Source organism: Spirosoma koreense, from assembly GCF_054777875.1.
The window spans coordinates 401,179-458,849 of sequence record NZ_BAAHAC010000027.1 but is presented as its reverse complement, the minus strand read 5'-3'; the positions used below and the strand labels follow the sequence as shown (position 1 = coordinate 458,849).

Genomic DNA, 57,671 nt, shown 5'->3' with positions numbered 1-57,671 from the left:
CGTCCACACGTTCCGCTTTTGCCAACCGACCCAGACACTACCTTGCCCGAATCTGCCACCATACCGCCGGAAACGTGGCTGGCCCGGGTTCCCTTTTCTATCTATTTTGGCTGGCTCACCATTGCTACCATTCTGAACGTGGCCGTTTATTTGAAAGCTACCAACTTCAGTCTGATGGGATTGACCGAGCAGACCTGGGCAATTGCCATGCTTGTTACAGGCTTGCTCATCGGAGCTATTGTGTTCAACCGCTTCCGAAGTATCGCTTATATACTGGTATTTGCCTGGGCCTATGCAGCCATTGCGGCCGAGCAGACATCCTATGGCTATGTTCAACTAGTTGCGGGAACCGGCGCTGTAGTCGCCATTCTACTGGCTATCATTGGCCTGATGTCTCGCCGAACACCCGTCTATAGCTAAGTATAACGCGGCTGGCAGACCGTAATAATGGCTTATTCGCCCACTGAATGAATCAATACGGCCTGCCAGCTGCATTTTCCTATTCCTCTTCCAGTACCGTGATGCTGTTGATCTTATCACCCTGACGGATCTGATCGATGACGTCCAGACCTTCCACGACTTTACCAAAAACCGTGTGGTTCCGGTCGAGGTGCTGGGTGTTCTGGCGGTTGTGGCAGATAAAAAACTGCGAGCCACCTGTATTGCGCCCCCGGTGGGCCATAGACAATACCCCCCGATCGTGATATTGGTTATCACCCGTCAACTCACAGTCGATGGTATAACCCGGACCACCCGCACCGGTTCCGGTCGGATCGCCCCCCTGAATCATAAAGTTTGGAATGACCCGGTGAAAGGTGATACCATTGTAAAATCCTTTCTTAGCCAGTGAAATAAAATTATCAACTGTTTTTGGGGCGTCTTTCTCGTAAAATTCGATCAGCATCGTCCCTTTGTCTGTATTCATCTGTGCCTTTGGCATAACGCAAATCTATTTTTGTTGTAGAGGCAAAAGTACAATGAATTCTGCTTCAAGCGTCAATAAACTAGCCCCGGTAAGCAGATGAAGGTAGGTCGGTCACATAAACATAATTTATAGTAGAGTACACAAAGATTATATTAAATAACCGAAAAATTAATTATATAAATATTATATTACTATTATAAGGGAAAATACGTAATTTGTTCACTTGGATTATAAGTACAGATAATAGTTTTACGATACTACTAACTAAGAACGTACCTAATCGTTCTATACCGTTTTCACAGCGACAGAACCTGTCAGCACCAGGAGCATAGGGCAAGCTAAATAGTTCATCGCGCCAACTCCATAAGTGTATTTATTATGAATCAACGCAACGGAAGTATTGACGTTTTTCGCTTTGTAGCAGCTTGTCTGGTTTTTCTTTGTCACAGTATTTATTTCGAATACCCGCCAACGCTGGTGCTGCTGGATCTGTTGGCCCGGTGGGTGATTCCATTCTTTTTTCTGGTAAGTGGTTACTATTTCCAGAAAAGTTATGCTGCCAGACCGGCTCAAGCCTTCGCTAAAGCAATTAAAAACTTATTGTTTGTAACCCTGTTCGTCAATCTGTTCTACCTGCTGTTCGTGATGCTGACCGAGGAGTCTGTTCAACCGCTTATGAACTACTTTACCCTGCTGACGGGAACTTACTTTCATTTGTGGTTTCTGACGTCGATGGTGCTGGGTTACTTGGTACTTTGGTTCATAATGCAGTATAAGCTCGACAAATTCATGCTCTATCTGATTGCTGCCAGTCTGGTGGCCATTCTGGTGCTCAACCCTTATGGATATCTGCTGGGCATGCGAGCTCATCCAATTTATGCCCGCTCGTTTCTATCGATTCCGTTTCTATGCATCGGGTTTTTGATTTCCAGGCGCAACCTGGACGCCAGTGTCTCCAGAGTAGCTGCTTATGTACTGATTGCTACTGGTGTTGTCGTTCAGCTAGTGGAGGAGCGATTTGTCCCTAATTCGGCTCAGGTTAATTTTTTGGCAGGAACGTTTCTGCTCTCAGTAGGTCTATTTCTGCTATCCCTGCGCCTGTCTATTTCTCCAGACAACTGGCTGAGTTACTATGGCCGACGCTATTCGTTTCCGCTTTATCTGTATCACCCGGTTACCAATCTTTTTCTACACCGGCTCTTCGAAAAGAATATGGAAATCGGTTCAGTCGTATACTGGATCAGTCCACTGGTGGCGCTGTTAATTTGTATTCTCTTTCTGGTAAGCCTCGATAAATTTGCTCCACCCTTATTTCGTGGATTATGTGGTGACTTTAGCCGACCCCGGTACAAACTGGAAGAAAAATCAACCAGCCTGTCTTCGTAATCTTACTACAAACAGGTTTATCGGCAACCCCAAACTCCTGCGATCGATTCACCCCGGTGCGGCCATCGGGGCGAATCTCTATGTTCCTTTCTATGCAACTGCCACTCTGGTGTAGGTGAGCAATTTATTCTTTGAATAAGTCAATAACGGTGTTCGCTTTTCTAAAAAATTGCAATTAAATTGCCTGACTATAAGTTAGAAAGCCAATCGAGCGTTTATTGACGTCTTGCTTTTGTTCAATAGTACTTAACGATGACCGATCGTTAAGTACTATTACCCGGGTAAGTTTTACTACCTGCCCGGCAGGCTCTTCCAGGAATAGTCTTTTGCGATACTGTGCTGTGGAAACTCAACCGATTCCTTACTACGATAATCTGCCGGATTTTTTGAAGGCGGTTAAATCCATCGATTCGACAAACCGATGCTTCGGAATCTTTCCGTTTGAGCAGTTTGGAGGGCCGGGAGAAATAATTCCTCCCTTCCGGAGCAGTACGTATGTAGCCGCCCTGGTGACCGAAGGTAGCGGAACGATTCACCTGGATGGGGTGCCTTACTGCGTAAAGCCGGGTACCTTGTACGTACTTCGTCCCTGGACCGTCCGGGCCATTCACAAGCAAGACCAGTGGCGCGGTTACGTGATGATGTTTTCGTCGGAATTCGTCACCAAGCGCTCGGTGCTTTCCGACCCCATGCGCGACTACCCATTTTATCGGAAAGGGGCGCAGCCGCTTATTCACATTACCCCTGCTGAAGTAGCAGAACTCAACAGTCACCTTGAGTCGATCGATCGGGAATCCAACCAGCCGAACCGGTCGAAAGCCGATCGGCTCGACCTGACGTTTCATTTACTACAGGCTTTTCTGATCAAAAGCCGCCAGATTTATCGCCAGACCTTGTCGGCTATCGATTATTCGCAGCCCGTGTCGTTGGTAGAGCGCTTTCAGAGTTTGTTGCAGATGTACTATTTGCCTGATCCGGCTCAGCAAACACCCGTGCTGCTGACGGTACACGAAGCCGCCGATCGACTGCACATCCATCCGCATTACCTGAGTGATATTCTAAAGAAATATACCGGAAAAACGGCCCTTCAGCACATTCGCGAACGAACCGCTTTCGAAGCACAGAACCTGATTCGCAATACAGACCTGACCGTAGCCGAAATCGGTTATCGACTGCATTTTGAGGACCCATCGAATTTCACAAAATTCTTTAAAAGTGTGATGGGCATAACCCCGCGTGCCTACCGTGAGCAGCAGTATGCGCTGGCCGCCTGACCCGCATGAATGGTAATTTTACGGCTTCAGATTTAGGAATCTGCATTTTTTACCAGTGAATCTACCAAACCTACCTGTTCTGCTGGCTGGGCTGCCGGTAATTTTGCTGACCTACCCGACAGAGTATTCACGTACTCCGTAGGGGCCAATCATTGATAAGGCTCACCATGTGGATCGTCCGCCTAGCTTTAGAGAAGAAATACACCATCGCCGTTATGGCGCTGCTAATTATGATTATGGGTGGGTTGGCCGTCTCTCAGATGCCTACCGATATTTTTCCGCGGATCAATATTCCGGTCGTGTCGGTGCTGTGGGGCTACAACGGCCTATCGACCAACGAGATGGAGAAAATGATCACCAACTTCTCCGAAACGGCTATTATCAACAACGTGGGCGACGTTCAGCGGATCGAATCGCAGACCTACAACGGTACGTCGGTTCTGAAAATCTATTTCCAGCCAAGCGTTCGCATTGAAGAGGCTATTGCGCAGGTAACAGCTATTTCGCAGACGATTCTGGTGCGGATGCCGCCGGGTACCCAGCCTCCGCTTATTGTTCGCTACAATGCAACCGACGTTCCGGTACTGCAACTTGGGTTGTCGTCCGATAGCCTGACCGAGCCGCAAATTACCGACTACGCCCAGACGCGCGTACGACCGCAAATCTCGACCGTGCCGGGTAGTCGGCTATCGCAGGCCTTCGGAGGCAAAACCCGGCAGATTATGGTCGATCTGGAACCCGAGCAGCTATTGGCGTATAATGTAACCCCCGAAGAAGTGACGAATGCAGTTACGGCGCAAAACCTGACTCTGCCGAGCGGTTCCTTACGGCTGGGTGACAAAGAATACAACGTCCGGCTAAACTCGAAGCCTGATGTCATTACTACGCTGAACGACGTACCTATTAAAGTGCTGGGCGGTACGACGGTCCACATGCGCGACGTAGCTAATGTTCACGATGGCGCTGCCGTGCAGACAAACATCGTAAAGCAGGACGGTAGCAAAGGGGTATTGATGAGTATTGTAAAAACAGGAAATGCCTCGACCACCCAGATCGTCGACAAAATCCGCAACCAGGTGCTGCCGACGGTGCGGGCGGCTGCTCCGTCGAACCTGCGTATTCAGGAACTGTTCGATCAGTCGGTTTTTGTGCGGGCGTCCATCAAAGGGGTTGTAGTAGAAGGTATGATTGCGGCTTTGCTGACCGCTGCCCTGATCCTGCTGTTTCTGGGAAGCTGGCGTAGTACGCTTATCGTCGCCATTTCGATTCCATTGTCGATTCTGTCATCCCTGGTGATTTTGTACCTACTGGGCGAAACCCTGAATATTCAGACCCTGGGCGGGCTGGCCTTAGCGATCGGGATTCTGGTAGACGATGCGACGGTAACCATCGAGAACATTCACCGGAACGAAGAATTGGGAATGCCGCTTCGGCAGGCGATTCTGGAAGGTGCCCAGCAGATTGCCACCCCCACGCTGGTATCGACCCTGACAATCTGTATCGTATTTACCTCGGTGCTCTTTCTGGAAGGCCCGGCCCGGTTTCTGTTTGGCCCGCTGGCCGAAGCTGTGGTGTTTGCCATGCTGGCCTCGTATGTGTTGTCCCGGACGTTGGTGCCGGCGCTGGCCGACCTGATGTTACGCGGGGAGTCGCACGGGGTAGCGGGCGATGGGCATGGAGTTGTTAAGCGCCGGTCGTTTTTCGGGCGACTGTATCAGGGCTTTAACAGCGGATTTGAGCGCTTCCAGGAACGTTACATGGGCGCGCTGGAATGGGTGTTAGGTCATCGTCGAACAGTGCTGGCCGTATTTGTGGCGGTGATCGCGTTCACGGCTGTACTGACGCCCTTTGTCGGCCGCGACTTTTTCCCGAAGGTAGATGCCGGCCAGATCAAGCTGCACTTACGGGCACCGGCGGGCACCCGCCTGGAAGCGACTGAACAGGTGGCCGCCAAAACAGCGGAGATTGTTCGGGCAGTTATTCCGGACGAGGAGGTTGGCTCGATCATCAGCAACATCGGTCTGACATCGGAACGCTATAATTTTATTTTCACGGATAACTCAGCCGCTGGGCCGTCGGATGCTGAATTGCTGATCTCGCTGAACGAAGAGCGGTCGCACCCAACCGACGACTACGTACGTGAACTGCGGGCTCGGTTGCGGGAGCAGATGCCCGAGGTAACGTATTTTTTCCTGCCTGCCGATATTGTTAGTCAGATTCTGAACTTCGGTCTGACGTCGGCCATCGACGTGCAGGTGTCGGGCTTCGACCGGGCCAATAACCTGAAGGTTGCTCGCGAACTGCGGGAAAAAATCGCGCAGATACCGGGTGCCGTCGACGTACACCTGCATCAGGTACTGGATGCGCCTGAGCTATTCCTGGATATCGACCGTGAGCGGGCCGGTCAGTTTGGCCTGACCGAACAGCGGGTCGCTACGAATATGAACATCTCGCTCAGTGGTACAGGCCAAACCCGCCCGAACTTCTGGCCTGATCCGAACACCGGTTTTCCGTACCTGATTGCGGTGCAGACTCCCCCTTATAAACTGGATAGCTTCGATAAACTGCTCCGAACCCCGATTGTGCCGGGCCAGCAGGCGACCCCGCAATTACTGAGCAACGTAACGACCGTCAAACGGACGACCGCTCCGGTCATTATCAACCGCGTGAATACCCAGCCGAGCTACGACGTGTATGCATCGGTAGAGAAAACGGACCTCGGTTCGGTCGCGAAGGAACTGAACAAACTCGCGGTTGAATATAAAACCCAACTGAAGCCCGGCAACTTGATTACGATTCGCGGACAGGTCGAGAGCATGGAAAGCGCCTTTAATCGACTTGGCCTGGGCATCGTTTTTGCGGCTCTGCTGGTTTACCTGCTGATGGTCGTCAACTTTCAGTCGTTTCGCTATCCATTCATTATCATTACCGCTTTGCCGGGGGCGCTGTCGGGTATGGTCTGGATGCTTTTTCTGACGGGCACAACCTTCAGCATTCCGTCGCTGATGGGCGCTATCATGAGCGTGGGCGTTGCTACGGCGAACAGTATTCTGCTGGTCAGCTTCGCCAAAGATCACTTGCCCGAAGTTGGTAACAATGCCTACGAAGCCGCGCTCGAAGCAGGCCGGACGCGACTGCGGCCTATTCTGATGACGGCTATTGCCATGATTATTGGCATGTTGCCGATGTCGCTGGGCCTGGGCGAAGGGGGCGAGCAGAATGCCCCTCTGGGCCGGGCGGTTATCGGTGGGTTATTACTGGCGACGGTAACGACGCTGCTGTTTGTGCCGGTCGTGTTCAGTTACTTAGCCCGGACTAAGGAGAAGAAAGTGCAGGATGAACCCGAAGTTGTTTTCGAATGAACCTGATTTATCACATTGTCCAGGCTGCTGACTGGGCCAGCCAGGAAAATCAGCCCGATTACGAAGCGGCCAGTCTGCAAAGCGAAGGCTTTATCCATCTGTCGACGCAGGCGCAGGTGCCGGGTACGCTGAACCGCTATTACCAGAATGTATCCAATCTGCTGCTGTTGCATGTCGATGCGGATAAGCTCAAGCATGAATTAAGGTATGAAGCGGCCACTAACAACGACCGGTTTCCGCACTTATATGGACCACTGAATAAAGACGCTGTGGTTCGGATCGAACCTTTGAACGAAGTATCTACAAACTAGCTATATGAAAGCGTTTCGAGTCATAATTCCGCTGCTGATACTGATTGCGCTGTTTGTGTTCTTCGGCGTATTACCCCGCCTGAAAAATACGCAGGAATTGCGGGCTGCGGCCATCGAAGAAAAGAACCGGGAGCCCATCGTGAATGCGGTTCCCCTCAAACATTCGTCAGACACAACAGGGCTGATGCTGCCCGGCCAGATTCAACCGTATCGGCAAACGCCACTCTATGCCCGTACGCAGGGCTTTCTGCGCCGGTGGTACGTCGATATCGGTGCTCATGTAAAACAAGGGCAGCTGCTGGCGACGATCGATGCGCCCGAACTGGATCAGGACATTGCCCGCGCCAAAGCCGATCAGCAACTGGCGCAAACCAACCTCGATCGATTGCAGAGTGTTCAGTTACCCGGCGCGGTAGCCAAACAGGATGTCGACACGCGCCAGTCGGCGGTGACGGTGGCGCAGGCTAATCTGGGGCGGTTACAGGCGCTGAAAGAACTACAGCAAATTCGGGCACCGTTCGATGGAGTAATTACCAGCCGGACGGCCGAAAACGGTACGCTGGTATCGCCGGGCGCGGGTCAGCCGCTCTTCACGATCTCCGAATTGGGTATGCTGCGTGTCTTTGTCGACGTACCCCAGACTTATTTTCGGTATATTAAAGTTGGATTACCCGCAACGGTGGTGGTTCCGGAGCTAAAAAATCGGACCTTTACGGGAAAAGTCGTCCGTACCTCGGGTACCTTGCGGAGCGAATCCCGAACGTTATTAACCGAAGTGGCCATTCCGAATCCAAAACAGGAAATCCCGTCCGGTTTATACAGCCAGGTCAGCTTCAGCATGATTGCTGCCAATGCACCGGTCCTGATTCCTGCCAATGCCCTGCAGATAACCCCGGAAGGCCCGCGGGTCGTGGTGGTCGAGGCCGATCAGCGGGTACGGTTTGTGCCCATTACTCTGGGGCGTGATTATGGCACGACACTCGAAGCCTCCAGTGGTCTAACGGGCCAGGAACTCGTCGTGACTAATCCAAACGATCGCCTACGCGACGGCCAGAAAGTTCGGTTTCGGAAAGCAGTAGCCGAAAAATCAGTAGCTCTACGATGAATCAGTATGTAAAAAGTATTTGCCTGGTTGGTATAATCGCTATTCAGGCGAATGCCCAGGTTTCGACCACACCCTTGAATGTACCGGGCGGAGCCGCAACGGTACAGCCGGGGGCTGCATCCGCCGGAGCAACAGGTACGGTACAGCCACAAACCACTTCGGCGCCAGTGGCGGGAGTATCTTCTGGCTCGACCGCCATACCCAACTCAAATGGATCGGTGCCGGCGTTGACCATCAGCGGCTTTCGGCGGTTTGGCGATCCGACGCTCGAATCCCTGATTCAACTGGGGCTGGATAACAGCCCGAACCTGCGTTCGGCCCTGAGTCGGCTGGAAGAAGCCCGGATCCGGATAAAAGTAGCCCAGTCATTCCTGTCACCATCTCTACGCAGTTCTGCCCTGATCACCACGCAGAGCCTGTCAGAACGCCGGCCGCTTTCCGTTGCCAATCAGTCGGATCTGCTGCCGCGTTTTCAACTGAATACCTTTCAGCTGTTGCCGATCGATGCCAGCTATGAACTGGATTTGTTCAAGCGCATCCGCAGTAGTATTGCCGTGGCCGATTTACAGGCGCAGGCCAGTGAAGCCGATTACCAGTCATTTCGACTGACGCTGGCGTCGGATATTGCCCGCACCTACCTGCTGATCCGCGGCAACGATGCCGAACAGGCCGTCTTCCGCCGGAATATCCAGTCGCGCGATACAACTTTGTCTATTCTGCGCGAACGGTTTCGGGTTGGTTTGATCAACCAGATCGACGTGCAACGGGCTGAAACCGATTATGCCGGCTTACAAGTTACCCTGAAAGGATTGCAGCGGGCGCGCGTTGAACTGGTCAATGGGTTGGCTCAGCTTTGCGCACAGGACCCGGCCCAGTTCTCGGTGCCGGTCGGAGGGTTACCAACCGCTGTACCGACGTACCCATATGCAAATGTGCCGGTGGAGCAACTGGCCCGTCGCCCAGATTTATTACAATATGTGCGGCAAAATCAGATTGCAACGGCACAGGTAACACTTCAGCAGGCCAGTACACTGCCGCGGGTTACGTTGATTGGGTCCGGGGGGATTTTGTCCGGTAGAATTGGTACCTGGGTTACACCCAGCGCGGCAACCTACATCGTGGGTGTCAACGCGTCGGTGCCGCTGTACGAAGGCCATCGGGCCCGTCAGAACATTGCCCTCTCGAAGCAACAGATCCAAACTAATCAGCAAGTCTATCAGCAGGCAATTCAGCTGGCTCAGCGCGATGCCGAGACCGCTTTAGATAATCTGACCTTGCTGCGTGAACAGATTGCCCTGCAGGAGCAGACACTCACGCAGGCCCGCCGGACGGAGCAGTACAACCGTGAACTCTACGTAAGGGGGCTGGCCACTTACCTGGAAGTGCTGGATGCACAACGAACGATTCTGACGACGGAACAGCAGTTGGTTCAGCTGCGTAGTCAGGAAGTGCAATATGCCGTGTCGCTCCTGCGGGCAGTAGGTGGCGATTTTTAGGGTAGTTGGAATAATGCGGGATGGGGGTTAATTTTCGGCGCCAAACTTGTTACCAAGATTGTTCTATTGTAAATTAAACCCCATCCCGCGTTATTCGGTTAGATAGAGATAACTTTGTCGCAAATTACCCAATTATCGATGAATCATACGTATGTCATTATTATGGCAGGTGGTGTCGGAACCCGGTTCTGGCCATTCAGCCGCACAAGTTATCCCAAGCAATTCCACGATGTTCTCGGCATGGGCCGAACGCTGCTTCAGCAAACTGCCGATCGCTTCGACGGCATCTGTCCACCCGAAAATATTTTTATCGTCACCAGCTCGCTTTATAAGGACCTGTGCCAGCAGCAGCTTCCGCAATTGTCGGATGATCAGGTACTTTGCGAACCGATTGCCCGAAATACTGCACCCTGTATCGCCTATGCCTGCTATAAAATCGCGCAACGGGATCCGCAAGCCAATATCGTAGTAGCCCCGGCCGATCATATTATTCTGAAGGAGGAAGAATTCAAGCGTACGATCAGCACCGGATTGGAAGCAACCCAAAATCAGGATATTCTGGTAACACTGGGTATCAAACCGAGCCGCCCCGACACGGGTTACGGCTACATTCAGTACATTCCTGAATCAGGCGACGACGTCAAGAAAGTAAAGACATTTACCGAAAAACCGCACCTGGAACTGGCGCAGCAGTTTCTGGAAAGTGGTGAGTTTGTCTGGAACGCCGGTATTTTCGTCTGGAACGTACAGGCTATCATCAAAGCCTTCGAGGCCCATCTGCCCGAAATCGCTGAAATTTTTGCGGAAGGCAACGGGGTGTATTATACCGATCAGGAAACCGCTTTTATCGCCAAAGCCTATTCGCTCACGAAAAGCATTTCGATCGACAACGGGGTGATGGAGAAAGCCAAAAATGTGTACGTCGTATTAAGCGATTTTGGCTGGTCGGATCTGGGAACGTGGAAATCGCTTTATGAAGTATCGGACAAGAACGAAGACTTTAATGTGATCGACGGTCATATTATGCTCTACGACACGAAGAACTGCATCATTAAAACCCCCAAAGACCGGCTAGTTGTGGTCAACGGACTGGATGGGTACATCGTGGCTGAGTATGACAACGTGCTGATGATTTGCCGGAAAGAGGAAGAACAGAAGGTGAAAAATTTTGTGGCCGATGCCAAGGAGCGGGGGGCCGAGTTTGTCTAGTTAATTTTTTCGGCAGGACGAACAGGCTTACAGAAATGAAGTAAGCCTGTTCGTCCTGCCGAAAAGAACTTTCATGCGCTTAAAAAGCCGGAGGCAATGGCTTTAGCGATCTGTTCGTTACTTTTACGAACTGCCGATTAGCTTGTGAAAAAACTAGTACTTCTCCGATTGCTGACGTTTATGCTGACCAGTCTGCTGCTGGCCTGTAAAACGACTACCGATTTTTCGCCGGGCACCGCTGAGCCGCGCATTACGGGTACGTGGCGACTCTATGAACGTCGCTTTCCTAAAGATTCTTCTTTTACCATCCGCATCAAGCGGGATTCACTAGCCATCGTTCAGGATACTTCGCTGGTCAAATCCGATTCGATTTATGTCCGGCGCGACACGTCGTATATTTCCGTAAAAAAGTACAGTAGTCTTCCTTCCCAAACCCTTACCTTCGATGCCGATGGGAAGCTGGCGTATGTTGGTACAGAAATGACGTATTATGCCCCGTACAAATATTATCGCATCGATAAAACATACCCCGATAGTCTGTTCATCAATCTGGTTATTCAGACAAACGGAGCTAGTGTAAGCGTTCGGCAGGGGCTGGAGTTCCGTCGGGATACACTGCTGCTGAAGCCGAACTGCAATGATGTGCTACCTTGTTACTCCAAACTGCTCCGGGTACGTTAGGTACAGGATACGATAACCATCGATTCACAAACTAAAAAAATACGATGCTGAAAAGCAAGATGATGGGCGCTGCCCTATCGGTTGGGTACGTCCTGATGGCAGTCTCCCTGACGTCCGGACAAGCCAGACTAAGTCTGGATCAGGTCAAGCAGAAAATCAACCATGAGCTAAGCCAGCAGCCGGGTGTTTTCGCCGTTGCTTTCAAAGATCTGGCGACCGGCAGGGAATTGCTGATTCGGGAGCACGAAGAATTCCATGCAGCCAGCACTATGAAAACACCGGTCATGATTGAGGTGTATAAGCAGGTGGCTCTTCACAAACTATCGCTCTCCGATTCGATTCCGATCAAGACCGAATTTAAGAGCATAGTCGATGGGAGCCCTTATCAGTTACACCCTACCGAAGACAGCGACACCACCATTTATAAGCAGGCAGGTACCAAACGCACCCTGGCGTCGCTCGTGTACGATATGATTATCTGGAGCAGCAACCTGGCTACGAATCTGGTCATCGAGCGGGTCGATGCACGAAACGTTACTCAAACCATGCGTGAGCTGGGGGCCAGCGACATTCAGGTTCGGCGGGGGGTAGAAGACAGCAAAGCGTTTGCGCAGGGGCTGAACAATACCACCACCGCCTACGATCTTATGGTGATTTTCGATAAGATCGCGACGGGAAAAGCCGTAAATCCTGAAGCGTCAAAGAAAATGATTACGACGCTCATGGACCAGAAATTCAATAGCGCTATTCCGGCCAAACTACCAAAGTCAGTCCGGGTAGCTCATAAAACCGGCGCCATCAAGGGTGTCCGTCATGATTCCGGGATTGTTTTCCTGCCCGACGGTCGCCAGTATGTACTAGTTCTTCTGTCTAGGGATATCCTCGACGATGCAGTTGCATCCAATACCATGGCGACCATCTCGGAGTGGCTTTACCAGTACGAAATACAGAAGTAGTCTGCTTAGTTCATGCCCCAGCCCTGCGCCCGGATAGGCGTTTGCTGCCCGGCTTTGGTGGCGAGTACGATCTGCTCCGGATGGTCGGTCAGATAGCCGATCGCAGTAATGCGGGCATTGGTAGATAACTTCTCAAATGCCTGCGGCCGAACGGTGAACAGTAGTTCATAATCCTCACCACCATTGAGTGCGGCCGTTATGGGACTGATCCTGAACTCGTCGGCGGCTAAATGTGTCTGATCGTCGATGGGCAGATTTTCGTCAAAAATAACCGCTCCCTTACCCGATTGATGACACACATGCAATAAGCCCGACGCGAGCCCATCGGAGAGATCGATCATGGCAGTTGGCCGAATGCCCAGATCACGCAGCTCATGAACAATGTCGGTGCGGGCATCGGGTCTTAACTGTCGCTGGACCAGGTAAGCGCGCTCTTCCGACAGGTTGGGCTGCATGTTCGGATCGGCCAGAAATACCTGTTTTTCGCGCTCCAGCAGTTGCAGGCCGAGGTAGGCCGCGCCCAAATCGCCCGTAACGCAGACGACATCATTAGCTTGGGCTGTGTTGCGGTACGTAATCAAATCTTTCGGTACTTTACCCAGAACCGACACGGAAAGGATCAGGCCGGAGCGCGAAGCCGTTGTATCTCCGCCCACCAGATCGACCTTATACGCTTCACAGGCCGCTCGGATGCCTTCGTAAAGTTCGTCTACGGCTTCTGCCGGAAACCGGCTGCTCAATCCGACACCGACGGTCACCTGAACGGGTAAGCCATTCATGGCCGCAATATCCGATACGCCGAATGTAACGGCCTTATATCCGAGGTGTTTCAGTGGAACGTAGGTCAGGTCGAAATGGATGCCTTCTACGAGCAGGTCGGTAGCCAGCAGGCCGTAGTCTTCGCCCCAGTCGAACACTGCTGCGTCATCGCCAATCCCCCGGATCGTTTCAGCATGTGTAGGAGCCGGGGTAGCCTGACGAATTCGGTCGATCAGGCCCGTTTCGCCCAGTTTGTTTAAGTCAGTCATACTGCAAATGAATAAGAAGCGCTGAATACTGCTGGATGGCGACGGAGAAACAGACTGGCTTTGCCCATCCGTTAGTAGTACTCATTAAAAAAAGCCGCTCCGGTTAGCTTACGGAACGGCTTCTTCAGGTAATTAGTTTATGAAACCCTACGGACTTGTCAGAGTATAGACGTTGATGGTACCACCCGTTTTCAGGTTGTTCGAAGTGCCCGTAATTTTTAAATTATTGTCATCGATTGAGTTAATCGTGAATTCAACTGTACCGACGGGGTTAGATCCAGATGGGGGTGGATTCAGATTGCTAAGTACCAGTTTGTTATCTGAAGGGACGGTATATTGGCCGACGAATGTGGTTTTTTCGTATTCAGTGTAGCTAACGGATGGTGATTTGCTGAGGTCGAGTTTAAAATTCGAATAATCACGAATCTGGCTGGTTGCACCCCGTGTGTAAACAGTTACGTTGTTCTCTTCCACTTTACTCGCTGTCCAGACTTTGGCAATGAGTTCCGAGACGGGTGGTGTTGAGGTTTTTTTGCACCCCGCGAATAAACCGACCAGGACGATTGCCGAGAGCAACGTAGTGACGGAAGTCTTTCTCATGGTAAATTGTTGCATATAAACAGAAGTGGCTAAAGTTACGCTAATTTTGTGCTCACTCGCAAAATAGCCTTGTCAAATTCATTTTTTTAATTCAGTAGTATCATGTCGGCCAGCTCCGGTTCTGTTAAGGTGTATACCCGCTCGCAACTGGCCTTACGCAATGGGCAGGATCGGGAGGAAATCTGGTGTGCCTACGACGGCCTCATTTATGACCTGACCGCTTCCCGACTCTGGCGCAACGGTAAGCATTACGAACACTGGGCGGGCCAGGATCTGACCGATGAACTGGCGGATGCACCCCATACGAATCAGGTCTTTGACCGGTTCCCGCTTATTGGTCAGTTGATTTAACGATTCATCTTTACATTCGGGCAGCGCCCCGACTCTTTCGATTCCATGCTTCTCATTGCCGATAGCGGCTCAACGAAAACAGACTGGCGACTGGTTGCCAATGGCCGTAGTCTCGTTATACAAACGGACGGATTCAACCCGTATTATCAAACCGTCGATCAGATGGTCGTTACGTTGCAGACGCAGCTACTGCCACATCTACCAGCCGATTCCATTACCGATGCGTTCTTCTATGGAACCGGCTGCACGGGCCCATCGGTAAATCATCTGGTTGCTGACGCATTAGGCACTGTATTGCCAAATCTGCGCGTCGTCGACGTCAATAGCGACATGCTGGGCGCGGCCAGGGCAGCCGCGGGCCATCAACCAGGTATCGTCTGCATTCTGGGTACAGGATCGAATGCCTGCTGTTACGATGGAAAGCAGATTACGCGTGGAATACAATCGCTGGGCTTTTGGCTGGGCGACGAAGGCGGTGGTGGGTATCTGGGAAAGACACTGGTCCGCGATTTTTTCCAGGAACGGCTACCCGCCGATTTACAGGACGCTTTTCAGGAAAAGTACGCGCTCGACCGACCTACCCTGCTCGACAATGCCTACCGGAAGCCGTTTCCGAACCGCTACTTTGCTGCCTTTACTCCCTTTTTAAGCGAACGTAGCACGCATCCATACGTACATCAGCTCGTAGTCGATGCCTTTACGTTGTTCCTGACCACCTATGTGAAGCGTTTTCCGGAAGCGGCTCAGTGGGAAGTTCATTTCGTCGGTTCCATTGCTCATTATTTCAGCAAACAGTTGCAGGAGGCTGTGCAACAAGCCGCATTGATCATGGGCACGATCCTCAAGGCACCGGCCGGACGCTTAGTCCAGTTTCATGACCATGCGTAGTTCCGGTCGTTCACCGTACCTTTGCATGACGGTTAAATGAATCAATCAACGGAATGTGCGGAGAAATCGTTAACCGGTTCTCTTGACAACCTGACAATAATGGCCAATCGATATTTTTTAAAAGTAAAAGACGTCGTTCAGGAAACGCCTGACGCCGTGACGATCAGTTTCTGGCATCCTATCAACGAGGAGATTCGCTATCAGCCCGGTCAGTTTCTGACTTTTCTGTTAACAGTCAATGGAGAAAAATTACGCCGGTCTTACTCAATGGCTTCCTCGCCCCACGTGGACGTGTCGCTGTCCGTTTCGGTAAAGCGGGTTCCGGGTGGTCAGGCTTCGAATTACCTCTGCGACCAAATCAAGTCCGGCGATATCCTGGAAACGCTGGAGCCCATGGGTACGTTTACGCCCAAACTTGATCCACAAAATCGACGGACGGTTATTTTAATTGGGGCGGGGAGTGGGATTACTCCTTTGTTCTCGATGGCTAAATCCGTACTGCATGTAGAACCCAACAGCCGTATCTGGCTTATTTACGGCAACCGGAACCAGCAATCGATTATTTACAAAGCGCATCTCGATGCTATGGAGCAGGCCTACGGCCGATCGCGTTTTCAGGTAACCCATGTACTAAGCCAGCCCAGTTTTGGCTGGACCGGTGCCGAAGGTCGTCTGAATCAGCACACACTGACTCGTTTACTCGAACAATTGCCCGCTGCCGAACGGCAGAACGCCAGCGTTTACCTCTGTGGCCCCGATGGCATGATGGCCGAAGCACGCTCGGCCTTGACTTTGGTAGGCGTATCGAGTGAGCGAGTTCATAAAGAGAGTTTCGCCCATGCGCCCGTGGCCGCTGGTGACGTAGTGGAAGAACCCCTTACAGCCGGTAACAGTGGCTCGCCCGAGGTGACGATTCTGTATGAAGGCAGCGAATATAAATTTGCCGTAGCTCCGCATCAGACCATTCTGGAAGCCGCACTGGATCTGGATATCGACTTGCCGTATTCCTGCCAGGCCGGTATGTGTACGGCCTGTATGGGGCGCTGTTTATCTGGTAAGGTGAAGCTTGATGAAGAAGATGGCCTGTCGGAGTCGGAGCTGAAAGCCGGGTACGTACTGACCTGCGTAGCTCACCCCGTCGGAACTGACGTTGTGATCGAGATCGAATAGCAGTAACCAACAAGAGCTGCCTTCCGGAAGGCAGCTCTTGTTGGTTAGTTAACTAGTTAGACCGTTTTGCCTTCCTGGCAGGCTTATTCGGAATATCGGGTTGTTCAGAAAATGGTGCCAAAGCTGGTTTGGGGGCAGCACTGGGCGCTGGTGGCGCAGCGGGTATCTCAACGTTTACTCGTGGCGAGGGGCGTGCTGGAACCGGTGCGGTCACGTCTGGTACCATGGGCGCTATTGCCGGCGTCACAGCTTTAGGAGCAACCGGCGACTTAGCCGGGCGTCTGGGGCGACGAACATCTGTATTTACATTGACGTCTACGTCCAGGTTCGATAAGTCAGGTACGGTGAGTTCCAGTTCGGCACCATGCTTTTCCATCTCTTCGGATAGCTTCTCCAACTGGGCATCGAGCTGTTCAGACTCCCGTCCCAACTTCTGCATAGGCTGCTTCAGCTCATCCTGCCGGGCATTGATCTGTTCAAATTGCCGGTTCAAGTCCTCCATACTTCCCTCGAGCTTTTTGATTTCGGGCTCCAGAGCGGCCAACTGTTTCTCGATTTCCGCCTGGCTCAATTTCTGTTTTCCTTCATTAGCCAATAGCCGCTGATGGTTTTCAATAAGGGCTTCACGTTGCTGTAAAAGCTTATTTTTGCGCCATTGCAGTACATCGCTGTTCCGATTGACTTCTTCGATGGGAAACCGGAGCTTTTCCATCTGCAATCGCAACGCTTCAGCCTGCTTCGACTGCTGGGCCATCAGTTGACTTAAGCTGTCGATTTGCCGCTGATGATACGTACGCAACTGGCCGAGCGAGTCGGTTAGCGGAAGTACGGTCGATAACGAGGCCATCGCATCGTGGATGATGCCACTGTAATCCACTTTGGTTAAGCCTTCTACGGTACCATCGGGGCTGAGCGGAACATTCTGAAGCGCCGACGCAACAATATTGCTGTAATCGATGTGCGTCAGTCCTTCGGCCAGCCCTTTCATGCTTGCTTCGAATGAAGAATTTGTCTCGATAATGGTCAGCAAAATATCCCGGTCCGACTTTGGTACGGTGTCCAGAGATACCTTCCCCGCCATAACCTGATCGAGTAACTGTTGTAAGTGAGCCACGCGTCGGGCTGGTAATTTCTGCCCCTTCCAAATAATGTGATCCACCTTTTTACTGTCTGTAATGGTGAACTCAGTTCCGTTTCCAGTTCTATGTCGCCGTGAAGTGTGCGAAGGATGAGGTTGGGAAGCGGGCGGCTTCGGTTTCTCCTCCTGCATGGCGTAGACCGATGCGCTCATCAGTAAAATGGTTGCCAGGGTCAATCCCGCCAGGCTACCGTTCGAAACAAAAGGCTGTGTAGGAACCCCCAACATTCGCCGGACACGGTGTAGCAGATGCTGCCGTTTCGACGCAAAAGCCATTGCCAGCACAGGCGTCGGGCCATTTTGTACCAGTCGTAATTCTTCCACACGCGCAAGAGCCTGCGCCAGAATATACCCATCGCCCCCGCATACCTGAACGGCCAGATCGTCGCAGCAGTGTTCACGTTCTTCACGCACCCGCGCTGACAGCCACCATAAGGCCGGATGGAAAAAATAAAGCACTTCGACAACCGACTGGAGCAGGTTGACAGCGTAGTCCTGGCGTTTCACATGGGCTAACTCATGCGCCAGCACAGCCTCAATTTCACGGATAGTCAGGTGGGTAGCCAGGCTGATGGGTAAAAGCAGCATGGGTTTGAGCACGCCGACTACCATTGGCACCGCAATTCGGGCCGACTCCCGAACCTCAACCACAGCCCGGATGTGTAACGATGACCGGAGTTTATCGGTCAGATGAGTCCAGGCTACGGTGGTAGGCCGAAGAGCCGTTTGGCGCAACCGCTGTAAATAAACCCAGCCACCGACCAACCGCAACCCGAAAAGGGCTACGCCAATTAGGTAAGTCAATACAAACTGGCTTAGATGGGCCTCCAGAAAGTACTGCACCTGCTGATGCCAGGGCAACGTCTGCGCAAACGTCTGCCAGCGGATCGGCATGACCTCTGCCGATTTGAGCACGGCCGATAGGGGCAAAGCCTTGACGGTTGGCTCATAATACCAGATAAACGTTGCCGTCGACGCCAATAGCTGAACCAACAGTGCCAGCACTCCGACCCGATATCGTAACACACTCGAGCGATGCTGTAGAATATGCAATAGGACCGCTACGGGCACTACTACCGCAAAGCCCTGCCATATCGTATGAAGCAGCGTCCAGCCCAGAGCCTCAGCGACCGGATTTGTTAGAAAACGGAGCGTATTCATGAGTTATAGGAATATTTTAGTTGACAAAAAATCTGCTGACTACGTCAAATAGTAGTCTACTCCGTTGTATCCCGGTTCAGGTTGTTCAACAGGGCTTTAATCTCATCCAGCTCCTGACGGGAGGCTTTGTGCTGGCCTAAAACCTGCATAACTAGTTTCGAGGCTGATCCGCGAAAGGCTGTTTCGACAAAGCGATCGACCAGGTTCCGTTGGGTATCTTCTTCGCTCACCAGCGCCGTATAGGTATGCGAACGGCCGTCTTCCTCGCGGGAAAGCAATCCTTTTTCGTGCATAATCTGCATTAATTTTAGAGCGGTTGTATAGCCGATATCCCGACTTAGGCTTAGCTTCTCGTGTACCTGCCGTACGGTGCTGGGACCAGCGGCCCAGAGTACGTGAAGAATTTCCAATTCGGCGTCTGTTGGCTTCATGATCTATCTACGAATGCTTTCGTAGCAAACATATACGAAGATTTTCGTAGATGCAAGTGCATAAACAAAAAAGTTTTGGAAGTACTTATTGTAAGGGTGCTGAAAAGCCGCTTACTTGCCAGCCAGAATTTAGCCAATGAGTTGGCGGACTGAACTCCGCTTAACCAATATTTTACGGTATGACGTCAAACGAAACACTCCATTTACCTACTCGGCCAGCCCGATCATTTATTGGAGAAGACATTACTTTACAGAGCTGGGACGATGTTAAACCTCTTTACCAAGAACTGCAGCAGCGTCCTATCGACAGTGTGGATGAACTAAAACAGTGGCTGCTCGACCGGAGCCAGCTGGAATCGTATCTCTCCGAAAATTTTGCCTGGCGGTATATCCGGATGACCTGCGATACGGCCAATGAAGAACTGGTCAATCAGCTGAATTTTTTTATTGCTGATATTCAGCCCTTTATGACGGCACTGGGGAATGACCTTGACCTCAAAGCCGTGAATAGCCCTTACTTAAGCCAGCTTACCGACGAGGGCTACGACGTAATGGTGCGTGGCATGAAAAAAGCCATCGATATTTTTCAGGAAGCGAATATTCCCCTGCAAACTGAGTTGCAGACCGAAGAACGTAAATACGGAGCTATAGTAGGAGCCATGACCGTGACGATCGACGGGCGTGAAATGACCCTGCCCGAAGCCAGCGACCGGCTTCAGTCTACCGACCGGGCGGTGCGGGAAGAGGCCTGGCGGAAAATCTGGGAACGGCGCTATCAGGATCATAATGCCCTCGATCAACTCTTCGACCGATTACATACATTACGCCATCAAATAGCGACGAATGCAGGCTTTGCTAACTTCCGGGATTACTCATTTGCCGCTCTGGGGCGTTTTGACTATACTCCTCAGGATTGTTTCGATTTTCATCAGTCGGTGGCGCAGTCGGTGGTGCCGCTGCTGAATGAACTGGCTAAAGAGCGGAAAAAAAAATTGAACGTAGAGCCATTGCGGCCCTGGGATGCGAAAGTAGACGTCGAAGGACGGCCGCCCCTGAAACCGTTCGCGACCGGTAGCGAACTGCTGGAAAAAGCCATTACCTGCTTCGACCGACTCGATCGGGAACTGGGCGACGATCTGCGGATTATGCGGGCCATGGGGCACCTCGATCTGGAGTCGCGGAAGGGCAAGGCACCTGGTGGCTACAATTACCCGCTCGAAGAAATCGGAGTGCCGTTTATTTTTATGAACGCGACCTCCAGTTTGCGCGATCTGGTCACGATGGTACACGAGGGTGGACATGCCGTGCATTCGTTCCTGACCCGCGATTTGCCGCTGAAAGCCTTCCGGAATCCACCGATGGAAGTAGCGGAGCTGGCTTCCATGAGCATGGAGCTTCTATCAATGGACCACTGGGATGTATTCTTCGACAATCCTGCCGACCTGCGCCGGGCGAAGCTGCAGCATCTGGAGTCGATTATTGAAACCCTACCCTGGGTAGCTACAATCGATAAGTTTCAGCACTGGATTTACGAAAATCCACAACACACGGATGCTGACCGACGCGAAAACTGGCTCCGGATTTACACACAGTTTACCGACTCTGTCACTAACTGGAATGGATTTGCTTTTTATCAGGAATACATCTGGCAGCGGCAACTGCATTTGTACGAGGTGCCATTTTATTACATTGAGTACGGAATCGCTCAGCTCGGGGCAATTGGCGTATGGCGTAACTACCGGCGTGATCCGGAAGCGGGTCTGGCTGGTTATAAAAAAGCGTTGAGTTTGGGATATAAAGCGCCCCTGCGTGACATCTATGCGGCTGCTAACGTGCCTTTCGATTTTTCGAGCGAACACATCCAGGAACTGATGAGTTTTGTTGGGGAGGAAATCAAAAAACTGAACCAGTGATACATCAGCAGCTTATACTCGGTATAAACAACAAAAAAACTGGCGATCAATGACTGTTGCCTAACGACTCTTTGCTTATTTTTGCGGAATCAATTCGTAATCAAGTGGCTATGAAACGCGTATTAACTATTGGTTTGTTGGCTGTAGCGGTCGTATCGCTGGCGTCCTGCGATTACCAGAAATACAACACAATCCGGCAGGCCGATTATCGGGCTGATGACTATAACCCCAACTATCGGGCCGGTGATCCTGAAGTATATGGAGCGGGTAAAGATTCGGTGGCTGTACAGACTAAATACAAGTATACCCCCAATCCTCAACTGGATGCGAAAGCCGAACAGATCCGGAAAAAACTGTATGCGCCGGGTAACACCACACAAAGCTTATAAAATTACTTGCTAGTGAGTCTAAAAGCGATAAATCCAGGCCCAGGCCTGGATTTATCGCTTTTATTTTGCCAAACCGCTTGATAATAAGCAACCCATATTTACTGGAGGGTATGGGTGAAAAGCAACGGAAATGTAATTTTTTGCGTTACTTTGTCCGGCTAACCTTTCTAACAAAAGAGTATTTTTTTTGTAGGTTACGCCCTCTCAGTCCATATAACGCCATGAAGATTGCATTAATTACAGGCTCGGCTGGATTAATCGGCAGCGAGGCAGTTGCCTTTTTCTCCGACAAGTTCGACCTCGTTGTGGGTATAGATAACAATATGCGGCAATATTTCTTTGGAGCCGATGGCTCTACAGAATGGAACCGCAATCGGCTGTCAGAAACGTACACCAATTACGAACACCGCCCGGCTGACATTCGTGAAGTAAGTCAGCTGGAACCAATTTTTCAGGAGTATGGCACCGATATCAAGCTGGTGTTGCATACAGCGGCTCAACCAAGCCATGACTGGGCCGCTCGTGAGCCATTTACCGACTTTGGCGTGAACGCCGTCGGTACGCTCAACATGCTTGAAATGACACGGCTTCATGCGCCCGAAGCCGTGTTTATTTTTACCTCGACGAACAAAGTGTACGGCGACAATCCGAACTTTCTGCCACTCGTCGAGACGGAAACCCGCTGGGAAATCGACCAGAATCACGAGTATTTCAAGAATGGTATCGACGAGAAAATGAGCCTCGACCATACCAAACACTCGGTTTTTGGCGCGTCGAAAGTGGCTGCCGATATCATGGTGCAGGAATATGGTCGTTATTTTGGCATGAAAACCGGCGTCTTCCGGGGGGGGTGCCTGACAGGGCCGAATCATTCGGGTGCGCAACTGCACGGGTTCTTATCTTATTTGATGAAGTGTGCCATCACAGGAAATCAATACACTATTTTCGGGTACAAAGGCAAGCAGGTTCGGGATAATATCCATAGTTGGGACCTGGTCAATATGTTCTGGCATTTCTATCAGAATCCTCGGGCCGGTGAGGTATACAATGCGGGTGGGGGCCGCTACGCCAACTGCTCGATGCTCGAAGCGATTGCCCTCTGCGAGGAAATCTCGGGCAACAAAATGAACTACCAGTATTCGGAAACTAACCGCAGCGGTGATCATATCTGGTACATTTCCGATCTGACGAAATTCAAGCAGCATTATCCTGGCTGGAATTGGACGTTCGACCTGAAAGAAACAATGACGCAGATTCACGACAGCATGGCCGCCCGGCTACTGCTTCAAAAATAAGCTATGCTCTTCGGCAAACGGCCTGACCAGACTCCCGGACGCGTGGTCAGGCCGTTTGCCGATGGCATTACAGGACCAGCCCGGCCGCCATCAGGCATTACGCACTCCTGCTCCCCTGTTATTTTTCGACGTATGGATCAGAAGTATTATTGATAGATCTGCCATGAATTTTTTACAATCTTCCCTTTTCTGGGAAGTAGGAGGATGGCTCGCTTTTCTGATTGTAGGAGGTTTATGCATCAGAGAAGATTTTCTGCATCGGACGTCGCACCGACAGCAAGTCGGACTAGCGTTTTTACTGGTCGGGCTGCTTTGTTTCAATCGCCTGCCTATTCTTTTCATAAACTGGGAGTTAAATCCTGACGAAAGTCAATTGCTTTCGCAGGCGCTTACCCTCCGGCATCATCCTGTTTACTGGAAATACGTCGATGGAGCCACGATGGGGCCACTTAGTTCCTACTACGTGGCCATACCAGGGTATTTTGGCGTGCCACTGAACTACGTAGTGCTTCGCTGGACAGCCTTTTTCTGTCTGTTAGTGAGTGTCGTCAGTGGCTATTTCACACTAGAAAATTTTTTCAACGCGCGCGTTGCCCGGCTGGCTCTTTTACCCGCCATCGCTTTTCTGGCGTTTACCACGGATTTTAATTTCCTGCACGCGACCAACGAGCAACTTTCCTTGGCGCTTACCGGCTTGGCCATCTGGCAATATTCCCGGCTCTGGCGTCGGTCGGCTTTCGATTCGCCCAGTGGCCTATTCTGGTTGAGTTTTCTGAGTAGTCTGGTGCCATTTGCCAAGTTGCAGGGTACACCGACGGTGCTGGTGCTGGTTGTTGCCGCTTTGATCGGGCTAATCAGGCAGTATTCGCGGCTGGCAAAAGCTACATTCTGGCGGGCGTTAATAAGCCTGGCGGTTGGTGGGCTTGTTTTTCCCCTCGGTGTTGTTTTGTTCACTCTGGGCTTCGGCGTATTCTCTGACTTAATTCAATTCTACATCGTCGGAAATTTTGCCTATGGAGCCGAAGCCAGCTTCTGGCATTTCCTGGGGCGCTTCCCCACTTTTGTCGGACGTACCCACGATTTTCTGGTCTTTTTGATTCCTACATTTGGTCTGATAATCAGCTGGATCGTTTGGCGATCACGGTTAGAAAAGGGCTCCAGTCTTCTGGTTTTTATACTTGCATTGTTAATCGCCAGCGGGTACGCTGTCATTAAGCCCGGTAATGAGTTTACGCATTATCTGCTTTACCTGATGTTTCCCGTCTGTCTGCTGAATGCCTGGCTGATTAATCATTTTCGGGCACCGCTTCATACCGTACTCTGGGTAATGCTTGTTGTGGTCTCTGTTGGAATAAACACGTTCATTTCTTCCCGAAAGGAGAAAACCGATGACTATAGTGCGTATCGGAAAGCCCCCTTCGCCTTTCGCCATTTTCATTTATCGCCAACCGCACTGGCCGTTCGGAAGTTTGCTCAGGCGGGCGAAGATCTGGTGGTATGGGGCTGGGCTCCGCAATACAATGTGCAGACTCAAATGCCGCAGGGTGTTTGTGACAACCACACAATTCGTTGCGTGATGGGGTCTAATCAGCCGGTACACCGGGCTCGTTATATCCGGAATATTCAGGCATCCCGCCCGCCGGTCTTTATCGATGCTGTCGGACCAAGTTCGAGCTGGCTTTACGACCGTGCTACCTATGGGTATGAGACGTTTCCGGAGCTGAAAGCCTTTGTCGATGCCAATTATCGCCTGGTTGGTGAGTTCGAAAAGAACCGTGTATTCGTGCGGACTGACCGCCTGAACTAGCTAATTACCTTAAACCGTATGTGGACAAAAAAAGGACTCATTTATAAACCCGATGGCTCACAGTCGTTCAGCCGTACGCATGCGCAGGTGCCCTTTGGGTATCCGCTGGAAGATAAGCTTCGGGTGTATTTCTCTACTCGTGATGAGAGTATTTCATCGGCGGTTTCTTTCGTCGAGCTAAATCCCAAAAATTTATCCGAAGTAATATACGTACACGACAAGGCCTGCCTGAGTAAAGGCGCCGTCGGTATGTTCGACGAAGCGGGTACGATGCCATCGTGGTTTTTGCCCGTAGGCGACGAGATCTGGCTTTATTATACAGGTTGGAACAAGAGCGAAACCGCCAGTTATCGCCTGGGTATCGGTCTGGCCATCAGCCGCGACGGTGGCCTGACTTTCGAACGGAAATATACGGGACCGTTGCTCGACCGGTCGATTTATGATCAGGTATGGGTAGCTCAGCCCTGTGTGATCCGTGAAGAACAACCCGATGGCTCAATATGCTGGCGGATGTGGTATCTGTCCTGCACGAAAATAGAAGTAATCAATGGTCATCCGGAGCCTTTCTATGACGTTAAATACGCCGAATCGACCGATGGGATTAACTGGGAACGGACCGGCCACGTTTGTGTCGGTTATGACGAATTTACGGATGCCATCGGGCGGCCGACGGTTTATAAAGACGGGAATTTGTACAAAATGTATTTTTCGTATCGCAACGCGACGAATTACCGAACGGACGTACAACGTAGTTATCGGATCGGGTATGCCGAATCGGTCGATGGAATCAACTGGGTGCGTAAGGATGAGCTGGCGGGCATCGAGCGATCAGCAGATGGCTGGGATTCACTGATGATGGATTACTGCCACATTTTTCCTTACCAGAATCAGTGGGTCATGTTTTATAACGGAAATGGTTTTGGAGCTTCCGGATTTGGGTATGCTACCCAGCCGTTTGCTGACTAAAATCAGGTTGTCGGAATTTGGATTTTACATAGACAGCCGCCTATTTTGTACTAAATCAGTACGCGAAACACGATGAAAGAAGTAGCAAAATACCTGATAAAAGTTGAGGCCGAACTCAAAGACGGTCAGATCGTTCCCGAAATTCCATACGAAGAAGTGATGCGGTTGGTGAACGAACCCAATATCGTGATCATTAAAACGGGTATTCCGGAGAGTACGCTTCGGAACATTATCGATACAACCCGCGCCTGGGCCGACAAAACGCCACTGGCCGAAGGCCCCGATACCTTCGACAACAACCAGCACAAGCAGCGGCTGCATATCGCCAAAATTCAGAAAGCCCCTCAGTTATTTCACGATCATACCTTCGACGCCATCCTCGACCTCGATGAGCCAACCCGCCAGTCGTTGCTGAATGTCTTCGATCCAATGCGTCGGTTCTGGAATAACCTGACGGGTAATCAGGAAGAATACGGGATTCGGAAAGGCCAGCCTTATTTTCATCCGCAGGTGACCCATTATCCTTTGGGAGGGAGCTTTTTCGGACGCCACTGGCACCCGCTCAATCCGCAGAAAGTAGGAACGATTCTGGCCCTCAACCAGTATGGTAAAGATTACAACTCAGGCGGTACGGGCTATGTGATCAATGACCATATCGTCGAAACAGAAGGTTTTCAGGATATCGGCGACATGATTTTGTTCCGTTACGATCTGCCGCACTGGGTAAGTCCGTCGAGTTTTGCAGATCGCTTCAGTTGGGACGATCCGGCCGGGCGCTGGGTCGCTATTCTGCCGTTTTATGATCCCTGGGGGACGCCAGCCGAAAAAGATGAACCGCAAGGCTGGAAAACCCAGATTCAGTCTGCCAAAAATGCGTCGTCTGCCGCTGCCGTTTAGTCAGAAAATTACCCACAAATTCACCAGAACAGGCGTCTGGTCTTATCTTTGTGTCGCTAACCAAGAGACCCGGTCTTCACGCCCCGCACGTTGCGTTCAGACCGGGTTTATTTTTCGGGTATGATCAAAGTCAGTGTTCTGATTATTACGTACAACCAGCATAAATTCATTCGTAAGGCGATCGATAGTGCGCTCATGCAGCAGACGACCTTCCCGATCGAGATTTTAGTTGGCGATGACTTTTCGAGTGATGGTACGCGGGAGATCATTCAGGAGTATGAACAAAAGCATCCTGGCCTGGTAATTGGCGTGTTGCATCCGCGCAACATGGGTAAAAACGGGGGAATCAATTTTCTGGAAACCCTCAAACTGGCTAAGGGCGAGTATTATGCATTGATGGATGGCGATGACTACTGGACAGACCCGCTGAAGCTCCAGAAGCAGAGTGATTTTTTAGATACCCATCCCGATTATTCGACAGTATTCAGCAATGCGCTTATTACATACGAAGATGGCGCTCCTTCGCACCTGCTGAACGGCCCCGATATGAAACCTTTCTACACCGTCGATGATCTGATCGGTGAAAGCGAAATCTGGTTCATGGCTACGTCGAGTACGTTATACAGAAATAACATCAAAGAGTATCCTGCCTGGTTCCGGGAATCGTCGAGTGGCGATATTCCGCGGCTGATCCTGAAAGCGAAGCTCGGAAAAATTGGCTATATTCCAGATGTAATGTCGGTGTATCGGAAAAACCGGGCGGGTGCCAGCTTTCATGATAATGAGAAAGACGAAACGTTTTTACGAAATCGTATCCGAATGTACAGCGACATCAATCGTGAGCTGGACTATCAGTACGATGCCTTACTGCGTCGGAACATTGCCCGGTATTATCGGATGATGCTCGATGCTAAACAGTATGAGGGCAGTTATTTCCGGCGAGTGCGATTGGCCCTCAAATATCTTTACTTAGGAAAGCCAGGCTGGGAAAAAACAAAAGATATCATTCGGGATTACATCGTGCCGGGACCAGTCGCGAAATTGTATAGCACGCTCCGGCTTCTACCGCATCGCTGAGAAAATGTATTAAATTGGAAGTACCTTTTATTAGATAAATCACCGTCTGAAAAATGGACTAACAAGAGTATCGTCTATGAAATTAAGCGTAGTTATTCCGGCCTATAATGAAGAGGAGTCACTGCCACCCACGCTCCGGTCTTTGTATCAGACACTGGCCAAACATAGTATTCCACACGAAATATGCGTAACGAACGATAACTCCAAAGACAACACGCTGCGGGTGCTGGAGCAGTTGGCGGCTACCGAAATACCGACGCTGGTTTGTTACACCAACCTTGGCCCGAATGGGTTCGGCTACGCTGTCCGCTACGGGCTGGAGCGGTTCACGGGCGATTGTGTGGCCGTATTCATGGCCGACTTATCCGATGATCCTGAAGATCTGGTGAAGTTTTATATGAAGATGCTCGAAACCGACGTCGATGCCGTTTTCGGGTCCAGATGGGGAAAAGACGGAAAAGTGATCGATTATCCAGCGCTTAAAAAATTCATCAATCGCGTCGCCAATTTCATTGTACGCGTGGTGATGGGCATTAAATACAACGATACGACCAATGCCTTCAAGCTCTATAAACGGGAAACCATCGAAGGAATTAAGCCCTTTTTGTCACCTCACTTCAATTTGACCGTTGAATTACCACTGAAAGCAATTGTTCGGGGATACAGTTACGCTGTGGTGCCCAATAGCTGGACCAATCGGAAATACGGTGAATCGAAACTGAAGATCAAAGAGATGGGAAGCCGCTATTTTTTCATTCTGCTGTACTGCCTGATCGAAAAGTACTTTGCTCAGGGTGACTATCATAAGAAGCCGGTCTCGTCTGCTGGACAGACCGTGAGCCGGTAAAACACGGCTGTACTACGCGAATATGCCTTTCAGCCCCGGAATCTGGTAGATCGCCAGCGTTTGTATCATAGCCCAGGAAACTCCGCTGATGAGCATGTAAAGCAGAAGCGGTCCTCGTTTTACACCGAACGAAATAGCCAGTACGGTTCCTCCGATAGGCGTCAGAATCACGGGCGTGAGCAAAGCGATGCCTGCCAAACCAAACCGTTGCCAAATGCGTATTGCCAGACGGGTTCGTCTTGTGAAGCGTTTAGGCGTCCGGGGCCAGTACTGCTGAAGCAGTGCCTGAATTGCTGTTCCGATATACGAAATAATAAGTACGCTTAGCATCATGCCCATGGTTGTACAGATGGCCGTTTCCAGCCAGGTTAGCCCTAGTGCAGCACCCGAAAGCGGACCGCCAATAAACTTAATCGTACTGGCAATAAGAACGGATAAATATTTCGTGAAGAGCATGGCGGTGGTGTATCCTGAAACAACGCCGTAAAAGTATCCGTTGTTTGATTAATATGCCGCTCATTCGTTCTGCTTATTCAGGTCCACCAACTTACCAGTTCAACGGACATCTGCAAACAATTATTCCCAGCCTGATCCGTAAAGTCGTTGGCGTAACCTACGAACGAGAGCGCTTGACGCTTTCGGACGGTGATTTTATTGATCTGGACTGGATCGAAGCTGGGCGAAGCCGCCTGGTAATACTGACGCATGGCCTCGAAGGCGATAGTAATCGGCAGTATATCCGTGGAACGGCTAAACTGTTTGCTCAACATGAATACGATGTACTGGCCTGGAATTGCCGCTCATGCAGTGGCGAAATGAACCAGGCATTCCGGCTGTATAACCACGGGGAAATAGGCGATTTGGGTGAAGTCATTCAGCATGCGTTACAAACAAAGGATTATCATGAAGTTGTCCTGGTCGGTTACAGCATGGGCGGTAACATTACCCTTAAATACCTCGGTGTTCATGGAAAATCGATTCCTGACGTGATTAAAAGCGGTATTGCCATTTCTTCCCCGACGGACTTGGGAGCTAGTGCCAGGCTGCTGGACTGGCCATCGAACCGTTTTTATCGCGACCGATTTATGAAAAAACTGGTCGTTAAGCTGAACCAGAAAGCCGAGCGGTTTCCCGGCCGATTGGATATGACCCGATTGCAGGAGGTAAAACAGTGGCGGGATTTTGACGAATTTTTCTCCGCTCCAGTCAACAGTTACCGTAACGCCGACGACTTTTATACCCAGGCCTCAGCTGTCAACTTTATGGCCGATACTGCCGTACCGACGCTGTTGCTGAATGCTCAGAACGATCCGCTGCTATCGCCCGAATGTTCGCCGGAATGGATGGCAGAAAAACACCCGTACGTTTTTCTGGAAACGCCCCGCAATGGTGGTCATGTAGGCTTTCAAAAAGCAGGGGATATACATACGTATGCCGAACGGCGAGCCCTGGCGTTTGCGCAACACATGCACTGATGGCCAGAATTACCGGCTCGCTACCTGTATCAGATCGCTAATCTGATTGATAATCATGGCGTTATCCGGAATAATAATGTCCTGTCCGATTACCTGATAACCCGTCAGCAGTAGGTGTGCTTCCGGAAAAGTCTTTGCCAGCCGATTGACATACGGCTGCACTTCATGATTGGCCGGAACAGTCGTCAAGGCAGTAAAAATGTAGTCTGGCCGACATTTTTTGTAAACGAATACCAGCTCATCGAAAGGCAGGCTCTGACCTAGATAAATAACCTTGTTTGATCGCGCCCGCAGCACAAAATGGGCAAATAGCAAATTGATTTCATGAAACTCTCCTTCGGGTAAGAACAGTACGAATGTCTTGCTGTTTGGCCCTGGCTTGGCGGCCTGACTATCGATGGCCGAGATCAGCTTCTGCCGAATTAGATTGGTAATAAAATGCTCCTGCGCCGATCCGATCGATCCTGTCAGCCATAATACGCCAATACGGCTCAGGAACGGATAAATGATGCTAACGATCGTTGTTTCGAAGCCGAACTGAGCCACGTTGGTGCTGACAATCTGCTCAAAGCGCTCTTCATTCATATCGATCATAGCAAGTGTTAATGCCTGAATCTGATCGGTATAATTGAGTGGCTTGGCAGAAATTTTCAATACCTCTTCGCTCATATCCTCCGGGGTCAATCGGGCTATTTCCGAAATTTTATACCCGTGGTCTTTGAGCAATGAAATATTTAGCACGAGCTTCAGATCATGATCATCATACGTGCGAATGTTTGTGTCCGTACGCCTGGGAGCAATAATGTCGTAGCGTTGTTCCCATATTCGTAAGGTATGCGCCTTAATACCCGAAAGCTGTTCCAGGTCTTTGATCGAATAACTACTCATAAAAACGGTTGCTGCAAATAATCAATACATTTCAGAGCCTGACTGCCAGCGGTCTGACAGACAATTCTCCGAACTCAGGCAGGGTTATAGGCTAGGGAGAATTGATATATGAAGAACCGGAAATTTGAAATTTTGTTTAAGCTTTTCTATAAAATCATCAACAAGAAATATGAGCTATTCAAACTAGCTTGGTAACTAATTAAGGAGGAAATCAGAAGCGTATAAAATAAAAAAGCCCTGACTTAGCAGGGCTTTTCTCTGGGTGAAAGACGGGGCTCGAACCCGCGACCTTCGGAACCACAATCCGACGCTCTAACCGACTGAGCTACAATCACCGTTTTAGGATGGCAAAAGTAAGCATTTATTGATAATGTACAATGAACAATAGGCCAAAAGATTTATTATTCACTGTACACTATCAATCTTACGAGACTAGGCTTGTTTAGCCTGCTGGTACCGCTTTTCAGCTGCATTCCAGTCGACGACGTTAAAATAGGCAGCAATATAGTCGGGGCGACGGTTTTGGTATTTCAGGTAATAGGCATGTTCCCAGACGTCGAGACCGATGATTGGAAAGCCTTTCACTTCGGCGATATCCATAAGTGGATTGTCCTGATTCGGTGAAGACGTAATGGCTAGCTCACCGTCGGGGCTTAAAATCAACCAGGCCCAACCCGAACCAAATCGAGTCGTGGCTGCTTTAGTGAATTCTTCTTTGAACGCATCAAAAGAACCGAACTTCTGGTTGATGGCATCTGCCAAAGCGCCCGTAGGCTGGCCACCACCACTACCCGAAATTGTGTTCCAGAATAAGGTGTGATTATAATGACCACCTCCGTTATTGCGAACAGCTATTGGAGCCTGGCTTACGCCGGCCAGCAGGTCTTCAATGGATTTATTCTCCAGGTCGGTTCCCGCAATGGCGTTGTTCAGGTTTGTCACGTAAGCGTTGTGGTGCTTACCGTGGTGAATTTCCATCGTCTGCTTGTCGATATTCGGCTCAAGTGAATCGCTTGGATAGGGAAGAGGGTCTAATACAAAAGCCATCTTATTGTTTTGTTAAAATGAATGATTATTCGCTTGGGTTAACAAGGCGACAGGAAATTATGTTCTTAAGCGCTTAAAAAACTTCGTCAGCAGCAGTTCACTGTCTTCAGCAAGAACGCCTGTTTCCAGTCGGGTTTTTGGATGCAAAATGGCTGGTTGAACGCGGCTATACCCGCGTTTCGGGTCACTGGCACCAATAACCAGCCGACCGAGTTGCGCCCAGAACAACGCACCTGCGCACATGACGCAGGGTTCCAGAGTGACATACATGGTGCAGTCCGTTAAATACTTACCACCAAGGTACTCACTGGCGGCCGTAATGGCCATCAACTCCGCGTGAGCTGTTACGTCGGTTAGTTGCTCGGTTTGGTTGCGGGCTTTTGCAATGAGCCGGTTCCGACAGACCACGACAGCCCCAACCGGTATCTCGCCATCATCACCCGCTTCCTCTGCCAAACCGAGCGCAATATCCATAAAATATTCGTCAGGCATAGATCAGCAGTCGTACCTCGATGGGTAAAAGTACCATCGGGGTACGGCCGGTTTTATTGTTTGAGTATTTTACGGACTGTCTGTCGGTCGCCCACCTGAATGCGTAGTAAGTAAAGGCCATTCGGTTGGGCAGCCACATCCAGTTCATACGTTTTGTTGCGTGTTGTCGCCGACATTATCGGTCGGCCACTCATGTCTGTCAAAGACAGAATTGCTGGAGTGCGGGAAAGCGGCAGATCGAGCTCAATGGTCAGCAGCGAGGTGGCTGGAACGGGATACGTTTTTACCAATAGGTCGAGTGGATCGTCTACCGCAAGTAGCGGTACGACCGTAACCGTTGCCGAGCCCGACCCCGGAACGGTACCGCAGCCGTTGCTAACGCTAACCAGCTGATACGTCGTAGTCCGAGTGGGGCGCACTTCGGCTAAATACGGACTGGCCGTTACGGTGGCCGAATAACTACGTACGCTGTCGGCGTAAACTACAGTCCATGGGCTGTCGCCCCCAAGCGTGAGCGTCAGATTGGCTGGATAGCCCACATAAATATTCTGGTTCCCTGTCAGGCTAGCCGAAGGCTGCGGACGCACTGTAAGCACGCTCGGACTGTTACTGCCCGTAATCGCAATTTCTGGGTTATCGGCTTTCACACGGACGTAATATTGACCGCCTACCAGTGTCATCGGCAACGGAGCCGTCACAGGCGAGGCCGTAGCGGTTGCCGAAACGGCGTATTTCTTAGTCGTGTCAGCCGTGCTGACCAGCTCGATGCTGAATAAATTTCCCTGATTGAATTCGCCGGTGGTTGTGAAAGGAACACTAATCGATGTTCCGGCGCATAAAGTCGATGAGGTCAGCGCGCTGGTCGTAACGGTTGGAACCCGTACGGTAATCGTTGCCGTGGCCGGATTGCCTGGCAGGCCGACACCGCAACTATTTTTGACGCTGATTACCTGATAGGTCGTCGTAGCGCGAGGAAGTATCGAGATAGTCGTATCTGGCCGGTTGACTACCCCAGCGTACCCACCCGTGAGTGTATAGCTGTAAGGAGCCGAACTGGTAAACTTCAGTTGCATAGGTACCCGTTGCCCCAGATTGACGTTTGTGGTAGCCGGAATCAGCGACAGCGTTGGCAGCGCATTGACAAGTACTTTGATGATAGCCCGCTCACTGTAGCAACCATTCTGACCAACCTGATACACGTAGAACGGATCGCCATCCGGCTTAATGCTCGTATTCAGGGTATAAGGGGTCGGGGCCTGATTCGTCACGTTGTTATAAGGGTCGACCCAGCGCAGGCTACCACCGGTTTCAGCCGTGGCTTCCAGCGGAACGGCCTTGTCGTTGATACAATACGTAACGAGTGTTTTAGCAACTGTGGGTGAAGCGGTTGTCCCTACGGTTACAAGAAGAGTGTTTTTTCCCCCTTCACAGCCGTTGTATGTCTGGCTGACGGTATAAGACTGGACACCAACCGAATTGATCGAAGGCGTTGGCGCAACCGTTGTGTAACTACCATCTGTTCGGTACCATTTCAGTTCGGTTCCAAAGGCAGTCAAAGGCTGCACATTCTGTGCTGGCTGATCTGTCGTAGGCAGACAGTAATTCAGGTTCGTTACTCCCGGTGGTTGCGGCAGCGGCTTGATCGTAACCGTCAGGGTAGCTCTAGGCCCTTCGCAACTTTCGACGGTTTGCGACACTTTGAAAATCTGATCACCTACCGCTCCGGTACCAGGCGTTGGAGCGCCACCGAGCAGATTGTCCGACGCATCATACCACTTTATATTTTGACCGTTTGCTGTCAATGGAGAAGAAGGTCCATTATTACAGAAACCTATGGCCGCTACACCCGGTGCTGAAGGGAGTGCTTTCACCCGTACGCTTAGGCTAGTCCGCCCGCCCTCGCATCCATTCAGTGTCTGGCTGACGTAATACAGCGTTGTTCCCGGAGTAGTGTTGGAAGGTATCGGGGCCGTAGCAGAGGCTGTTCCACCCGTTTGGCTAGTACCGTACCAGTTAGGCGTAGCACCAGAAACTAAAGTAGCCGCTAAAACAGGTGGATTCGATCCCTGACAAAATTCAACGGCCGACACACTTGGAGCACCCGGTGTTGGCTTAACCGTTACGGCAATTCCGATACGTGCACTCTCACAGCCGTTGACGGTCTGCGTAACATAATAGTTGATTGTGCCGGGAGTACTCGTGCTGGGTATCGTAGGCGTAGGCGAAGATGTACCGCCTGTCGCATTGGGGCCATACCAGAGTAGCCCCGTCCCAGTCGCTGAAAGTGAAGTTGCGCCTGTTCCCTGACAGTATGGAGCAGGTGTAATGCCTACAGGAGCAGCGGGCAGCGGTTTAATGGTGACAGTCAGTGTCGCTTTAGCTCCTTCACAGCTTTCGACGGTTTGAGACACTTTGAAGATTTGATCACCAACTGTACCAGTGTTTGGGGTTGGCGTACCACTCAACAGGTTGTCCGACGCATCGTACCACTTCAGGCCCGAACCGTTGGCTGTGAGTTGTGCCGATGGACCGTTATTACAAAAACTAATGGCGGTTACGCCCGGAGCGGCTGGAAGTGCTTTTACGCGTACACTTAGGCTAGCCCGATCGCTTTCGCAACCGTCTAAGATTTGGCTGACGTAATACAGCGTTGTTCCGGCGGTGGCATTGGACGGGGTAGGCGCTGTAGCGGAAGCTGTTCCGCCTGTTGCATTCGTCCCGTACCAGTTCGGTGTTGCACTGGCTACCACACTAGCGGTCAGAGTGGGGGGCGTTGCGCCCTGACAAAACTCAACTCCTGCCGTACCCGGTACGCTGGGCTTTGGCTTTACTGTTACAGCAATAGCGGCTCGGGGACTTTCACAACCATTTACCGTTTGCGTAACATAATAGGTTGTCGTACCTGCTGCTCCTGTACCAGGCACCGTTGGAGCGGATGAAGGGGTTCCGCCCGTTGCATTAGGACCATACCAGAGAAGTCCGGTTCCGGTAGCTGAAAGGGCAGCTGCTCCTGTCCCCTGACAATATGGAGCGGGTGTGTTGCCAACAGGGGCGGCCGGGAGGCTCGTTACCGTTACTGCTATGCTGGTCCGTGGGCCTTCGCAGCCGTTTACAGACTGACTGACATAATACAGGGTTGTTCCAGGGGTAGTTGCTACAGGCGTTGGAGCCGTCGCTGAAGGCGTACCACCGGTTGCGCTGGTGCCGTACCAGTTGAGTACGGCTCCGGGTGCAGGAGTAGCTGATAAGGGACCGGATGTACTATTTTGACAGAGCGTTAAAGAGGACACACCTGGTGAGCCTGGCTTTGAGTTAACGGTTACCGGAATAGAAGCTCTTGAACTCTCACAATTGTTTATTGTCTGGCTCACATAGTACGTAAATACACCTGCCTGGCTAGTGCTTGGCGTCGGAGCTGTAGGAGAGGCTGTTCCGCCGGTTTGGTTAAGGCCATACCAATTAAGCGTACCGCCTGTTGAAGCTGTCGCTATTAAAGCTGAGGCCACATCATTCTGGCAATAAGGCGACGGAGTGGTTACGGAGGGAGGGGTAGCTGCGCTAATTGTCAGCGTCGCTGCACTGGTACTACCGACTTTGGCGGGATTATCCGAAACGACCCGAATCTTGTAGGTGCCCACGGGTATGGCGGCTAGAACAGTAGCGCTGATTGAACCGGCAACGGCGCTTTTAAGCGTACCGATGACCGGCGGAGTAGCGGCAAAGGTACCCGTCGCATCCGATAGCTCGGCCGCAAAGGTATTGCTGGTTGAAAAGGTACCAGTTATCGTAAAGGGGATCGTAACTGTTCCTCCTGCCCCCGAGCAGAGGCTGTTGGGCGTAAACGAACCGGTTGTAATGGTCTGCGCCAGACTGTAGGTACTGAGGCTGATACTAACTAACCAGATAACTAAGAAAGAGTAAAAGTTACGTCCATTCATATAGTTAAGCAATGAAATAATTACAGGCTTAAAGTTAACTCATTTATAGATCATCTTAAGAAAGTGAAAGGCTTCAGACGATAAGGTAAAGCTATATTCATGATTATTTCTCTTATAAAGCGCTGATAAACAGCTATCTAACTGGTTATAAAGACTTTTGCGCATAAAAAGAAACCAGCCTGGCCGAACAGAAAAAAGCCACCGCATTTAAGTGGTGGCTTTCAATAGTTTACTGAAGTATACGAGTGCCGTTGTCAACACAACTCTTACTGTTGAATGGCGCTATAGATCAACTCATGAATTCGTCGGCGAAGCTTTGTGGTGTTGATGGAGTTATTACCCGCGGTGGGGTAGATGCGATTAGACAGAAACACAAACACCAACTCCTCATCCGGATCTACCCAAACGACATTACCCGTAAACCCAGTGTGACCAAACGAACGGGGCGAAGCCTGCTGAGCCATGTATACACTGCTGGTACTTTCCGGATTGGGTTTGTCCCAGCCCAGCGACCGGTGACTACGATTACTGAGCGTTTGGGTAAAATAAGGCACCGTCATTGGGCTCAGAATCCGTTGATCGCCGTAAACGCCTTTCTGCAGGTTCATTTGCAGTAAGGTCGCAATGTCATGGGCGTTTCCAAACAAACCGGCATGGCCCGATACTCCTCCCTGGACAGCCGCCATCTGGTCATGTACCGTGCCTACCAACAACTGATTGCGGTAATACGTATCCTGTTCGGTAGGCGCGCATTGTGGATGCGGAAGCCGTTGCAAAGGGGTAAAACCCAGTTGGTGAAGACCAAGCGGCTTATATACGTTCTCTGTGACAAATTTGTCCAGAGGCTCTTTGCTCACGCGCTCGACAATTTTTTGCAGCGTCAGGAAGTTCAGATCACTATAGACGTAAGCCGGTTTCCCACTTTCGTCGGTCTTCCTCGACATAGGCGAATGAACGACCCATTTCCAGACAGAATCTTTCAGGGCCGGAACTCCCCAGAGCGTCGGAGCAATCTGAAGCGTATGCAGGCTATCGTGGGTGGCTGAATAATACTCGGCTTTTAATCCACCACCGGGTAGCCGGGTCCGATCCCAGGTCGATGGGTAATACGAAACCATACCCGACTGGTGCCAGAGAAGATCCTGAAGCGTAATATTCTGTTTATTGGTATTGCGCAATTCGGGCAGATAGAACGATGCTTTCTGCATCAGATCGATCTGCTTACGGTCGTAGAGCACCATGACCGACTGCAAAGTTGCCAGCACTTTTGTCAGCGAAGCCAAGTCGTAGAGCGTTTCGTCCGTCACTTTTTCGGCACCGGGTGCGTATGTCAGGGCCCCGAAGTTTTTAGAGTACACGATCTTGCCTTTGCGCGCCACCAGAACCTCACAACCGGGCACTACGTGGTTTTTGACAGCGCCCTGCACGATCGCGTCGATCTGATTCAGAACCGCCGATTTCATGCCGACACTTTCCGGAGCACCAGCCGACAGCCGACCTTCGGGATTGACGGTTAAACCAGTTCCTACTTTCAGATCACCCGTCGAAATAGGCAGCATGCCGCGAGCACCCAGGCCGCCGAACAGTATTTGTGGTACGACCCGCTGCATATCGTCGAGTTCCTGATAGGCGCATACCAGCGCATCGGCACTCGTAAACTGAGTCAGGCTATATGGCGACCCGAAAGCCGTAACGATTACCTTCATCCCTCGCTGTTTCATGCGGCTGATCAGATCCAGTGAAGGCTTGGTAATGCCGTATTTCCGGGCGGCCGACTCGCTCATGCGATGGAAGCTCACAACGACCGTGTTGGCATCTCCAACCTGGGCCATAATGTTGGCCACATCGATCTCCGAAGCGGGTTTCTCCGTCACCGCAACGGTCTGAAAAGGCGCATATTGATTCAGGGTTTTCTGAAAAACATTGCCCAGCTCGGCTCCGATGGCTACGGAAGCCAGTCGGAGGGTATCTAAACGATTGAAGGGCAGGAGGTTATTTTGGTTGTCGGCTACCGTAACAGACTGTTCACAAAGCTCCTGCTTCAGCAACTTCGCTTCGGTTGAGTTTAGGTCGCCCGCCAGCCCATTGAGCTCGATCGGCTTGTATTTGCTTAGGCCTGCCCAGTATTTGGCCCGCAGAATTTTCTTGACTTTTTCGTCGATAAACTCCTGCGATATCGTCCCCTGCTGAATGGCATTCAGAATGTTGGTCGTAGCTTCACGAACGTTTTCCGGGTAGAGAAGAATATCGTTTCCCGCCATCAGGGCCCGTAGGTTGACGTCCATCTGTTTGGGCGATCGGCTGATACCGGCCATGTTCAGGGCGTCGGTGAAGACCAGCCCCCGGAAGCCCAGCTCTTTCTTGAGCAACTCGGTGACGATTTTTTCGGAAAGAGTAGCTGCCAGCGCGGGGGTATTATCCATCACCGGAACGTGCAGGTGGCCCGTAACAACCCCCATCAGGCTGTCGGCAATGAGTTTCCGAAACGGATACAAATCAATTTCGCGCATCTGTTCCGACGAACGGCTGATGGTCGGTAGGGTATGGTGAGAATCGGCATTCGTGTCGCCGTGACCAGGAAAATGCTTGGCTGTGGCGATGACGTGTGTTTGCTGTAGCCCGCGCATATAAGCCGACGCTTTCAGGGCTACGTTCTCTTTCGATTCGCCGAAGGACCGTACACCGATGACCGGATTGGCGGGGTTGCTGTTGATATCCGAAACAGGGGCAAAGTTGATGTGAATACCCAGTCGCTGACATTGCCGACCGATTTCAGCACCCATTCGATAGATCACCTCGTTGTCTCGAATAGCCCCCAGCGCCATTTGCTTCGGGAAATCCATCGCACTGTCCAGGCGCATTCCCAGTCCCCATTCGCCGTCGATACCGATTAGCAGTGGAACTTTCGATTCAGCCTGGTACCGGTTGGTCAGGATGGCCTGCCGATAGGGGCCTCCCTGAAAGAAAATCAGCCCACCAATGTGATTGGTCTGAATCAGATGGTCGATGTACTGGTAATGGTTCTCGTGGCGATTGGAGAACGTCGCTACCATAAAGAACTGGCCGATTTTCTGCTCGGCCGTCAGTGTCTGAAAAACACTGTCGACCCACTGACGGCCGCTATCGGGCAGGTTAAACACCTCGACAGGCTGTGCGGCCGGGCCGAACTTATAAGATTCGATGGCAACTGGACGAGCTTCTACCCGCTTGATTTTTGCCCGATGAGCCGCTTTATGAGAAAGCCGGGCCCACATGTTGCGGCCTGGTTTCATCAGGCCGAACGCAGTTAACAAACTGACGAACAGTAGTCCGACAAGCAAAATGGGTCGTACGACGGTGTTCCGCATGGGCACTCGGTAAGTAATGGTTACGGTTCGCTACCAGCAGTGATTTTGGGCTAAACCATAAAAATAGATAAAGCCGGTCTAAATCAATAGCGAATCATTGAATTATCTAAATTTTTAACGAAATAATGTAGCTAAAAAGTTTTTGTCAGTGGATTAATACAAAATTAAAACTACAGGAAAGCAGAAATGGATTGATAGACAGCACACTAACAAATGCTGCGGGAGAGATAAAAAAGCAGGTAGAAGAGTAATGTAGCTTTTTTGCTACATCAACTATAAGCGTATCAGGAAAGAACAGACTGGACGTGCAGGAGGAAGAAAGATGGGAGCGGGTAAAATACCACTCAGAGGTGTCCTATAGAGGTTCTGTTCTTTAAAGAATAAGCTGTAAAGCCGAACTGTAAGCTCTTGTTGCGAATAGAGCGAGGGTATACGGAATTATTCCCGAAAGTTCTTAATAAGGACGGGCCGGACGTATGCTGGATAAAGCCACCAGTACCCGTTCGCTGAAGCCAGGCTTGGAAACCTGTACTGCATGCTGCCAGTTTGCTGACGCTGACGTTAGTTTGGGTTTAACTACACAAGCCGATGCTTTGGCCCGCAGTTGCTTACGTGCGGCAAACATATTGTGAGGGTGGCCCATACTCAGTGCCTGCCCGCTTATGCCTGTCAATAAGATGCCGAGAATTAAGATCGTCTTCATAAGCTTTACGTTCAATAACATTGCAAAGATATATGCTTAAGTTGGTATCTTGCAATACATAGTACTATATTTTTTCAAATATTTTTTTTGTGGTTTGCCGATGAGGAAGTCAGTGATGAGTTATTCGTCCGTGCTAAATTCCTCATCGGCAGATCGTTAGTCGACAACGATTCGTTTTACGGCACCATCTTCATTCTGAGTAACGGTAATGAAGTAAGTACCCTGCGATTTTTTACCGAGGTCAATCTGACCCACAAATTCACCCGAAAAATCCTTGATGTCACGTCTGGCTACTTCTTTACCCTTTGGATTAGTAACAACGATGCTTACGTCGCCCTTCGAAGGAGCCGTGAAACGAACGGTCAACTGATCGCGGTCCGGGTTATTGGGAAAGGCGTCCAAGCTTCGGATACTGGAAGGTTTTCCGCTGATCGTCCGTGCCCAGTCTTCGAAGGGACGGGCAATCTGCCGATCGAAATCCCTGGGAAACTGATATCGGAACTGATTCAATTTATCTACCATCGAATCCGTCTGCCCGTGAAAATCACGTTGCCAGGTTTGATTATTCCAGAAATCGGGATTGATTTTCTGCAAACGGCCCCGTTGAGCATACACATCGGCCGGCGCTCCTTTTTTACGGGGAGTAATTCGCTGACGGGTTACGGTCCGGTCGCCATCGTTATCTTCGACAATGATTGTCATCTGGCGTCGTCCACTGCCTTTTCGGGTTGCTTTCAGGGAGTCGACCAGTTTCATCACCAGTTTATCTCGGTCGGGGTCTTTCATTCCATTCAGCTTATAGGTGCGCTCGACTTCCCGAACCTCGTCGCCAGTCCGTTCGATGACCCGGACGTTTACCTCATCCGTTTGCGACTTTGACGACGATTCCGATTTCTGGGCCATTGTTACCCCACAGGCAGTACCGGTAAGCAGCAGGGCCAGAGCGAACCGGTATCCTGCAAAAACTGTTTTTTTCATAGCACGAAAGAATTGGAAACGAAGGAACAATAAGTTGCCAAACCAATTGATACAGGCGTTGTTAAAGTTTGTTAACGGGTCAATGAGTTGGTAGCTGGGTTCGTACTTTTACTGAGCTCCCGGCTAGTGTTCAATAGATAAATAAAATCAGCCGGGGGTTGCATGAGCGAGTAAAAAAATGTCGAAACAACGCATACGCTGGATAGTCATACTGATGGCCGTCGGACTCTTAGGGTTGGTCGGTCTGCAATTATACTGGATTAACAGCGCGCTGAATTTACAGAAAGAGCAGTTCGCTTATAAGGTGACCGATGCCCTGCAGGAAGTTGTCCGGACGCTGGAACGGCAGGAAATCGTTTACCTGACGAAGCAGCGCGTGCAGGCCCGCGACCAGCAAAGCCAGTTGATGTCGATTGCTAAAAAAGAGAACCATCCGGCCAGTACTAAACCGGTGGATGCGCGGAAAGCTAAACCGAAGCCTGAAGTAATTGCCGAAAGCAAAGGAATCAACCGGGATTTGCACCCACAATCGGCTACCCTGCAACTTACGCTGGGGACAAACCCTACCGCTGCGGTAGTGGTTCAGTCGGATATTCTGCATCCGATCGTACGCCCGCTATCGCCCGAGCAGATGGCGGTCGTTGAAGAGTTTTACCGCCAGCAAACCGAACTGATGGCCGTAGGCGACTGGCAGACGCAGTTGGTGCAACAGCATCAATTTGACCGATGGGCAGAAAACGTACTGGCGAACGAGCTAAATCAGATCAACAGCGCGCTCAACCGGAAGGATTCGATTGAGCGCGCTGTAAAACGGCGCAACCGCCTGGCTCAGCAACGAAAAGCCGGACAATCGACCCTTGCCAGTGCCACGCAGACAAGCGCAATTACCCGGCCAGCCAGTATGAGCCAGCACCGGGCCGAAGAACAGTCACACCGGATCAAGGATGTGCTGAAAGGGCTGCTCCTGGCCGACCGGCCCATCGAAGATCGGGTCAACCGGCTGGCATTGGATACGCTGTTGCGTCAGGCCCTTACGGAGCGGGGAATCAACATTCCTTTTGCCTATGCGGTCCGGACGCACCATCGTCCGCAGTTTCTGTTTGCGTCACTCGACATGAGCGCACAGGCATTCGACGCTGACGGGTACAAAGCTGCTTTGTTTCCGAACAACATGCTCGAAACCGGTAACTACGTTTACGTTCATTTTCCAACCCAGCAACAGTTTATTCTTGGTCGGCTGGGCTTTACATTCGCGGCATCGGCCGTTCTGATTTTAGTCATTCTGGCTTGTTTTTATATCGCAATCAGTACTATCGTCCGGCAGAAAAAGTTGGCTGATATCAAGAACGACTTCATCAATAACATGACGCACGAGTTCAAGACGCCGATTTCGACGATTTCGCTGGCTGTCGAGATGGCGCAGGAACAGCTGCGTTCGGAGGCCTTGTCGGCCAGTACTACAACCGGCCTGGCCGAACCGGCCAGCGGACACGATTTCCGGCTGTCGCGTTACATGGGCATTATCCGGGATGAGACCCGGCGGCTCGGTTCGCACGTGGAAAAAGTACTGCAAATGGCCCTGCTCGACCGGGGGGAGATCAAGCTAAACTTTTCGCCGGTTAACGTACACGACGTAATCGAAAAAGTTCTGAATAACCTGGGGCTGCAGATCGAGCAGCGTGGGGGCGAAGTCGATCTGCATTTCGATGCTGATCAGGAAGTAGTGGAAGCGGACGAGGTGCACCTGACCAATATTGTTTATAACCTGCTGGATAACGCGCTCAAGTACTCACCCGACAGCCCGCACATCACGCTCATTACCCGCAGCCTGCCCGAAGGGGTAAGCATTACTGTACAGGATGAAGGGCTGGGTATGACGAAAGACCAGACCAGTCGTATTTTCGAAAAATTCTATCGAGTACCCACTGGAAACCGGCACGATGTAAAAGGATTCGGCCTTGGCCTGAGCTATGTGAAGAAAATGGTCGACGAACACCACGGCCAGATTCAGGTCGAAAGCCAGCTGGGTAAAGGAAGTTCATTCGACGTGATTTTACCCTATAAACAAGAAAGCCAATAGGAGTCGGTGGGTATTCGGTAGCCAACAGGCTGCTAACCATCCACTGGCTACTGTTCACTGACCACTCATTTTCATGCCTACCATTCTATTAGTTGAGGATGACCCGAATCTGGGGCAACTGGTGCAGGAATACCTGACCATGAAAGGCTACGCTACCGACCGCGCGACGGATGGAAACCAGGGCCTGCAAAAATTCATGGGCGGGAACTACGACCTTTGCATTTTCGATGTGATGATGCCGAAGAAAGACGGCTTTACGCTGGCTAAAGAGGTCCGCATGGGCAACCGCGCCGTACCGATCATCTTTCTAACGGCTAAATCCATGCAGGAAGACACCATCCAGGGGTTTAAGGTCGGAGCCGACGATTATATGACCAAACCCTTCAGCATGGAAGAACTGCTGTTGCGCATACAGGCGATTCTTCGGCGTTCGCAACGGTCGGCCGATTCGTCGGAGCCGACAACCTATCAGATCGGTAGCTTCGCCTTCGATTATCAGCATCAATTATTGACGCAGAATGGTAGTGCCCAGAAACTAACCAGTAAGGAATCGGAGTTATTAAAACTACTGGCACAGAACCTGAATCAGCCCGTCAGTCGTAGTTTTGCCTTAAAAATGGTTTGGGGCGACGACTCGTACTTCAACGCTCGGAGCATGGACGTGTACGTGACGAAACTACGCAAATACCTTAAAGAAGACCCGGCGGTTCAGCTGGTCAATGTGCACGGGGAAGGATTTAAATTAATCGTATAAAATAGAGTTATTAGCGGCTAGTCGTCGGTTGTAAATAAAATGCTCTGACGAGGATGACCAGGGCCTGATGACTCAGAATGGCTTATGAACTTAATTCGTCGTCCGCGTCGAAACCGTCAATCGGCGGTTATTCGCGACATGGTGCAGGAAACCCGTTTGTCGGTTACTGATTTTATTCTGCCCGTATTCATCATGGAAGGGCAAAACGTCCGTTCGGAAGTAGCATCGATGCCCGGTATTTACCGTTTATCGCAGGATTTGCTACTGGACGAGATTCAGGAGTGCGTAGACCTGGGTATTCAGACCTTCGATTTATTTCCGAACCTTCCTGAATCGAAAAAAGACAAATACGCTACGGAGAGCTACAATCCCGACGGGCTGTATCTGCAAACCATCCGATCCATTAAAGACCGATTTCCGGACGTGGTCGTCATGACCGACGTAGCTATGGACCCTTACAGTTCCGACGGGCACGATGGCATTGTCGAAAATGGGAAGATTCTGAATGACCCGACCCTGGAAGTGCTGGGAAAAATGGCTCTAGCGCAGGCGCAGGCCGGCGCCACCATCGTTGGCCCTTCCGATATGATGGACGGCCGGGTGGGGTATCTGCGTCAGGTGCTCGATGCAGGTGGCTTTCACGACGTGGCTATCATGTCGTATGCCGCCAAATACGCCAGTGCCTTCTACGGACCCTTCCGCGATGCGCTGGATTCGGCCCCTAAGTTCGGCGATAAAAAAACCTACCAGATGAACCCGGCCAACAGCCGGGAAGCGCTGATCGAAGCGCAGCTCGATTTTGAAGAAGGAGCGGATTTTCTGATGGTGAAACCAGCCATGGCTTATCTGGATATCATCAAGCTGCTCAACGATAATTTTCATTTGCCCATCGCGGCTTATAATGTCAGCGGTGAGTATGCGATGATCAAAGCAGCCGCGCAAAAAGGATGGCTCGATGGCGAACGGGCGATGATGGAGTCGCTCATGGCGATCAAACGAGCCGGTGCTAACGTCATTTTAACGTATTTCGCTAAAGAAGCCGCCCGACTCTTATGAGCAAACTGCTGATACGCAACGCTCGGATAGTGAACGAAGGGCGAATTGTTGAGTCGGACGTACGAGTAGAGGACGGCTTTATTACCCAGATTCAGTCGGGACTATCGGAGATCAGTGGTGAGCTGGTTATCGATGCCCAGGGCCAGTACCTGCTGCCCGGTGTTATCGACGATCAGGTACATTTTCGCGAGCCAGGCCTGACCCATAAAGCGACCATCGGATCGGAGTCCCGGGCGGCCGTGGCCGGTGGGGTCACGAGCTTTATGGAGATGCCTAACACCGTTCCCAACGCGCTGACGCAGGAGCTGCTGGCGCAAAAGTATGCCATTGCCGCGCGAACGTCCCCAGCGAATTACTCGTTTTTCATGGGGGCCTCGAACGATAACCTCGACGAGGTATTACGAACGGACCCCGCCACGGTTTGCGGCATCAAGGTGTTTATGGGCTCTTCGACCGGAAACATGCTGGTCGATAACGAACGGGTGCTGGACGGGCTGTTCCGGCAAAGTCCCATGCTCATTGCCACTCACTGCGAGGATGAAGCGACGGTTCGCGCCAACACAGAATACTACAAAGCGAAGTACGGCGACAGTGCTACGGCGGAGTTGCATCCGTTGATCCGGAACGAAGAAGCCTGTCTGAAGTCATCGTCGCTGGCGGTCGAACTGGCTCGTCAGCACAACGCCCGGCTACACATTCTGCATATTTCGACTGCCGACGAGCTGAGTCTGTTTGACAATAAGCTGCCGCTGGCCGAAAAGCGAATTACGGCTGAAGTCTGCGTACACCACCTCTGGTTCGATAGCCGCGATTACGCAACCCTGGGGAATCTGATTAAATGCAATCCGGCGATAAAAGCACCGCACCATAAAGAAGCGCTACTGGCCGCTTTGCTGGACGACCGGCTGGATATCATCGCTACCGATCACGCTCCGCACACCTGGGATGAAAAGCAACAAGCTTACTGGCAGGCACCATCGGGATTGCCTTTAGTGCAACATCCGTTGCTGCTCATGCTTGATTTTGTCAAACAAGGTAAACTATCGATCGAAACGGTGGTCCGGAAAATGTGCCATGCCCCGGCTGACTGTTTTCAGATCGACCGGCGGGGCTATATCCGCGAAGGGTACTGGGCCGACCTGGTCCTGGTCGATGCTAACCAGCCGACAACCGTCTCAAAACCAGAGATTCTGTATCAATGTGGATGGTCACCGCTGGAAGGACATCGCTTCGGCTCGACAGTGACGCATACGATCGTATCGGGTAAGTTAGCGTATGCAAACGGCCAATTTGTGTCGGATATGCCCGGCGAACGACTGTTATTTAATCGGTAGGCGAATAAATTTTCTAGAAAAGTACTTGCAAAAAAGGCGTCTGACATCCTATCTTTGCAATCCCAACACGGGGAAACGTACTGCCGAAGTGGTGAAATTGGTAGACACGCACGTTTCAGGGGCGTGTGTCTTTACGGACATGCGAGTTCGAGTCTCGCCTTCGGCACACCATAAAGCCGCGATCAATTGTTAATCAGTTGATTGCGGCTTTTAGTTTAAACAATTTCTACAAACTAAAGTCTCTTCTGTAAAGACTTGATTGTTAGAGCCTTTAATTAACCAAAGCAAACAGGCAAGCCAAGATACATAATAACTTGGCTTACCATCTGTTTTAAAGTGTAGGGGCAATCTACTATTAAATGTTTCTTTCGTTAGCTTCTTTGTACACTCTCGATCTCAGAGCGATCATAGGTTCTACAGAAACATTTAAATCCGTACATGACGTGGCTGTTTCCTCTAAGTTAGCTTTGGTGAATGCTGGCGAAGCTGATTGTTCCTCGCACTGGTAACAAAGGCTCGACGCCTGAATCACCAAGGCAACCGGAAGAAGAGAAGCAGGTCTGATAAAATTTCTGAGTAGTAAAATTACCCCGAGTAGAATGGCGGGTATACTCAGGAGTTGCCCCATGTTAAGGCTCATATTGTCTTCAAACGTAACCTGGTTTTCTTTTAGAAATTCCCAGACGAAGCGCAGGCCAAACACCCAAACCAAAGCGATTCCTAATAGAGTCCCCGGGGCCGCCCGGTTGCGGTAATTTTTCCAATACCAGAACAGACCAATCGCTAAAATCAGGTAAGACAGGGACTCATAGAGTTGGGTGGGATGGCGCGGTACCTGACTAAACTCATGATCTCTCAGGAAGATGAAAGCCCAGGGTACATCGGTCGGTTTACCCAGAATTTCGGAGTTCATCAGATTGCCAAAGCGGATAAAGGCCCCGGCTAAAGCGCCCACAATGCAAATCCGATCGCTAACCCACAAAAACGTTTGGCCACTGGTTCGACTTGACTGGCGACGGGAATAAAGCCAAAGACCGATGATGATGCCCAGGATTCCCCCATGGCTGGCCAATCCACCGAAAGGGGGTGTTATGATGTATAACGGATCCTCAATGAACATATACGGTTCATAAAACAAGAAGTGTCCTAGTCTGGCCCCCAAAATTGTCGAGATAACCATTGTTATCAGTAAGGAATCCGTATCGGAAAGAGGCTTCTTCTCGGTTCTGAAAATGTAGGTCATAACCTGAAACCCGATCAGAAACCCAGTAGCGAACAGCAGGCCATACCATCTGACGGGCCAGGAGCCAATACGGAAGAGTTCAGGATCAACATTCCAGATAATGTATTGAAGCATATTTTCTGATGTGTTTAGTATCTACTAAAGAAGCGACAAGGTATTATGTAAACGACAGATTATCTATGTCCGGGCGAAACTAACCCAGGTTACAGATAGCAGTCTTTATTTCTGTTCATCATTCATTCTCATCCTACCATATTCCTGGAACAATCCACTCGGTTTGAAAGTAAAAGGGTATGAACCAACTATTTTAGCCGATGTCTATTGTAGAATCCACTCAGGGATCAACCGATTTTCGGCACAGCCAGGTTGTGGTGGAAGGGGTATCCATCCACGTTGTCACGGTCGGTCAGGCTGACCGGCCTGCTGTGCTGTTTCTTCACGGATTTCCGGAAAACTGGCAGGCTTTTGAAAAAGTTATGGCTGGGCTTGGTCCTGATTTTTATTTAGTTACCATTGATTTGCCTGGCGTAGGAGAATCTGGAAAAATACCTGCCAACGACAAACGGACGATCGCCCGGTATGTGCATGGAGTCGTTCATTCCCTGCAACTGACCAATGTAACCCTGGTGGGGCACGATGTGGGGGGTATGGTCACCTACGCTTACCTGCACGACTATCCGACAGAGCTGACGAAAGCAGTCATCATGAACGTAGCTGTTCCGAGTGTCGATCCCTGGGCGAAGGTTCGGCAGAATCCGCAGATCTGGCACTTTACGTTTCACTCGATCCCTGAGTTGCCGGAAGCGTTGATCATGGGAAAGCAACGGGTGTATTTCGATTACTATTTCAATACCATAGCCGCAAAACCCGATCAGATTGACGAGCAGGCCAGAGATCGGTACGCTCAGGCTTACGCCAGCCCGGACGCGCTGCATACGGGCATCGAGTGGTATCGTACGTTCCCGCAGGACGAAAAAGAGAATGAAAGTACGAAGGGTCAGTTGGTTCAGATGCCGGTACTGTATATTCGGGGTGGGCGCGAATATGGTGATATCGACGAATATCTGGATGGCTTTCGTCGGAGTGGCCTGGTGAATATTCAGGGGGAAATTATTCCTGGCAGTGGTCATTATGCCCCCGAAGAAGCACCCGGCGAAGTCGTACAGCTTCTGAAGGAATTTATATAAACGTCTCAGTAAATTGAGCGATTCACTAACTTCTCTCCAACCAATACATTTGTCCAGGGTTGTATCTTAAAACGGGTGTAGCGCTGGCACAGAGCCGCCTGTCCGCTTATTTGCTGCATGAATCTTTTATATAAACGGGCGTTACTCCTTGGTCTTTTATACGCCTATGTGCTCACTGGTTTTGGGCAACATCCGTATGAGGTTAAGGTCACGTCGGAAAATGACAATTATTGTCTCCAGTTTCATGACGGTTATTATACGAATGGCTTGTTTCTGACCGTCAATTACTTACCCAACCGGCTGAATAACCGCATTCGTGAAGGGGATAAGCTCACTAAAATTACGGCCAGCTACCAATTGGGGCAAATGATCTTTACCCCCGGAATCATTTCCGATAAAATTACCATCGATCTGATCGACCGGCCATATGCAGGGTATTTATTCCTGGAAAAAAGCATGTCTTTCTTTTACAAAAGAGGCCATGTTCTGAAAACGTCGCTTGCCGTTGGCACGACCGGACGAAATGCCCTGGGGCAGCAGACGCAGTTATTTATTCACAGACTCTTCGATCTGGTCAGGCCAAGTGGCTGGGGATACCAGGTTAAAAATGAAGTTGGTGTTAACGCCCAGGCTCAATACTGGCATAAACTCATCCGGGCTGATCAGGGTAAAAAATGGTTTGACGTTCACGCTGCTACTCAACTAACCGTTGGCAATACGTTTACGAATGCATCGGCCGGGCTCTTGTTTCAGATCGGGCGGTTTGCGCCCGCACATCAGTCGGCCTTCTTCGACGCCCGCATCGACCGGAGACCGTCGGCTGCGCAACCAGCTACCGAGTTCTTCTTCTTTTTTCAACCAGCCTGTCAGTATCAGTTATATAACGCGACCGTAGAAGGTGGCTTTTTTAACGATAACAGAGGGTCGGTAGTAGCCGGGATCAATCACTGGCTGTATAGAAACGAGGCAGGGGTTGTCTTTTCGCAGCCCAGATGGACGTTTCAACTAACATACACCTTCAAACAGCGGGAAGCGGTGAGTATGAAACAGGCTGAGCAATACGCTGGCTTGAGTGCTGCGTATCGATTCGGTCAATGAGCTAAAGAACTTTTCAGCCATCGCAAAAGGCGCAACGGTAAAAAGTCCTGTAAACATCGAAAGACAGGCCGTTAATGCACCGTTAGGAATTTGGGACATGATCAGTCGTCGGCGCGGGCTTTCGATACCGGAAATCAGGACCGGAGTAAAACAGCTAATACCGAAACCCTAAATCGGATACAACCGCCAATGGCCAGCAGGCTCACGATTATGGTGAATACGAAAGTAGTCCCCTGAATCGGATTGCTGGATGTATATGGCCGAAAACGTGGCCTTTTTCTCAAAGCACGTTTCGACGATGTAGGCGATTGACGTCTTCAGCGTCCAGCCAAAATTGGCAGAAGAAAAAAATCCCCACGGTTTTGTCGCGGGGATTTTTTTTCTTCTGATAGCCAACAGATTAGGCGGCTACTTCTTCGCTGCCAACCAGGCTGTGTTTCAGTAGATATTCAGCAATTTGCACGGCATTAGTAGCGGCTCCTTTTCGCAGGTTATCGGCTACGATCCACATGTTCAGTGTTTTGGGCTGACTTTCATCACGCCGGATACGACCGACGAACACCTCATCTTTACCATGAGCCGTTAAGGGCATCGGATAGATTTTGTTTTGTGGATCGTCCTGAACAACAACACCTTCGGCATTTTTCAGTAGTTCGACTACGTCGTTCAGTTCAAATTCGTTCTCGAATTCAATGTTGACTGCCTCCGAGTGCCCACCGATCGTCGGGATACGCACGGTCGTAGCTGTCACCTGAATCGAGTCGTCGCCCATGATTTTCTTGGTCTCGTTCACCATTTTCATCTCCTCTTTCGTATACCCGTTGTCGAGAAAGACGTCGATATGGGGCAGCACGTTCAGATCGATGGGGTGCGGGTATACCTTGGGGGCATCCTGACTGCCCGACCGTTCGGCAAAAAGCTGGTCAACAGCCGCTTTTCCGGTACCGGTCACTGACTGATAAGTCGAAACGACGACCCGTTTAACCTTGTACCGATCGTGCAGAGGTTTCAGCGCAACGACCATCTGGATCGTTGAACAGTTTGGGTTAGCGATAATTTTATCTTCGGGTGTCAGTGTATCCGCGTTAATTTCCGGAACAACCAGTTTTTTGGTCGGGTCCATCCGCCAGGCCGACGAATTATCGACAACGGTGATGCCCGCTTCGGCAAACTTGGGGGCCAGCGCCAGCGACGTTCCGCCACCGGCCGAAAAAATCGCAACGGCAGGTTTAGCAGCAATGGCATCCTCGAAGCTAACAACCTTATACGGTTTACCCTTAAACTCCACCTGTTTACCTACCGACCGCTCGGAAGCAACGGGAATGAGTTCAGAGACGGGGAAGTTACGTTCTTCCAGCACCTTCAGGATTTCGCCACCGACAAGGCCCGTGGCGCCAACGACTGCGATTTTCATTTGACTGATTCGGATGACCAGGCTGATGATCACCCTTGTTTAAGTGATTAATAACTAGCGGGTTTTGATCCGCGATCCAATTTGGAGTGCAAAAATACGGCAAAACTTTGACGCACAGGCACTATCCCCTAAAAAAGTTAAAAGTGCCCGATTACGCCAAGTCCCGAATTACCGAAGGTGGCGTAGGGTGATACGTGCCAGGATATTCCCTGTTGCTTTAGCGAGCGATTATAATATTGTACTGCCCGACGAAAATGCTGGCCCGGCAAATGCATTCCCCAGCCGACACCCGCCATAATAACTCCGCCCAGGAGGGTAGCACCTCCGGCACCAAAGGCGTTTTGACGACGTGTATCGGTTACGGTCTGATAACCCGCAATCTGCCCGCCGTACACCAACGTTCCGGCGGTAGCATTGCCTCCGCATGCGTATCCTGTCGGGCACACATAGGGTTGCTGCATGGTAAACTTACCATCGCTGCCCGGACCATTCGATCCCATAATAATTCCACCAACTATGGCTGTTACGACCCCGCCGGCGATAAGCCAGTTACCTGTCTGGCGGCTGTTCAGGTATTTATTCAACTCACCGATGGCGTTTGGATCGCCAGAAGCAAGAATGTAGGGAGCCAGATCTTTAGGATGCCGCACATCAAGCCCGTCATATATATACTGGGTCCTGGCCGACCCACCGTACCGGCTATAGCTATGGCCAGGAATGAACTCACTTTCAATAGGTTTAAGCGTTTGCGGACGGATAACGTGGGTTGTATCAATCTGTGCCCAGAGCGTAAGTGGGTAAACGAAAAAAATAGTGAGTAGAGTTTTCATAGTTCCGTTCGTGAGTTACCGAAAGATAGATACGGAACCATAAAATCAGGTTAAAAGATAACTAAATCTTAATTAAAAACTATTCAAAACGGTATGTCTGAGTTGGAGTAATACATAGGTCCAAGCGTATGTCCGTCGAGGCAATAGCATCTATCTGCATGACAGGGTCGGCTAAAGAGAGGCCAATTTTCAGACAGTCCGGCCGGCATTCGGCTAGAAAACGATCGTAATATCCTCCTCCATACCCAACGCGGTGACCCTGCTGGTCGAACACCAGCAACGGCACAAGTACCAGACTGAAATCGCCAGGCTGTTTGAGATGTCGGTGGGCCAACGAAGGTTCGGGAATGCCCCAGCGATTTAGCGCAAGCGGTGTTTCAGAAAATAATAGAGAATGGCTTAATGTGTTTTTAGATGAATCGGTGATGGGTACCGCTACGCTTATGTGTGGATAGGATTGCCACAAACGGTTGATTATCTGCCAGGTATCCACTTCGTTCTGACGCCTGATAGGCAGGAAGGTATGAATAATGGCTGACGTATCGGTAGGCTGGCTTCCAGCCAGGAAATCGAAGAAACGATCGGCAATCAACTGGCTACGCCGTTCCGCTTCGCCAGGCGAAAGCGCTTTTCGTTCAGCCAGATACCGGCAACGTAATTCTTCTTTTGTCATGCTGCCGCTCGGTTGCTTTTAGGACAGACACAACTGCATCCGGAAATCGAAAGGATCGAAAACCGCCAGCATGTTTTGAAGAAAAGCCCGGTCGTTGAGGTAGAACGTGAGGAAGTTTTCACTACGTTCCTGCAAACCACCGTTCGGAAAAAGCTCGTTTTTAATAGCGAGCAGTTGTCGGACACCGGTCTCCTGATTCCGCTCTTCGGCACGTCGCATTTTCTTCTCGAGCCGGGCAACCGCGTTGGCAAACCGCTTGGTTTCGGCCAGAACAGCTTTCTCCAGGGTTGGATCGACCATCTGTGCTTTATGAAGTATAGCATCCAGCGCCTTGTTGACGGTTTTGTTCTCGTTGTCGAACTTGAGTGTGTGTCGGGTGTGATGATCGATGAACTCCCGTTTCAACGTCAGCGTATCCTGAAAAAGCTCTTCGGGAGTCAGGCCGAGTTTGCCGATGCGCTGCGCACTCACCGAGGGCACGTACATGGCAAAATTACGGGGCATCAGCATCGGAAAAGGAGTCTGGAAATGATCGAAAACGCTTTTCAGCTGCAGCCAGTAAGGCACTTCAGACGGCCCGCCGATATAAGCCAGATTAGGTAATATGGTTTCCTGATACAAGGGCCGCAGCACGACATTCGGACTGAACTTTTCGGGGTGCTTATCCAACAGATCCAGGATTTCGCTTTCCGAAAAAGTAAGTTTGGTATGCAGCACCCGATAGGTGCCATCCTCTTTTCGTTCGATCCGTTCGCGGAGCTGGTTGTCGAGGTAAAACAGATTTATATCGCGTGGAGTGATAACGGTTTTGTAGCCCAGTTTTTCGAGCTTCGCGGTCTGTTGATGTACTAGTTCACCTGATTTTTGCTGAGTTAACTCATCGTGCATGACAGGCGAAAAAATACGCTTCAGTTCGGCGTCGTCAGCGTCCAGACAGATCAGACCTTCTGCCCCAAACAGCTCGTTGACGTAGTGCCGGGTAGCATCTGCCAGCGTATCGTGATTCAGATAAGCCTGTTCAAATAAGGTTAACTTTTCGGGTATCTGATCGAAAAGAGCTTTCAGTTCCTTTGGATTCATGCGCCCGACGGCGCCACGCTGCTCCGTTTGCCAGCTATAGGCATTGCCGAAAATACGGACATGATTGATTTCCGCGAAGTCATGGTCTTCGGTGGCCATCCAGTAAACGGGCACAAAAGTATATTCCGGATAAGCCGCTTTTAGCCGTCGCGCCAGATTGATAGTCGTGATAAGCTTATAAACGATATAAAGCGGACCCGTGAAAATATTCAGCTGATGCCCCGTAGTAACCGTAAATGTGTTGGGCTGGAGAAGAACCGAAAAATCAGGCCTGGTGGTAACAGACTCATATTGCCGCTCCAGTGTACTGACAAGCACCCGTCGTTTAGCATCGTCGAAGGTTTTTTCTTCAATCTGCTTCCGAAAGGCGGTTATCTCCGGAAAGTGGTTGTAGAAGGATTTAAGCGAATCTTTTTGCGAGATGTAATCGAGAAAGAGTGGTGAAAACTGGCCCGTTGAGGCAAGTGACAGGTACTGACAGTCCATGCAGGTTGCAGGTTGGGATTTATTCGGCTCAACAACAGAAAAACCCGCAAGGTTCGGTTACGAGTAGGCTTGCGGGTTCACAGAGAAATTAAGCGATTACCTCTCCGTATAAATCAAAATCCTCCGCACGGCTGATCCGGACGTGGGCAAAATCGCCGAGTCGAACGTATTGTGAAGCCGGTACCAGTACTTCATTGTCGACCTCGGGCGAATCCGCTTCCATACGACCGATGAAATAACCGCCCTCTTTTCGGTCAAACAGCACCTTATAGGTTTTACCAACTTTCTGCTGGTTCAGCTCATGAGAAATTCCCTGCTGCAGTTCCATCAGTTCGTCAGCGCGTTCCTGCTTCACATCGGCCGGAATATCGTCGGGAATGGAGAAAGAATGCGTATTTTCTTCGTGCGAGTACGTAAAGACACCCATCCGGTCGAAGCGCATCCGTTCAACAAAATCGTAGGTTTCCTCGAACATAGCGTCGGTTTCGCCCGGATGCCCCACAATGAGTGTCGTACGTAGGGTAATGTCGGGAACCTTCTGCCGAATCGTATCGATCAGGTTCTCGGTCTTCTCCCGCGTGATACCCCGACGCATGATTTTTAGCAATTCGGTCGAGCCAGTCTGCAAGGGCATGTCCAGGTAGTGGCAAACGTTGGGCCGGTTGCGCATGACATCGAGTATTTCCAGCGGAAAACCAGACGGGTAAGCGTATTGTAAGCGTATCCAGTCGATCCCCTCAACATCCGCTAACTGGTCGACCAGATCGGCCAGGTTTCGCTTTTTGTACAAATCCAGGCCGTAGTAGGTCAGGTCCTGTGCGATCAGAATCAGCTCTTTCGTTCCCCGACGGGCCAGCGATTTGGCCTCGATGACTAATTCGTCGATCGAGCGGGACACATGCTTACCCCGCATGAGTGGAATGGCGCAGAATGAGCAGGGACGGTCGCAGCCTTCGGCAATCTTAAGATATGCATAGTGGCTGGGTGTGGTCAGGAGTCGCTCACCCACGAGCTCGTGTTTATAATCGGCCCGAAGCGTTTTTAGCAGGCGGGGCATCTCATTGGTCCCGAACCAGGCATCGACAGTCGGAATCTCAACTTCGAGCTCGTCTTTATAACGGTGCGACAGGCAACCCGTTACGTAGACTTTATCTACCACGCCCGCATCTTTGGCATCGACGTAGCGCAGGATGGTATTGATGGATTCTTCTTTGGCATTATCGATAAAACCGCACGTATTGATAACGACGATGTTCGCATCGTCTTTCTTCGATTCGTGGGTTACGTCCATACCATTGCCTCTGAGTTGTGTAAACAGCACCTCCGAATCGACCAGGTTCTTCGAGCAGCCGAGCGTAACGATATTGATTTTATTTGTGCGTACTCCTTTGGTTTTCATACAAGTAAGGCGGGCCGAAACCCGCTTGAATAAACGACCGCGGGCTTTTCCCCGCGTTACTTAAAATACGGCCTGATGAGAAATCTCGAATTTTATGTCAGACTGTTGGTTTTTCCGGACAGTAACCGGAAAAATATTATTCTGCGTGTCGGACAGGTTGGCATACAGCCCTTTAGGCTCCCGAACCAGTAGCGAATATTGGCCAACTGGTAGTGTCACGCAGAACTTGCCATTCTTATCTGATTTTACCGTTTTAACAGGTTTGGCGTCTTTCACGGAGTTGATAAAGCCATTTTCACCGGCGTCTACCTGACTCATGTTCAGCAACGGAAAAATAAGCACTTCCCGTTCGGCGGGCTGTCCGGTTGGAGCCGGTCGGTCGGGACTGGGCATGAAATTGCCGCGCTTCACGACAATCATGCCGCAAATGCCTTGAAATTTAATGGGCTTCGCTGGTTGAATACGGGTCTTTTTTTGGGCGTAGGACCCCTGAGAGAAGATTAGTGCCAATCCTATTAGGATCAGTATAGAACCAGGAAAAACACGCCAAATTTTCATAAACCCAGCTCTTTTTGTACGTCTTCCAAAGTATGCCAGGTTGTAGTGTCATTTTTTACGTTCAAGGCGTGGATGTAATCCACAAAGTCCTCAAGGCTGTCAAAAGAGGATAGGCTTTGTTGAAGAGCCTGGTATTCCTCAAAAGGAATGACTGCAAACGTAGGCTTGCCCTCGGACTGAATAATTTGAGCGTTCAGTGTCATTCGTAAATATCCTTTCGGTGTCCAAGTTCAATAACAGCAATAATGCGAACAGCATCGTGCCGATCATACAAAACACGATAATTACCTACTCGTAATCTGAAAATAGCCTCCGGATGATTATTAAGCCTTTTTACGTTCGTCTTACTGTCAGGATCTTTGGCCAATTCTTCAAGCGCAGCAATAATTCGTTCAGTATCAGGCTTAGAAATTCGCTTCAGACTCTTAAGGGCTCTGTCTGAAAATATCAGCTGATAAGCCATTCGGTTACTTCTTGAAGAACGAATCCACAAACTCCATCTTGTTGAAGGTCTGCAGGTCGTCTATTTTTTCGCCGACACCGATGTATTTGACCGGGATTTTAAACTGATCCGAAATACCGATCACCACACCCCCTTTAGCCGTACCGTCCAGCTTCGTAATAGCCAGCGCCGTAACCTCCGTCACTTTCGTAAATTCCGTAGCCTGAATAAACGCGTTCTGGCCGGTCGACCCATCGAGCACCAGAAGCACTTCGTGGGGAGCGTCGGGAGTGAATTTCTGCATGACCCGCTTGATCTTGGCCAACTCATTCATCAGGTTCACTTTCGTGTGCAACCGGCCGGCGGTATCGATAATCACGACATCGGCTCCCGTTTCCGTAGCTTTTTTTACTGCGTCGAAGGCAACCGCCGAAGGGTCGGTATTCATCCCGTGCGAAATGACCGGTACACCCACACGCTCGCCCCAAAGCTTGAGCTGATCGACG

General features: G+C 50.7%; 51 protein-coding genes and 2 tRNA genes (2 of these 53 only partly in view). 29 read left to right on the top strand and 24 right to left on the bottom strand.

Annotated features, from left to right (window positions below):
- Positions 1-420, top strand: the 3' portion of a protein-coding gene (locus tag ACYVC2_RS27525; protein WP_461108005.1) for a tryptophan-rich sensory protein. Its footprint begins 390 nt before the window's first position; the window shows 420 of its 810 coding nt (coding positions 391-810); its start codon lies beyond the left edge, outside the window; its stop codon occupies positions 418-420.
- Between the two features lie 79 nt (positions 421-499).
- Here ACYVC2_RS27525 and ACYVC2_RS27520 read toward each other — a convergent pair whose 3' ends face one another.
- Positions 500-940 (bottom strand): peptidylprolyl isomerase, encoded by a 441-nt coding sequence (locus tag ACYVC2_RS27520; RefSeq protein WP_461108003.1) that lies wholly within the window; start codon positions 938-940, stop codon positions 500-502.
- Positions 941-1,303: 363 nt separating this feature from the next.
- On the opposite strand from ACYVC2_RS27520, the gene ACYVC2_RS27515 reads away from it, so the two are divergent.
- The 9 genes from ACYVC2_RS27515 (at position 1,304) to ACYVC2_RS27475 (ending at position 12,705) form a co-directional block, all read left to right on the top strand.
- Positions 1,304-2,311: an acyltransferase gene (locus tag ACYVC2_RS27515; protein WP_461108001.1), complete on the top strand. Its 1,008-nt coding sequence runs from the start codon at positions 1,304-1,306 to the stop codon at positions 2,309-2,311.
- A 341-nt stretch (positions 2,312-2,652) separates the two neighbouring features.
- On the top strand, positions 2,653-3,585 hold the full coding sequence (locus ACYVC2_RS27510; protein WP_461107999.1) for a helix-turn-helix domain-containing protein: 933 nt from the start codon (positions 2,653-2,655) through the stop codon (positions 3,583-3,585).
- Positions 3,586-3,752: 167 nt separating this feature from the next.
- The gene (locus tag ACYVC2_RS27505) at positions 3,753-6,947 is read left to right on the top strand and encodes an efflux RND transporter permease subunit (protein ID WP_461107997.1); all 3,195 of its coding nucleotides are present in this window, start codon (positions 3,753-3,755) and stop codon (positions 6,945-6,947) included.
- Positions 6,944-7,258: a DUF952 domain-containing protein gene (locus ACYVC2_RS27500; protein WP_461107996.1), complete on the top strand. Its 315-nt coding sequence runs from the start codon at positions 6,944-6,946 to the stop codon at positions 7,256-7,258. The genes ACYVC2_RS27505 and ACYVC2_RS27500 overlap by 4 nt, the downstream gene beginning before the upstream one ends.
- Positions 7,259-7,262: 4 nt before the next feature.
- The gene (locus ACYVC2_RS27495; RefSeq protein WP_461107994.1) at positions 7,263-8,363 is read left to right on the top strand and encodes an efflux RND transporter periplasmic adaptor subunit; all 1,101 of its coding nucleotides are present in this window, start codon (positions 7,263-7,265) and stop codon (positions 8,361-8,363) included.
- A complete protein-coding gene (locus ACYVC2_RS27490) occupies positions 8,360-9,859 on the top strand; it encodes an efflux transporter outer membrane subunit (protein ID WP_461107992.1) in 1,500 nt (499 codons plus the stop codon). The genes ACYVC2_RS27495 and ACYVC2_RS27490 overlap by 4 nt, the downstream gene beginning before the upstream one ends.
- Positions 9,860-9,997: 138 nt before the next feature.
- Positions 9,998-11,068, top strand: coding sequence for a mannose-1-phosphate guanylyltransferase (locus tag ACYVC2_RS27485; RefSeq protein ID WP_461107990.1), 1,071 nt, complete (start codon positions 9,998-10,000; stop codon positions 11,066-11,068).
- 144 nt (positions 11,069-11,212) lie between these two features.
- Positions 11,213-11,749 (top strand): hypothetical protein, encoded by a 537-nt coding sequence (locus ACYVC2_RS27480; protein WP_461107988.1) that lies wholly within the window; start codon positions 11,213-11,215, stop codon positions 11,747-11,749.
- A gap of 44 nt (positions 11,750-11,793) precedes the next feature.
- Positions 11,794-12,705, top strand: coding sequence for a serine hydrolase (locus ACYVC2_RS27475; protein WP_461107986.1), 912 nt, complete (start codon positions 11,794-11,796; stop codon positions 12,703-12,705).
- A gap of 5 nt (positions 12,706-12,710) precedes the next feature.
- Here the strand turns inward: ACYVC2_RS27475 and thiL are convergent, their stop codons facing one another.
- Together thiL and ACYVC2_RS27465 are read right to left on the bottom strand one after the other, a co-directional pair.
- The gene (gene thiL, locus ACYVC2_RS27470; RefSeq protein ID WP_461107984.1) at positions 12,711-13,733 is read right to left on the bottom strand and encodes a thiamine-phosphate kinase; all 1,023 of its coding nucleotides are present in this window, start codon (positions 13,731-13,733) and stop codon (positions 12,711-12,713) included.
- A 147-nt stretch (positions 13,734-13,880) separates the two neighbouring features.
- The gene (locus ACYVC2_RS27465; protein ID WP_461107982.1) at positions 13,881-14,333 is read right to left on the bottom strand and encodes a hypothetical protein; all 453 of its coding nucleotides are present in this window, start codon (positions 14,331-14,333) and stop codon (positions 13,881-13,883) included.
- Positions 14,334-14,435: 102 nt separating this feature from the next.
- Between ACYVC2_RS27465 and ACYVC2_RS27460 the strand changes: the two genes are divergently transcribed.
- From ACYVC2_RS27460 to ACYVC2_RS27450, 3 genes are all read left to right on the top strand, one after another.
- A complete protein-coding gene (locus tag ACYVC2_RS27460) occupies positions 14,436-14,684 on the top strand; it encodes a cytochrome b5 domain-containing protein (protein ID WP_461107980.1) in 249 nt (82 codons plus the stop codon).
- A 45-nt stretch (positions 14,685-14,729) separates the two neighbouring features.
- Complete coding sequence (locus ACYVC2_RS27455) at positions 14,730-15,572, top strand: N-acetylglucosamine kinase (RefSeq protein ID WP_461107978.1); 843 nt, start codon at positions 14,730-14,732, stop codon at positions 15,570-15,572.
- A gap of 99 nt (positions 15,573-15,671) precedes the next feature.
- Positions 15,672-16,742, top strand: a complete 1,071-nt coding sequence (locus ACYVC2_RS27450; RefSeq protein ID WP_461107976.1) for a 2Fe-2S iron-sulfur cluster-binding protein — start codon at positions 15,672-15,674, stop codon at positions 16,740-16,742.
- 52 nt (positions 16,743-16,794) lie between these two features.
- Here the strand turns inward: ACYVC2_RS27450 and ACYVC2_RS27445 are convergent, their stop codons facing one another.
- Both ACYVC2_RS27445 and ACYVC2_RS27440 read right to left on the bottom strand, forming a co-directional pair.
- Positions 16,795-19,041 carry a M56 family metallopeptidase gene (locus ACYVC2_RS27445; RefSeq protein WP_461107974.1) on the bottom strand — a complete coding sequence of 749 codons (2,247 nt, stop codon included), beginning with the start codon at positions 19,039-19,041 and terminating at the stop codon, positions 16,795-16,797.
- A gap of 56 nt (positions 19,042-19,097) precedes the next feature.
- Positions 19,098-19,472, bottom strand: a complete 375-nt coding sequence (locus tag ACYVC2_RS27440) for a BlaI/MecI/CopY family transcriptional regulator (RefSeq protein WP_461107972.1) — start codon at positions 19,470-19,472, stop codon at positions 19,098-19,100.
- 179 nt (positions 19,473-19,651) lie between these two features.
- On the opposite strand from ACYVC2_RS27440, the gene ACYVC2_RS27435 reads away from it, so the two are divergent.
- From ACYVC2_RS27435 to ACYVC2_RS27400, 8 genes are all read left to right on the top strand, one after another.
- A complete protein-coding gene (locus tag ACYVC2_RS27435; RefSeq protein WP_461107970.1) occupies positions 19,652-21,385 on the top strand; it encodes a M3 family oligoendopeptidase in 1,734 nt (577 codons plus the stop codon).
- Between the two features lie 110 nt (positions 21,386-21,495).
- The gene (locus ACYVC2_RS27430; protein WP_461107968.1) at positions 21,496-21,774 is read left to right on the top strand and encodes a hypothetical protein; all 279 of its coding nucleotides are present in this window, start codon (positions 21,496-21,498) and stop codon (positions 21,772-21,774) included.
- Between the two features lie 221 nt (positions 21,775-21,995).
- On the top strand, positions 21,996-23,069 hold the full coding sequence (locus ACYVC2_RS27425) for an NAD-dependent epimerase/dehydratase family protein (RefSeq protein WP_461107966.1): 1,074 nt from the start codon (positions 21,996-21,998) through the stop codon (positions 23,067-23,069).
- A 163-nt stretch (positions 23,070-23,232) separates the two neighbouring features.
- On the top strand, positions 23,233-24,876 hold the full coding sequence (locus ACYVC2_RS27420; RefSeq protein WP_461107964.1) for a hypothetical protein: 1,644 nt from the start codon (positions 23,233-23,235) through the stop codon (positions 24,874-24,876).
- Between the two features lie 18 nt (positions 24,877-24,894).
- Positions 24,895-25,842, top strand: coding sequence for a glycoside hydrolase family protein (locus tag ACYVC2_RS27415; RefSeq protein WP_461107962.1), 948 nt, complete (start codon positions 24,895-24,897; stop codon positions 25,840-25,842).
- A gap of 72 nt (positions 25,843-25,914) precedes the next feature.
- Positions 25,915-26,739 (top strand): hypothetical protein, encoded by an 825-nt coding sequence (locus ACYVC2_RS27410; RefSeq protein ID WP_461107960.1) that lies wholly within the window; start codon positions 25,915-25,917, stop codon positions 26,737-26,739.
- Positions 26,740-26,859: 120 nt separating this feature from the next.
- The gene (locus tag ACYVC2_RS27405; protein WP_461107958.1) at positions 26,860-27,816 is read left to right on the top strand and encodes a glycosyltransferase family 2 protein; all 957 of its coding nucleotides are present in this window, start codon (positions 26,860-26,862) and stop codon (positions 27,814-27,816) included.
- A 76-nt stretch (positions 27,817-27,892) separates the two neighbouring features.
- The gene (locus tag ACYVC2_RS27400; RefSeq protein WP_461107956.1) at positions 27,893-28,663 is read left to right on the top strand and encodes a glycosyltransferase family 2 protein; all 771 of its coding nucleotides are present in this window, start codon (positions 27,893-27,895) and stop codon (positions 28,661-28,663) included.
- A gap of 12 nt (positions 28,664-28,675) precedes the next feature.
- Here ACYVC2_RS27400 and ACYVC2_RS27395 read toward each other — a convergent pair whose 3' ends face one another.
- Positions 28,676-29,119, bottom strand: coding sequence for a hypothetical protein (locus ACYVC2_RS27395; RefSeq protein WP_461107954.1), 444 nt, complete (start codon positions 29,117-29,119; stop codon positions 28,676-28,678).
- A gap of 53 nt (positions 29,120-29,172) precedes the next feature.
- On the opposite strand from ACYVC2_RS27395, the gene ACYVC2_RS27390 reads away from it, so the two are divergent.
- A complete protein-coding gene (locus ACYVC2_RS27390) occupies positions 29,173-30,138 on the top strand; it encodes a YheT family hydrolase (protein WP_461107952.1) in 966 nt (321 codons plus the stop codon).
- 9 nt (positions 30,139-30,147) lie between these two features.
- Here ACYVC2_RS27390 and ACYVC2_RS27385 read toward each other — a convergent pair whose 3' ends face one another.
- From ACYVC2_RS27385 to ACYVC2_RS27350, 8 genes are all read right to left on the bottom strand, one after another.
- A complete protein-coding gene (locus ACYVC2_RS27385; RefSeq protein ID WP_461107950.1) occupies positions 30,148-31,026 on the bottom strand; it encodes a MerR family transcriptional regulator in 879 nt (292 codons plus the stop codon).
- A gap of 260 nt (positions 31,027-31,286) precedes the next feature.
- Positions 31,287-31,362: transfer RNA gene (locus ACYVC2_RS27380), tRNA-His, on the bottom strand.
- Between the two features lie 96 nt (positions 31,363-31,458).
- A complete protein-coding gene (locus tag ACYVC2_RS27375; protein ID WP_461107948.1) occupies positions 31,459-32,073 on the bottom strand; it encodes a superoxide dismutase in 615 nt (204 codons plus the stop codon).
- A gap of 57 nt (positions 32,074-32,130) precedes the next feature.
- Positions 32,131-32,565, bottom strand: coding sequence for a nucleoside deaminase (locus ACYVC2_RS27370; protein WP_461107946.1), 435 nt, complete (start codon positions 32,563-32,565; stop codon positions 32,131-32,133).
- A 53-nt stretch (positions 32,566-32,618) separates the two neighbouring features.
- A complete protein-coding gene (locus tag ACYVC2_RS27365; RefSeq protein ID WP_461107944.1) occupies positions 32,619-36,503 on the bottom strand; it encodes an Ig-like domain-containing protein in 3,885 nt (1,294 codons plus the stop codon).
- 266 nt (positions 36,504-36,769) lie between these two features.
- Positions 36,770-39,850, bottom strand: a complete 3,081-nt coding sequence (locus tag ACYVC2_RS27360) for a glycoside hydrolase family 3 N-terminal domain-containing protein (protein WP_461107942.1) — start codon at positions 39,848-39,850, stop codon at positions 36,770-36,772.
- 454 nt (positions 39,851-40,304) lie between these two features.
- The gene (locus tag ACYVC2_RS27355; RefSeq protein WP_461107940.1) at positions 40,305-40,553 is read right to left on the bottom strand and encodes a hypothetical protein; all 249 of its coding nucleotides are present in this window, start codon (positions 40,551-40,553) and stop codon (positions 40,305-40,307) included.
- A 156-nt stretch (positions 40,554-40,709) separates the two neighbouring features.
- A complete protein-coding gene (locus tag ACYVC2_RS27350; RefSeq protein WP_461107938.1) occupies positions 40,710-41,531 on the bottom strand; it encodes a T9SS type A sorting domain-containing protein in 822 nt (273 codons plus the stop codon).
- A gap of 178 nt (positions 41,532-41,709) precedes the next feature.
- On the opposite strand from ACYVC2_RS27350, the gene ACYVC2_RS27345 reads away from it, so the two are divergent.
- From ACYVC2_RS27345 to ACYVC2_RS27325, 5 genes are all read left to right on the top strand, one after another.
- Positions 41,710-43,611 (top strand): sensor histidine kinase, encoded by a 1,902-nt coding sequence (locus tag ACYVC2_RS27345; RefSeq protein ID WP_461107936.1) that lies wholly within the window; start codon positions 41,710-41,712, stop codon positions 43,609-43,611.
- Positions 43,612-43,684: 73 nt separating this feature from the next.
- The gene (locus ACYVC2_RS27340) at positions 43,685-44,365 is read left to right on the top strand and encodes a response regulator transcription factor (protein WP_461107934.1); all 681 of its coding nucleotides are present in this window, start codon (positions 43,685-43,687) and stop codon (positions 44,363-44,365) included.
- A gap of 84 nt (positions 44,366-44,449) precedes the next feature.
- On the top strand, positions 44,450-45,421 hold the full coding sequence (gene hemB, locus ACYVC2_RS27335) for a porphobilinogen synthase (protein ID WP_461107932.1): 972 nt from the start codon (positions 44,450-44,452) through the stop codon (positions 45,419-45,421).
- Positions 45,418-46,755 (top strand): dihydroorotase, encoded by a 1,338-nt coding sequence (locus ACYVC2_RS27330; protein ID WP_461107929.1) that lies wholly within the window; start codon positions 45,418-45,420, stop codon positions 46,753-46,755. The genes hemB and ACYVC2_RS27330 overlap by 4 nt, the downstream gene beginning before the upstream one ends.
- Positions 46,756-46,837: 82 nt before the next feature.
- Positions 46,838-46,921: transfer RNA gene (locus tag ACYVC2_RS27325), tRNA-Leu, on the top strand.
- A 189-nt stretch (positions 46,922-47,110) separates the two neighbouring features.
- On the opposite strand, the gene lgt is transcribed toward ACYVC2_RS27325, so the two are convergent.
- Positions 47,111-48,112, bottom strand: a complete 1,002-nt coding sequence (gene lgt / locus ACYVC2_RS27320) for a prolipoprotein diacylglyceryl transferase (RefSeq protein WP_461107927.1) — start codon at positions 48,110-48,112, stop codon at positions 47,111-47,113.
- Positions 48,113-48,312: 200 nt separating this feature from the next.
- Here lgt and ACYVC2_RS27315 point away from each other — a divergent pair, with 200 nt between their 5' ends.
- On the top strand, positions 48,313-49,185 hold the full coding sequence (locus ACYVC2_RS27315; RefSeq protein WP_461107925.1) for an alpha/beta fold hydrolase: 873 nt from the start codon (positions 48,313-48,315) through the stop codon (positions 49,183-49,185).
- Between the two features lie 117 nt (positions 49,186-49,302).
- Positions 49,303-50,283: a lipid A deacylase LpxR family protein gene (locus ACYVC2_RS27310; protein WP_461107923.1), complete on the top strand. Its 981-nt coding sequence runs from the start codon at positions 49,303-49,305 to the stop codon at positions 50,281-50,283.
- 400 nt (positions 50,284-50,683) lie between these two features.
- Here ACYVC2_RS27310 and ACYVC2_RS27305 read toward each other — a convergent pair whose 3' ends face one another.
- The 9 genes from ACYVC2_RS27305 to ftsY all read right to left on the bottom strand — a co-directional run.
- Positions 50,684-51,697: an aspartate-semialdehyde dehydrogenase gene (locus ACYVC2_RS27305; RefSeq protein ID WP_461107921.1), complete on the bottom strand. Its 1,014-nt coding sequence runs from the start codon at positions 51,695-51,697 to the stop codon at positions 50,684-50,686.
- 137 nt (positions 51,698-51,834) lie between these two features.
- The gene (locus ACYVC2_RS27300; RefSeq protein WP_461107919.1) at positions 51,835-52,527 is read right to left on the bottom strand and encodes a hypothetical protein; all 693 of its coding nucleotides are present in this window, start codon (positions 52,525-52,527) and stop codon (positions 51,835-51,837) included.
- A 79-nt stretch (positions 52,528-52,606) separates the two neighbouring features.
- On the bottom strand, positions 52,607-53,200 hold the full coding sequence (locus tag ACYVC2_RS27295; protein WP_461107917.1) for a 5-formyltetrahydrofolate cyclo-ligase: 594 nt from the start codon (positions 53,198-53,200) through the stop codon (positions 52,607-52,609).
- Between the two features lie 18 nt (positions 53,201-53,218).
- Positions 53,219-54,766, bottom strand: a complete 1,548-nt coding sequence (bshC, locus tag ACYVC2_RS27290) for a bacillithiol biosynthesis cysteine-adding enzyme BshC (protein WP_461107914.1) — start codon at positions 54,764-54,766, stop codon at positions 53,219-53,221.
- A gap of 88 nt (positions 54,767-54,854) precedes the next feature.
- Positions 54,855-56,165, bottom strand: a complete 1,311-nt coding sequence (gene rimO / locus ACYVC2_RS27285; RefSeq protein WP_461107912.1) for a 30S ribosomal protein S12 methylthiotransferase RimO — start codon at positions 56,163-56,165, stop codon at positions 54,855-54,857.
- A 60-nt stretch (positions 56,166-56,225) separates the two neighbouring features.
- A complete protein-coding gene (locus ACYVC2_RS27280; protein ID WP_461107910.1) occupies positions 56,226-56,585 on the bottom strand; it encodes a hypothetical protein in 360 nt (119 codons plus the stop codon).
- Positions 56,586-56,719: 134 nt separating this feature from the next.
- Positions 56,720-56,926: a prevent-host-death family protein gene (locus ACYVC2_RS27275; RefSeq protein ID WP_461107908.1), complete on the bottom strand. Its 207-nt coding sequence runs from the start codon at positions 56,924-56,926 to the stop codon at positions 56,720-56,722.
- Positions 56,923-57,186 (bottom strand): type II toxin-antitoxin system RelE family toxin, encoded by a 264-nt coding sequence (locus ACYVC2_RS27270; protein WP_461107906.1) that lies wholly within the window; start codon positions 57,184-57,186, stop codon positions 56,923-56,925. The genes ACYVC2_RS27275 and ACYVC2_RS27270 overlap by 4 nt, the downstream gene beginning before the upstream one ends.
- A gap of 4 nt (positions 57,187-57,190) precedes the next feature.
- On the bottom strand, positions 57,191-57,671 hold the 3' portion of the coding sequence (ftsY, locus tag ACYVC2_RS27265) for a signal recognition particle-docking protein FtsY (RefSeq protein WP_461107904.1). 476 nt of this gene lie beyond the right edge of the window; the window shows 481 of its 957 coding nt (coding positions 477-957); the start codon falls outside the window, past its right edge; its stop codon occupies positions 57,191-57,193.

What these genes read in the sequence shown, in the direction of transcription:
- ACYVC2_RS27520 (WP_461108003.1), bottom strand. Translation starts at nt 940, where the DNA reads ATGCCAAAGGCACAGATGAATACAGACAAAGGGACGATGCTGATCGAA.
- ACYVC2_RS27515 (WP_461108001.1), top strand. Translation starts at nt 1,304, where the DNA reads ATGAATCAACGCAACGGAAGTATTGACGTTTTTCGCTTTGTAGCAGCT.
- ACYVC2_RS27505 (WP_461107997.1), top strand. Translation starts at nt 3,753, where the DNA reads ATGTGGATCGTCCGCCTAGCTTTAGAGAAGAAATACACCATCGCCGTT.
- ACYVC2_RS27500 (WP_461107996.1), top strand. Translation starts at nt 6,944, where the DNA reads ATGAACCTGATTTATCACATTGTCCAGGCTGCTGACTGGGCCAGCCAG.
- ACYVC2_RS27495 (WP_461107994.1), top strand. Translation starts at nt 7,263, where the DNA reads ATGAAAGCGTTTCGAGTCATAATTCCGCTGCTGATACTGATTGCGCTG.
- ACYVC2_RS27490 (WP_461107992.1), top strand. Translation starts at nt 8,360, where the DNA reads ATGAATCAGTATGTAAAAAGTATTTGCCTGGTTGGTATAATCGCTATT.
- ACYVC2_RS27485 (WP_461107990.1), top strand. Translation starts at nt 9,998, where the DNA reads ATGAATCATACGTATGTCATTATTATGGCAGGTGGTGTCGGAACCCGG.
- ACYVC2_RS27475 (WP_461107986.1), top strand. Translation starts at nt 11,794, where the DNA reads ATGCTGAAAAGCAAGATGATGGGCGCTGCCCTATCGGTTGGGTACGTC.
- thiL (WP_461107984.1), bottom strand. Translation starts at nt 13,733, where the DNA reads ATGACTGACTTAAACAAACTGGGCGAAACGGGCCTGATCGACCGAATT.
- ACYVC2_RS27465 (WP_461107982.1), bottom strand. Translation starts at nt 14,333, where the DNA reads ATGAGAAAGACTTCCGTCACTACGTTGCTCTCGGCAATCGTCCTGGTC.
- ACYVC2_RS27460 (WP_461107980.1), top strand. Translation starts at nt 14,436, where the DNA reads ATGTCGGCCAGCTCCGGTTCTGTTAAGGTGTATACCCGCTCGCAACTG.
- ACYVC2_RS27455 (WP_461107978.1), top strand. Translation starts at nt 14,730, where the DNA reads ATGCTTCTCATTGCCGATAGCGGCTCAACGAAAACAGACTGGCGACTG.
- ACYVC2_RS27450 (WP_461107976.1), top strand. Translation starts at nt 15,672, where the DNA reads ATGGCCAATCGATATTTTTTAAAAGTAAAAGACGTCGTTCAGGAAACG.
- ACYVC2_RS27445 (WP_461107974.1), bottom strand. Translation starts at nt 19,041, where the DNA reads ATGAATACGCTCCGTTTTCTAACAAATCCGGTCGCTGAGGCTCTGGGC.
- ACYVC2_RS27440 (WP_461107972.1), bottom strand. Translation starts at nt 19,472, where the DNA reads ATGAAGCCAACAGACGCCGAATTGGAAATTCTTCACGTACTCTGGGCC.
- ACYVC2_RS27435 (WP_461107970.1), top strand. Translation starts at nt 19,652, where the DNA reads ATGACGTCAAACGAAACACTCCATTTACCTACTCGGCCAGCCCGATCA.
- ACYVC2_RS27430 (WP_461107968.1), top strand. Translation starts at nt 21,496, where the DNA reads ATGAAACGCGTATTAACTATTGGTTTGTTGGCTGTAGCGGTCGTATCG.
- ACYVC2_RS27425 (WP_461107966.1), top strand. Translation starts at nt 21,996, where the DNA reads ATGAAGATTGCATTAATTACAGGCTCGGCTGGATTAATCGGCAGCGAG.
- ACYVC2_RS27420 (WP_461107964.1), top strand. Translation starts at nt 23,233, where the DNA reads ATGAATTTTTTACAATCTTCCCTTTTCTGGGAAGTAGGAGGATGGCTC.
- ACYVC2_RS27415 (WP_461107962.1), top strand. Translation starts at nt 24,895, where the DNA reads ATGTGGACAAAAAAAGGACTCATTTATAAACCCGATGGCTCACAGTCG.
- ACYVC2_RS27410 (WP_461107960.1), top strand. Translation starts at nt 25,915, where the DNA reads ATGAAAGAAGTAGCAAAATACCTGATAAAAGTTGAGGCCGAACTCAAA.
- ACYVC2_RS27405 (WP_461107958.1), top strand. Translation starts at nt 26,860, where the DNA reads ATGATCAAAGTCAGTGTTCTGATTATTACGTACAACCAGCATAAATTC.
- ACYVC2_RS27400 (WP_461107956.1), top strand. Translation starts at nt 27,893, where the DNA reads ATGAAATTAAGCGTAGTTATTCCGGCCTATAATGAAGAGGAGTCACTG.
- ACYVC2_RS27395 (WP_461107954.1), bottom strand. Translation starts at nt 29,119, where the DNA reads ATGCTCTTCACGAAATATTTATCCGTTCTTATTGCCAGTACGATTAAG.
- ACYVC2_RS27390 (WP_461107952.1), top strand. Translation starts at nt 29,173, where the DNA reads ATGCCGCTCATTCGTTCTGCTTATTCAGGTCCACCAACTTACCAGTTC.
- ACYVC2_RS27385 (WP_461107950.1), bottom strand. Translation starts at nt 31,026, where the DNA reads ATGAGTAGTTATTCGATCAAAGACCTGGAACAGCTTTCGGGTATTAAG.
- ACYVC2_RS27375 (WP_461107948.1), bottom strand. Translation starts at nt 32,073, where the DNA reads ATGGCTTTTGTATTAGACCCTCTTCCCTATCCAAGCGATTCACTTGAG.
- ACYVC2_RS27370 (WP_461107946.1), bottom strand. Translation starts at nt 32,565, where the DNA reads ATGCCTGACGAATATTTTATGGATATTGCGCTCGGTTTGGCAGAGGAA.
- ACYVC2_RS27365 (WP_461107944.1), bottom strand. Translation starts at nt 36,503, where the DNA reads ATGAATGGACGTAACTTTTACTCTTTCTTAGTTATCTGGTTAGTTAGT.
- ACYVC2_RS27360 (WP_461107942.1), bottom strand. Translation starts at nt 39,850, where the DNA reads ATGCGGAACACCGTCGTACGACCCATTTTGCTTGTCGGACTACTGTTC.
- ACYVC2_RS27355 (WP_461107940.1), bottom strand. Translation starts at nt 40,553, where the DNA reads ATGAAGACGATCTTAATTCTCGGCATCTTATTGACAGGCATAAGCGGG.
- ACYVC2_RS27350 (WP_461107938.1), bottom strand. Translation starts at nt 41,531, where the DNA reads ATGAAAAAAACAGTTTTTGCAGGATACCGGTTCGCTCTGGCCCTGCTG.
- ACYVC2_RS27345 (WP_461107936.1), top strand. Translation starts at nt 41,710, where the DNA reads ATGTCGAAACAACGCATACGCTGGATAGTCATACTGATGGCCGTCGGA.
- ACYVC2_RS27340 (WP_461107934.1), top strand. Translation starts at nt 43,685, where the DNA reads ATGCCTACCATTCTATTAGTTGAGGATGACCCGAATCTGGGGCAACTG.
- hemB (WP_461107932.1), top strand. Translation starts at nt 44,450, where the DNA reads ATGAACTTAATTCGTCGTCCGCGTCGAAACCGTCAATCGGCGGTTATT.
- ACYVC2_RS27330 (WP_461107929.1), top strand. Translation starts at nt 45,418, where the DNA reads ATGAGCAAACTGCTGATACGCAACGCTCGGATAGTGAACGAAGGGCGA.
- lgt (WP_461107927.1), bottom strand. Translation starts at nt 48,112, where the DNA reads ATGCTTCAATACATTATCTGGAATGTTGATCCTGAACTCTTCCGTATT.
- ACYVC2_RS27315 (WP_461107925.1), top strand. Translation starts at nt 48,313, where the DNA reads ATGTCTATTGTAGAATCCACTCAGGGATCAACCGATTTTCGGCACAGC.
- ACYVC2_RS27310 (WP_461107923.1), top strand. Translation starts at nt 49,303, where the DNA reads ATGAATCTTTTATATAAACGGGCGTTACTCCTTGGTCTTTTATACGCC.
- ACYVC2_RS27305 (WP_461107921.1), bottom strand. Translation starts at nt 51,697, where the DNA reads ATGAAAATCGCAGTCGTTGGCGCCACGGGCCTTGTCGGTGGCGAAATC.
- ACYVC2_RS27300 (WP_461107919.1), bottom strand. Translation starts at nt 52,527, where the DNA reads ATGAAAACTCTACTCACTATTTTTTTCGTTTACCCACTTACGCTCTGG.
- ACYVC2_RS27295 (WP_461107917.1), bottom strand. Translation starts at nt 53,200, where the DNA reads ATGACAAAAGAAGAATTACGTTGCCGGTATCTGGCTGAACGAAAAGCG.
- bshC (WP_461107914.1), bottom strand. Translation starts at nt 54,766, where the DNA reads ATGGACTGTCAGTACCTGTCACTTGCCTCAACGGGCCAGTTTTCACCA.
- rimO (WP_461107912.1), bottom strand. Translation starts at nt 56,165, where the DNA reads ATGAAAACCAAAGGAGTACGCACAAATAAAATCAATATCGTTACGCTC.
- ACYVC2_RS27280 (WP_461107910.1), bottom strand. Translation starts at nt 56,585, where the DNA reads ATGATTGTCGTGAAGCGCGGCAATTTCATGCCCAGTCCCGACCGACCG.
- ACYVC2_RS27275 (WP_461107908.1), bottom strand. Translation starts at nt 56,926, where the DNA reads ATGACACTGAACGCTCAAATTATTCAGTCCGAGGGCAAGCCTACGTTT.
- ACYVC2_RS27270 (WP_461107906.1), bottom strand. Translation starts at nt 57,186, where the DNA reads ATGGCTTATCAGCTGATATTTTCAGACAGAGCCCTTAAGAGTCTGAAG.